The organism is Paraburkholderia nemoris (assembly GCF_905221015.1).
Lineage (GTDB): Bacteria > Pseudomonadota > Gammaproteobacteria > Burkholderiales > Burkholderiaceae > Paraburkholderia > Paraburkholderia nemoris.
The window spans coordinates 115,343-171,645 of sequence record NZ_CAJNBO010000014.1 but is presented as its reverse complement, the minus strand read 5'-3'; the positions used below and the strand labels follow the sequence as shown (position 1 = coordinate 171,645).

Sequence of the window (56,303 nt, the reverse complement as noted above, 5' to 3'; positions counted from 1 at the left end):
CGTCGCGTTGTCGTTCGATGTCATGGTGCTGTCATTCCCTTGGGTTCAAATATTCGCTATGCCATGCATTGTAGTGCGCAAGCCGTGATGGAAATGTGAAACGGCGCCCATGCGCGACAACGCTCCGCAAGCATACCCTTAAACGTCTAGACGTTTAGATGAATAGATGCTTAAATGTCCACTCGCTGGATCAACAGGAATTTCGATGAGTGCCACTTCCGCCTCGCCTTCCTCCGCCACGCGGCGCGCATGGATGGCCGTGCTGGCCCGCACCCCGCGCGCCGATCTCGAAGCCGCGCTTGAACGCGCGCTGCAAGGCGCTCCACCCCCTGCTTACGACTGGCTGCGGCCACCCGAAATCGGCCTCGCGATGGTGCGTGGCCGCGTCGGCGGCAGCGGCGACCCGTTCAATCTCGGCGAAGCCACCGTTACGCGCGCCACGTTGCGTTTGCGCAGCACGGGTGATACAGCCGCAGCCGTCGGCGTGGCGTGCCATCTGGGCCGCGACCGCCGCCGCGCCGAACTGGCAGCGCTTGCCGACGCGTTGCTGCAAATGCCCGAACATCACACCGCCTTGCACCAGCAACTGATCGCGCCGTTTGCCGAACAGCAAGCCGCACAACGCGCCGAACGCAGACAGGACGCCGCAGCCACACGCGTCGAATTCTTCACGATGGTCAGAGGCGACTGATGGAAAACTCGCAGATAGCATTGTCTACCTTGACGCCCGGCTTCGCAGACCCGGTCCACGACACTCAGGCGGTATTCCGCACGCTGCTCGACGCACTGTCGCGTCCGGGCACGGTGGGCGTCGTCGAAAAAGGCTTGCCGGAGGTGCGGGCCACTCGCGCCGCGCTCGCCGCCTTCGCCGCGCTGCTGACCCTGTGCGACTACGCCACGCCCGTCTGGCTCGCCCAACCCGATACGGCGCTGGGTTCGGCATTGCGCTTTCATACCGGCGCGCCGCTCGTCGACGAACCGGGACTTGCCGCCTTCGCCTATATCCACGACGCAAGCGCAATGCCGGCGCTGGAAAGCTTTGCGCTCGGCGAAGCGGAATCGCCTGAGCACTCGGTGACTTTGCTGATCCGCGTCGACGCGTTGACAGGTGGCGCACCGATCGTGCTCAGCGGTCCCGGCATTCAGCACACCACGACGATCGCGCCGATCGGTCTGCCCGAGCACTTCTGGCGCGAACGCGCCGCCCTCGCGCCGCTGTTTCCGTGCGGCATCGATTGTTATCTCGTCTGCGACAGCACGTTGATCGGCCTGCCGCGCACAACTCAAGCGAAGGTGAACTGATGTACGTTGCCGTTAAGGGTGGAGAACGCGCGATCGAGGCGTCGTGGCGTCTGCTCGACAAGTCGCGCCGCGGCGATACGCGGCTGGCCGAGCTCAGCGTCGCGCAGATTCGCGAGCAATTGCGCCTCGCCGTCGCGCGAGTGATGACCGAAGGTTCGGTCTATGACGAAGAACTCGCCGCACTCGCGATCAAGCAGGCCGCGGGCGATCTGGTCGAAGCGATCTTTCTGCTGCGTGCGTATCGCACCACGTTGCCGCGTTTCGGTTATACGCAGGCGATCGACACGGAAGCCATGGAGGTTGAGCGCCGTATTTCGGCAACGTTCAAAGACGTGCCCGGCGGGCAATTGCTCGGCGCGACTTACGATTACACGCAACGTCTGCTGGATTTCGCGCTGCTTGCCGAAGGCGATGCCGGAACCGATGCAACGGCAACTCCGGCTTCCATTCAAGCCGCTCAGTGCGAAGTTGAAGCCATGCCGCGCGTGGTCACGCTGCTCGACAAGGAAGGCCTGATCGAACAGGAACGCCCCACGCCGGACGCGCCGAAACCCGGTGACCTCTCGCGCGAGCCGCTCGCATTTCCCGCGAGCCGCGCCACGCGTTTGCAGAATCTCGCCCGCGGCGACGAAGGCTTCCTGCTCGCCATGGGCTACGCCACGCAACGGGGCTATGCGCACACGCATCCGTTTGCCGGCGAGATCCGCTTCGGCACGATCGCCGTCGAAATGGAACTCGACGAACTGGGCGAAGCCGTTGAAATCGGCGATATCGATGTCACCGAATGCCAGATGATCAACCAGTTCGCCGGCAGCAGTGAGGTGCCGCCTACTTTCACGCAAGGCTATGGTCTCGCGTTCGGACACTCGGAACGCAAAGCGATGGCCATGGCGCTCGTGGATCGTGCGTTGCGCGCCGAGGAACTCGGCGAAACGCTCGCCTCGCCGACGCAGGACATCGAATTCATGCTCTCGCATAGCGATAACGTCGAAGCGTCCGGCTTCGTTCAGCATCTGAAGTTGCCTCACTACGTCGACTTCCAGTCCGAACTCGAACTCGTGCGGCGACTGCGCGCGCAACACGGCGCAGAGGGCCAGGCCCAGGGCAAGAGTCAGGATCACGATCAGCAGGAGCAAGCCGCATGAACGCGCCGGCCACATCTCACACCACCGCCTCGTACGACAGCGCCGCGGACGGCTACAACTTCGCCTACCTCGACGAACAGACCAAGCGCATGCTGCGCCGCGCGTTGCTCAAGGCGGTCGCCGTGCCGGGCTATCAGGTGCCGTTCGGCTCGCGGGAAATGCCCCTGCCGTACGGCTGGGGCACGGGCGGCATTCAGGTGACCGCGGCGATCATCGGCAGGAACGATACGCTGAAGGTCATCGATCAGGGTTCCGACGAAACCACCAACGCGGTCAACATCCGCCGCTTCTTCGCGCGCACCACCGGCGTGGCGACCACGCGCCGCACGACGGAAGCGACGATCATCCAGACACGTCACCGGATTCCGGAAGCGCCGCTCACCGACAAGCAGATTCTGGTCTATCAGGTGCCGATGCCTGAACCGCTATACAGGCTGGAACCGCGCGCCACGGAATGCAAGAAGCTGCACGCACTGGCTGATTACGGGTTGATCAGCGTGAAGCTGTACGAGGACATCGTGCATCACGGCAGCATCGCCACCACATACGACTACCCGGTGATCGTCAACAACCGCTATCTGAGTTCGCCTTCGCCGATTCCGAAGTTCGACAACCCGAAGATGCATATGAACCCCGCGCTGCAATTGTTCGGCGCCGGCCGCGAACGGCGCATTCACGCGATTCCGCCGTACACGCCCGTGCGCAGTCTCGACTTCGACGATCATCCGTTCGAGGTGCAGAAGTGGCAGCACGCGTGTGCGCTGTGCGGATCGACGGAAAGCTTCCTCGACGAAATGATCGTCGACGACGCCGGCAAGCGCATGTTCGTTTGCTCGGATAGCGACTACTGTCACGAACGCCGCGGCGATCAGGACCTCGAGCTGCCGGCCTACGAAGCGCGCAAAGGAGAAACCGCATGACGCCGCTGTTGAGCGCCCGTTCGCTCACCAAACAATTTGGCGGCCGCAACGGCTGCAGGAACGTCAGTTTCGATCTGTATCCGGGTGAAGTGCTTTGCATCGTCGGTGAATCCGGCTCGGGCAAAACCACGTTGCTCAATGCGCTCGCGCTGAAAACCGAAACCGATAGCGGCTCGCTCCACTACACGGCCACGCATGGCGAAAAGCTCGATCTGCTCGCCCTGTCCGAACCGCGCCGGCGTCTGTTGATGCGCACCGAGTGGGGCTTCGTGCAGCAGAATCCGCGCGACGGCCTCCGTAGTGGCGTCTCCGCCGGCGCGAATATCGGCGAGCCTTTGATGGCCGTCGGCGCCCGCCATTACGGCGACATCCGCCACACTGCAACGCAGTGGATGGAGCGCGTCGAACTCGACGCCACCCGCATCGACGAATTCCCGGCGGCATTTTCCGGCGGCATGCAACAGCGTTTGCAGATCGCGCGTAATCTCGTCACCGGTCCGCGCCTTGTTTTCATGGACGAGCCGACCGCCGGTCTCGATGTCTCGGTGCAGGCGCGTCTGCTCGATTTGCTGCGCACGTTGACGTCCACGCTGCATCTGTCGGTGCTGATCGTGACGCACGATATCGGCGTGGCGCGCCTGCTCGCGCATCGTTTGATGGTCATGCAAGGCGGCGAAGTGGTCGAGTCCGGCCTGACGGACCAGGTGCTCGACGATCCGCAGCATCCGTACACGCAAACGCTGGTTTCCTCGGTTCTGCCGGTTTGAGGCTCACAATGCGATCCATTGAAACAAGCAAGGAATTCCACGCCACCGAACGCGCGTTCATCGAGAACAACGCACTGATGCTGCGCGCGGTCGGCATCGGCAAGACCTTCACGCTACACGGCCAGGGCGGCGTGCAGATCGAGGCGCTCGCGGACGTGTCGCTCGATGTCGAGCGCGGCGAGTGCGTCGTGCTGATCGGACCTTCAGGCGCAGGCAAGAGCACGCTGCTGCGCTGTCTGTACGGCAACTACCTGGCGAGCGCGGGCTCGATTGCCATTCGCGATGCGGCGGCGGAAGACAACCTGCCGGTGTCGATCACCGGCGCCGAGCCGCACGACGTATTGCGCCTGCGCCGCGGCGTGGTCGGCTACGTCAGCCAGTTTCTGCGCGTGATTCCGCGCGTGCCGACGCTGACGCTCGTCGCCGAACCGCTGCTGTCGCGCGGCGTGGCCGAAGACGAAGCCCGGGCGCGTGCGGCAGCCCTGCTGGCGAGATTGAACGTGCCCGAGCGGCTGTGGTCGCTTGCGCCCGCCACCTTCTCCGGCGGCGAACAGCAGCGCGTGAACATCGCCCGCGGTTTGATCGCCGGGCATCCGCTGCTTCTGCTCGACGAACCCACGGCCTCGCTCGACGCGGAGAACCGCGACGTGGTTGCCGATCTGATCGTCGAAGCACGCGAGCGCGGCGCGGCGATCGTCGGCATCTTTCACGACGAAGATACCCGCAACAAGGTGGCCGCGCGCCGTCTTGAACTCCAGCCGCCTTTGCGTCCGCAGTTGCGTCACTAACTGACACGAAACGGCACTAAACTGAACCACTGAGCTGAAACGCTGGGTCGAGCACTGAACCGAAACACAGCGGTGCAACACTCAGGACAGACTACGGAGCAAGTCGATGTTGATCAGGAACGCTCGCATCGTGACGCGAGACGAAGTATTTACCGGTGTGATACGCATCGAAGACGGCGTGATTCGTGACGTCGAGCGTGGCACGACCTCGGCGCGCGAAGCGGAAGATTGGGACGGCGACTATCTGTTGCCGGGTCTGATCGAACTGCACACGGACAACCTCGAGAAGCACCTGGCGCCGCGTCCGGGCGTGCAATGGAATACCGACGCCGCCTTCGTGATCCACGACGCGCAAGTGGCGGCGGCCGGCATCACCACGGTGTTCGATGCCCTCGCGATCGGTTCGCGCTCGAACGTAGGGCTGCGCGGCCGCGATCTGCAAACCCAATGCGCCGAATCCCTCGCGCGCTTCTCCGAGCGCAAGCTGCTGCGCGCCGAACACTTTCTGCACCTGCGCTGCGAAATCGCCACGGCCGACGTAGTCGAGGTATTCGATTCGTTGTGCGGGCATCCGCTGCTGCGGCTTGCCTCGGTAATGGATCACACGCCCGGCCAGCGTCAATGGCACGACCGCGAGCAATGGCGTCGTTTCCAGGAGCGCAACGGCAAGCTAAGCGATGAACACGTGGCGACCGCGCTGGCCGAACTGTCCGTGGAACAGGAACGTTACGCCGACGCGCACCGCCACGAGATCGTCGCGCGCTGCAGCCGGCTCGGCATTCCGGTGGCGAGCCATGACGACACGCTGATCGAGCACATCGAACAGGCCAAGGCTGAAGGCATTGTGCTGGCCGAATTCCCGACTACCCGCATCGCCGCCGAGGCGGCACGCGAACACGGCATTTCGACCATCATGGGGGCGCCGAATATCGTGCGCGGCGGCTCGCATTCGGGCAACGTCTCGGCCCTCGAACTGGCGAAGGCGGACTTACTCGATATCCTGTCCTCGGATTACGTGCCGTCCAGTTTGATGACGGCCGTGTTCGATCTGGTGAGCAAGGCCGGCTGGACTCTGCCGCGCGCCATGGCGACGGTTTCCGCCGAGCCGGCCCGCACGGCGGGCCTGCATGACCGCGGGGTGATTGAAGCGGGTTTGCGCGCGGACTTCGTGCGCGTCACGATGCTCGACACGCTGCCGGTGCCGCGCGCAACGTATCGCGCGGGGGCACGGATCGTCTGATGCTGTTGTTACGCCTCGCTAGTGACGGGCAGCAGCGGTTCCACCGCGGCCCAGCGTGTCCAGCGGGGTGTCTGGTCAGGCGCTTCGACGCGCAAGGTGCGCGAGCCGTCGCCGAAAACCAGGGATTCGATAATGAATGCGCTCCCCTCTTCAATGCCGGCGTCGCGCACGTGACCGGATTGGTAAGTGAAACTGAGATTGCCTTCGCGCAACAACTCAAGGTAGGTGTCGAAGTCAGTCGTTGACGAACGTGTGGCCCAACGATTCAGGAGGGTGGCGGCGATTTCGGCGTCGTACATTCTGTACCTCTCTGGACATATGCCGTGCCCTGACTATAGCTGAAAAACAAGCTTTGTGCTGCAGCGCACCATTGTTGATCCATTGTTGATCTTTACTGCCCTTTACATGACCGCTCGCGCCCCGCTCAGACCTCCTCCACGAATCTCCTGCGTCATTTGCGCGTACAACGAGGCGCCCCGCATCGGCACGGTGCTGGCGGTGGCATGCGCGCATCCTTTGCTCGGCGAAGTCATCGTCGTGGACGATGGTTCGACCGATGGCACCGCCGACGTGGTCGAGCGTTTCGCGTCGGCGCGGCTGATCCGATGCGCCGAGAACCGTGGCAAAAGCGCCGCCATGGCAGCCGGCATCGCCGCTGCGCGTGGCGAACTGCTGATGCTCCTCGATGCCGACCTGAAGGGTCTGACCGCCGGGAGCATCAGCGCGCTCGCCCTGCCCGTCCTGCAGGGCAGCGCGCAAGTGAGCATGAGCCTGCGTCAGAACAGCCTGCTGGCATTCCGCGCCATCGGCCTCGATTTCGTCTCCGGCGAGCGCGTGGTCAAAAAAGCGTTGCTCAGCGAAGTCCTGCAGGAGGTTCACGGCATGCCGCGCTTCGGGGTCGAAGTGTTCATGAACCGCCGCATCATCGCGCGCCGTCTGCGGATTGCGGTGACGCACTGGCCGCACGTCACGCAGGCTCGCAAAACCGAGAAGCTCGGCTACTGGAAGGGCATGCGCGCGGAATGGCGCATGATCGCGGACCTGCTGAAGGCGGTCTATCCGCTCGCGCTGATTTCGCAGACCTTTCAGATGCTTCGCTTACGCAGTGAGCAGGACTCACGCGCGAGTTTTGCGGCACGCATGCGCAAAGTGCCCGATACCGATAGTCCGCGCTGAAGCGCTTACCGAACGAACCTGACGAAGCCCGTTAGCCGTGAGCAGTGAGCCGCACCGTGCCGTTCACGTCCGGCCCTCCCAGGTTTCAGTCGGCCGCCGACAGTGGATTGCGCCCCCTCGTTGCAAGCGCAACGAAACCTGCCGCGCCCAGCGCCAGCGGGCTGTAAAGCGTCGCGAAACGCCACAGCACCAGCGCCGTCGCGATACCCGCACGCGGCACCCAGCTCGCGAATGCGGCAGCGAGCGCGATATCGCCGGTGCCACCACCCGCGGGCACGCCGGTCCACAACGCGGCATGCAGCACGACCGCCTGCACGGCCAGAACGAAACCCAAGGGCAGCCGGTAACCGAGTTCGCGCAAGATAAACCAGAGGGCGCCATAGCGCAGCAACCACTGCAGCGTGGTGAGCAGACACAACGCGGCAAGCCGCCACTTGGGCACGGCGAGCAGTTCCAGCCATTGCCGGCGAACGCTATGGAAAAACCGGCTCAATCTCGCGCGGCGCTCGTTGAGCCAATGAACGCGCCGGCCGGCCGCGTCCAGTGCCGCCGCCACACGCCGACGATTCATCCAGCAGACGCCGATAACGCATGCGGCGCCGGCCAACCCGCCGAACACGAGCGGCGCGCTCTCGCGCGGAATCACTTGCGTCAACGGCCCGAAGGCAAACAACAGGGAAATCGGTACGGCGCTCGTGAAGAACGCGAGATCGAGCGCCTGATCCGCGCCGACGACCGTCGTCGCCAGCGACCAGGATGCGCCGGCGCGCTGCAGCAGGCCGATATTGACGCCGTAACCCGCCGCGCCCAACGGAGAAGCGAGGAACGCGAAATCGGTAGCCAGCGTGATGGCAAACGTGCGCAGGAAACTGATCCGGAAACCGAGCGCGGTCTGCATCAGATGCAGCTTGCCCGCTTTTGCCATCGCGCTGATCGCAGCACTCGCGGCAAGCGCGGCGAATACGTAGAGAGAGACGTTACGCAGTCCGGCGAACGCCGCGTGCGAATTGAGAACGAAAGGCGCGCCGACGGCGAGGCCGATACCGGCAAGCGCCACCAACACCGCCGCTTTACGCGTATGGGATCTGATCAACGAAGGCCTCAGCAAGTACAGCTTGGCCCTGCTTTCTTCGCACGATGCAGCACGCATGAGGCTGCGCCGTACGTGAAATCGAGGCCGTCCGGGGGCCTCATGATAACCACGCGACGCTGCGTTTTCGTGACTAGCGATCGGCGAGCAGCGCCTGGCGGGCGGGCGGCAACTGCCCCCATCCGACCAGCACCTGCTGGATGCTGCGGGCGTAGGCGTCACGCTGCTTCGGGGTTTCCGAGTGGTACGCGCCGATCGCGCGCCAGGTATTGCCGTACTTGACCATCTTCTGCTTCAGCAGCCATGCGGCCACATACACGTTCACACACGGATCGGTCAACGCGCGATGCGGCACGCCCTCGCGCTTGAGGTCGCCGAAATGAATCGAATTGATCTGCAACTGGCCGACGTCGATCGAACCGTTCGCGTTCTGGTGAATCGCGTCCGGGTCGCCCTTCGATTCGTACCATGCAACCGCGCGCAATACCCAGGGATTGACGCCCTGATAGGCCGCGGCCTCATTGAAGCAATCGTCGGCCGCATGGGCCGCGCCGCACATCGACAGCCACGCTAGCGCGGCACAGAAGAGTTTCAAGGACACGATTCATCCTTCCGCTTGATAGCGGCAAAAGTGGTGAGCTCCACGCCGCGGGCAAATTACTTAGCCAACGCCAGATCGATTTGCCGTTGCACGGAGTCGAGGTACGTATGCGAAGCATCGGAGACGACGAGCCGGACGGCCGGCAGCGGCGCTCCCTTGCGCTCCTGCGTCTGGTTCGGCGCATGCGACTTCTTTCGATGCGTCGTCGGCTTCACCGGCAAATCATCATCAGCGCCACTCGACGGCGGCAGCATCGCAAGCGTTGGCAACGGCGGATAAACCTTGTCCGCCGCCGGGGGAAACGTGGCAGGAAACGCGCCCGCCGACTGCAGATCCGTTCCCGGCTGGCCCGCAAAAGCAGGCGCGGCGAGCAGCGTGACCGCCGTCAGTAAGGTGATTCGAAGCATCGCGATAGCCTCCTTCATTGCACCGTCCTGATCGACACGCTATACGGCTGACCCAGACCGGCGGTTCGATTCTCGAAGCTCACCTTCGACATGCGTTGCGCAGGCACCCCCTTCCATACTGCCTGGTTCAGATACGCGAAATCCTGACCCAGCGCGGTGACCAGCACGACCGTGGACTGCTGTTGCGCGGCAGCCAGTGCGCCTGCCTTGGTCAGCACGGCAGTGAGTTGCGGGTCATGCGCGCCGAGCGCATCCGGCGGAATCTCGAAGCTGATGACCTCGTTAGGCGCCTTGTCCGGATGCGCGGCATTCTGCGCAGGCATCTGTGCGCACCCGGCCAGCGCGAGAACGGCTACCAAAAACCACACCTGTCGCTTCACACCCGTCTCCAGTCAATCCCGTTGCTATAGAGATGTTTTCGGCAGGCTCGCGGGAAAAGTTGATAGGTCGAAAACGCGTCCGCGAAAATCAAAAAGAGTTACCTCAAGATCGGCGCAAACGATTGCTTCGACGCTCGATGAAGCGTCGAACGAGGCGAAGTTGCCTCGCGTTTGGAGGGGATTATTCGTATGAGGATTGTGGGCTGGAGAGGCCGCGGGACGGGGCTTCGCGGGTCATGCGTAGGTGAAATTGGCGAGCGCAGCGGGAGGACTACGCCTATGGCCGTAATTTGGCCGAAATGTGGCTGTAAGCGAACAAGCCGGCGGCCTACCCGCACATTGGGCTAAGTCGACAGCGGCACGCGCTCCGGTTCGTCCGCGTCGAACCACGCCGGATTGCGCTCCGCAATCGGACCAAGCGACACCAGAATCTCGCGCAGGTGACTGCGCATCGCTTCTTCAGCCGCGCCCGGATCGTGCGCGCGCAGGCCAGCCAGAATCTTCGCGTGCTGCTTGATCAGCAGATCGAGCGGCGATACCTCCGGCAAGCTCAAGTAGCGCACCCGGTCCATCTGCGCCTTGATGTCCTGAATCGTTTCCCATGCCGCCGTGCAATCGATCGCCTGGGCGATCGCATAATGAAACGCCTCGTCGAGCGCGAGGAAGGCGGCGGTGTCGTTCGATTTCGCCGCAAGCTTCTGGTCGCGAAGGTTGTCGGCCAGCGCCTGCAACTGCTCGTCCGTGATCGACACGGCTGCCTTCTTCACCACTGCCGTCTCGATCGCTTCGCGAATGAAGCGCCCTTCCCGCACCTGGCGCGGCGAAATGCGCTTCACGAAAGTGCCGCGCTGCGGCAATACCTGAAGCACACCCGCTTCGACCAACTTGATGAACGCCTCCCGCACCGGTTGCCGCGACACCTGAAACATGTCGGACACTTCCTTCTCTGAGAGCGGCGTGCCCGGCACCAGTTGACCGGCAAAAATTGCCTGACGCAGCGCACGAAAAATCTGCTTGCCGATTGGCTCATGCGAGTCGAACGAGACGCTAGCGGTCAGATCCGGCAGTTCGACGCGTGCGCCGGCCTGCACGCTTACGCGACGCCTCGTGCGGGACGCAAGCGTGGCATCGGAGGAGAAAGAAGACGTGTTGGCGTGGAGGTTCTTGGTCGGCATCGGGTAAAGCAGCGAATGGCAACGGATAGCAACGAATGAATTGCGACAGGGGCGGCACACACGATGAATACCCACCAGCATATCCACTAAAGTGTGCCGCACCATACTACCATGCACGTTTCATGTTTAAGGCACTCGCGCGCGGCTCGCGAATCCACACTAGCGAACACAGCGCGCCGAGCACGGCAATCGCCCCCGCCAGCACGAACGCACTCGCGTAGTTACCGTGCGTCGCTTCGACGATGAAGCCCGTCACCGCGGGTCCGATCACGCCGGCCAGATTTGCCAGCAAGTGCACAAAACCGCCCGCACCGCCGACGTGTTCGCGCGGCACGGTGTCCTGAATCACGGCCCAATACACCGCGCCCGTCACATACAGGAAGAAGATCGACACCGACATCAGCGCGACGGCGCTCTCAGTACTGGCAACACGCCCGGCCAACGCGACGCACACCGCCGCTGCGCCCAGACAACTACTCAGCACGATCTTGCGTGACAGCAGCGGCTTGCCGGTCAGGCGCAAGATGAAGTCAGAGATGAAGCCGCCCGACGCAAGCCCGATGCTGCCAAGCAACCAGGGAATCACCGTGGCAAAACTCATGTCGCGCAGACTCAGATGATGCGCTTCGGTCAGATAGGTCGGGAACCACGACAGGAAGAAAAACAGCACGTAGTTGTATGAGAAGAACGCGAAGGCGGTCGCGAGAATGATCGGCTTCTTCAGGAAGTGCCGCAGGCCGAGCCGCTCGCCGCCGGCCGAATGCGCGATCGCATGTTCGTCCGCCTGACCGGCGCGGATAAGTTCGATCTCGTCAGGCGTGACGCGCGAATTTTCGTGCGGGTGTTCGGTGGTCGTTGCCGCCCACAAGACGAGCCACAAGAGTCCCAGCAACATGATCGCGACAAAGGCCCAGCGCCAGCCGAACTGCACCGCCATGAAGCCGACCACCGGCCCCGCCAGCGCGCCGCCGAGCGGCGTGCCCGAACTGATCACGCCAATTGCGCTCGCGACTTCCTTGCGTGGGAACCAGTTATTGACCATCTTGCTGTTCGACGAACTGAACGGACCTTCGCCCATGCCGAACAGCACACGCAGCACGATCAGCGAACCAATGCCGGTGGCCAACGCAGTCGCGCCGCAGAACACCGACCACACGCCCATCGCGGTGCCGAACACGCGTTTCGCGCCGACCTTGTCCGACAGCACGCCACCGACAAAATTGAACAGCGCATAGCCGATGAAAAAACTGCTGAACACAATGCCCATCTGCGCATGCGAGAAGTGCAGGTCTTTCTGGATCAACGGTGCGGCAATCGACAGCGCCGCGCGGTCGAGATAGTTGATGACGCCGGCCAGAAACAGTAGCGCGACAACAAACCAGCGTTGACTCTTGATCATCAGGTGTCTCCTTCGGGTCGCCTCTTGGTGGGCGTTATGAATAGCTTAAGTAGCTTGATTGGCCAGGCAAGGCGCTGCGGTCAGGTGCAACGCCTCATGTCACGGGCGATGTTCAATCAAAGTTCAGATGCACCTTCATCGACTGCGAGCGGTCCAGCGCCACTTCAAACGCGTGGTTCGCTTCACTCATCGCGAATGCATGCGTCATGAGCGGTCGCAAGTCGACTTTGCCAGAAGCGATTTCATCGGCGGCGATCGCGTATTCGCCAGTGAAGCGGAACGAGCCTTGATAGCGGAGTTCCTTCGACATCACCAGGTTCGCCGCCACCGGCGACTGGCCGGCCGGCAGATTGCCCACCTGAATTACCGTACCGCCAGCGCGCGCCGCACGCAGTGCCGTATCGAGTCCGGCGGGACTACCCGATGCCTCGATGACCACGTCGAACGTGCCGCGTTGTGCGGACCATTGATCGATCGTGGCGCTGTCCGTCGCGTTCACGATCTGATCCGCACCGAGTTGCTGCGCAACCTGCAACGCCCGATCCGACAGATCCAGCGCGACCAGGCGATGAGCGCCGGCGCGGCGCGCCACGCTCAGCAGAATGCAACCGATCGGCCCGCAGCCCACCAGCAAGACACTCGCGCCGACGAGCGAACCTGCCTGCTTGACCGCATGCAATGCAACGGCAAGTGGTTCGGCCATCGACGCCTGCGCAAAATCGACGCCGTCAGCCACAGGTACGCATTGCCGCGCCGCGACGACGATGTACTGACGGAACATGCCCTGCGTATGCGGGAACGTCGATGCACTGCCCATGAAGCGCATGTTCAGACAATGATTCGGCATCCCGCCGACGCAAAAGCGGCACGTCCCGCAGGCCAGCCCCGGATTGACGGCAACACGCTGACCGGGTGTCAGACGACTCTCCGCGCTCACGCCCTCGCCGAGCGAATCGATCTCGCCGGCCACTTCATGTCCGAGCACGAACGGCTCGCGCACCGCGAAATCGCCGCTCTTGCCTTTGAAGTAGTACGACAGATCGGAGCCGCAAATGCCGCCGGCGCGCACGCGTACTCGTACCTGGCCGGGGCCGGGTACAGGCGGCTCGACTTCGTCGATACGGATCAGTTTGGGTTCGTGAAGCACGGCTGCGAGCATGAAGGACTCCGGTATGACAAAGGTCTCGCGCTCAGTGCCGCGCGAAAGAAGATGAAGATGAGGACGCGACGGATTGCGCTGCCGTATGGGCTTCTACCGGCTCGCCGCCGCCCCAATCGTGGAGGTCTCCGCCACGGCGTAGAGGCGCGGTTTCCGGCAATGCAAAAAGCGATACAGCCGACACAATGCCGAGCACGGCCACGTAGACGATCAACGCAAGCGAATTGCCGTGCGTGACCTGAATGAGTTTGACGGCCAGCAGTCCGAGCACGCCGCTGCCTAGCAACGAGCCGATCTGCCAGATCAGCGCGATGCCGCTGCAGCGCACGCGCGCGGGGAACAGTTCGGGGAACAGCGCCGCTTGCGGTGCATAGCAAAGGCTGTGGCCCACGCTAATGGCGAGAATCATCACGAGCTGGATCGCCGCGCGATTGCCGCTATCGATCGCCATGAAGAACGGCACCACCAGCGCCACATGCAATAACGCACCGGCAATAAAGGTCGGCCGGCGTCCGATGCGATCGGACAGCGCACCGGCGAGCGGAATCGTGACGAGCTCGAGCGCGACCGCGACGATCACCGTTTCGAGCAGCATGCTTTGCGCAATGCCGTGTGCCTTGCCGTAAGCGAGCACGATCATCGTGTACATCGCAAAGGCGCAAGCCTCGATCAATTTGGCGCCGACACCTTTGACGATCGTCGGACCGAACTGCCGCACCACTTCCACCACCGGGCGCGAAGCCACTGCCTTGGTGCGCTGGATCGTTGCGAAGATCGGCGACTCTTCGGTGCGCAAGCGGATATACAGCCCCACAGCGACCAGCAGCGCACTGGCGAGAAACGGAATGCGCCAGCCCCAGTCGAGCAGTTGCGCTTGAGTCAACGTCGCGCTGAGCAGCGCGAACAGGCCCGACGGAATCAGAAAACCGGCCGGCGCACCCAATTGCACGAGACTCGCAAAGAAGCCGCGTCGCGCAGGCGGTGCGTATTCCGCCGTCAGCAACACCGCGCCCGCCTGCTCGCCACCCACGCCGAAGCCTTGCAACACACGAATCACGATCAGCGCAATCGGCGCCCAGATGCCGATCGATTGATAGTCCGGCAGCAGCCCGATCACAAACGTCCCCAAGCCCACGATCAGGATCGTCACGATCAAGGCTTTCTTGCGGCCGACGCGATCGCCGAAATGACCGAACACGATGCCGCCCAGCGGCCGCGCCAGAAAGCCGACTGCGTAAGTGGCGAAGGCGGCGAGCGTGCCGATCAGCGGGTCGGCGGAGGGAAAGAATTTCTGGCCGAACACCAGCACGGCGGCCGTGCCGTAGACGAAGAAGTCGTAGTACTCGGCTGCGGTGCCGATGGTCGAGGCGAAGGCCACGCGACGCAGCATGGCGGTGCTGGCCGGCGCGGCGGCTTGCGGACGTGCTGGGTTCACGCGTGTCTCCATGATTTTGTAGTTAGGGTCAGTCGAGCGAAATCAGCTCACCAGTTCCACAGCGTTCCGTCTTCGAGACGTGCGACCGGCAGATACGCGGGGTCGTAGGGATACCGCGCGGCCGCTGCTTCGTCGATATCGACACCGTGGCCCGGCGCCTCGCCGGGATGCATCATGCCGCGCTCGAAGCGCCATGCATGCGGGAATACGTCGAGCGCTTCCGGCGGAAAACCCATGTATTCCTGTACACCGAAATTCGGCACCCACAGATCGAAGTGCAGCGCCGCGCCCATGCACACCGGCGACAGATCCGACGGCCCGTGACAACCGGTTCGCACCTGGTAGAGCGAAGCAAAATCCGCAATGCGCCGCAGATGCGTAATGCCGCCTGCGTGCGTCAAGGTCGCGCGGATATAGTCGATCAATTGCTCCTCGATCAACTGTTTGCAATCCCAGATGCTGTTGAAAACTTCGCCGACGGCGATCGGCGTGACCGTATGCTCGCGAATCAGCCGGAAGCCGGCCTGGTTTTCCGCGGGCGTGGGGTCTTCCATCCAGAACAGGCGATACGGCTCGACCGATTTGCCGAGACGCGCGGCTTCGATCGGCGTCAGGCGGTGGTGGACGTCATGCAGCAAATGCGTATCGAAGCCGAACTTGTCGCGCACGGCTTCAAAGAGTTTCGGCACGAAGTCGAGATACTTTTCCGAAGACCAGCTCTGCTCCTCGACCGCACCCTTGGTAGCCGGCTCGTACATGCCGCTGCCTTTCGACACGCCGTACACCGAGCGCATATTCGGCACGCCGCATTGAATGCGAATGGCCTGATAGCCGGCTTCGATGTGTTCCGCGTAACGGTCGAGCGCTTCGGGAATGTCGCGGCCGGTGGCGTGGCCGTACACCATCACGCCTTCGCGCGAGGCGCCGCCGAGCAGCTTGTACAGCGGCATGCCCGTTACCTTGCCGAGAATGTCCCACAGCGCCATATCCACTGCGGCGATCGCCGTCATCGTGACAGGACCGCGGCGCCAGTACGCGCCTTTGTAGAGGTACTGCCAGGTGTCTTCGATGCGACCAGGATCGCGGCCGATCAGCAACGGGCACACGTGGTCTTTCAGATACGAAGCGACCGCGAGTTCGCGGCCGTTCAGCGTTGCATCGCCGATGCCGTATACGCCTTCGTCCGTGACGATTTTCAATGTGACGAAATTGCGGCCCGGGCAGGTGACGATCACGTCGGCGCGAACGATCTTCATGACTTCTTCCTTGCAGAGGCAAGTCGCGGACCGCGCACAACGGCGGCATACGACTGGCTGTTTTTCATGTCGATTTTGAGTGCTGGTTGAAGTGGAAAATCGAAGTGGAAAATCGCACTCTTCAACCTGTCTCAAATCGTTTGAACGATGCTACCATACAAGTATAGCGACACGTCAAATCAGGGTTTTCCCGTTGAACGGCGTCGGTCTGAAGCCTTTCCGCAACCTGGAATTCGTCACATGATTTCTGTAGCCACCTTGCCCCGCCTCGTCCGCCAAGCACTGCCCACGCTGCAATCACACCTGCTCTCACCGCAATGGCGGGAGCCGCGCATCGGCATCGTTCATCTGGGGATTGGCAACTTCCATCGCGCACATCAGGCCCTCTATACGGAGGAGGCCATGCTTGCCGCGGGCGGTGACTGGGGCATTTGCGGTGTCACGCTGCAAGGCGACGTCGGCAAGCGCGACGCGCTAATGGCGCAGCAAGGTTTGTATAGCGTGGTTGAACGCGGGCCGCATGGCGCCAAGGTGACGGTCGTGCGTGCGCTGCGCGAAGTGCTGGCCATGCCGCACGATCGCGCCGCCCTGTTCGCACGCCTTGCGGATCCGCTGGTACAGATCGTCTCGCTGACGGTCACGGAAAAAGGCTACTGCCGCGACCCGAAAACCGGCGAGGTCGCGCTGGACGATCCTGCCGTTGCACACGATCTGGCCAACCCGCTCGAACCGCGCACGGTGCCGGGCATTCTCGTCGCGGCATTGCGCGAACGGCGCGACAGCGCGAACGGCAAACCGTTCACGGTGCTCTCGTGCGACAACCTTTCCCATAACGGCGCCGCGCTGCGCCAGGTGGTCTGTTCGTTCGCGCGGCAACGCGATCCCGAGCTGGCCGACTGGATTGCCGCCCACGTTGCGTTTCCATCGACAATGGTCGACCGTATCGTGCCGGCCACCACGGATGCCGAACGCGTCACCGTGGCCCACGCGATCGTTTATGAAGATGCCGCACCGGTGCCCTGCGAGCCGTTCCGGCAGTGGGTCATTGAAGATCGTTTTGCCGGGGGACGTCCCGCATGGGAGGCGGTCGGCGCGCAACTCGTTGAGGACGTGACGCCGTTCGAACTGGCGAAGCTGCGCATGCTGAACGGCACGCACTCGACACTGGCCTATCTGTCGATGCTCGGCGGCTTCGAGACGATCGACGCAGCGATCTCTCACCCGCCCATGCGCAAACTCATCCACGCGATGATGACGGAAGAAATCGCGCCGACGCTAAGCATGCCCGCATCATTCGACCTGGCCGCCTACCGGGATGCCCTGCTCGAGCGCTACGCGAATCCGGCGCTGAAACATCGCTGCGCGCAGATCGCGATGGATGGCAGTCAGAAAATTCCGCCGCGTCTCATCGCCACGATTGCGGCACGGATCGGCGCGGGTCAACCGTTCACGCGTCTCGCGCTGGCGATAGCGGCCTGGATGATGTTTTTGCGCGGCCACGCGGACAACGGCACGCGTTACGAAATCAGCGATCCGCTGGCCGGCAGATTAAAGACGCTCGCGGCATCCGCTGAGGGTGAGCCGCAGGCGTTGATGGACGCGTTACTGTCTGTGCGTGAAGTGTTTCCGGAAGAATTGGCCGCCCTTCCCGAGTTCAGAAAAACGCTTCGACACGCATTGCAGCTGCTTCACGAAAGCGGCGCACGGGGAGCCATTGCAGCATTGCAATGAAATTCGGCGCATCAGGCGGTCGGCTCCGCCTCACGGCCTTCCGTTGCGCCTTCGTTCGCCTGCTCCTGCTCCCGCTCGCGCTTGCGCGCCGCCAGCACATCCTGGTAGCGCAGATAGCCACACCGTCCACCGGCTTTAGCTGCATACATCGCCGCATCGGCATGGAGCAGCAACTCCTCCACCGTGGCGCTATCCTCCGGAAACTGGCTGATGCCGATGCTCGCGCCCACCGTCATGCTTTGTCCGTCGATCACCAGTTCTTCGTTCAACGCCCCCATGATGCGCGAGGCAATCCCCGGTGCGGCCTCCGCGGAGCGCGGCCCCTCGATCAACACGATGAACTCATCGCCGCCGAGGCGCGCAGCAACATCCGCCGTGCAAAGCACCTTCTTCAGCCGCTTCGCCACGGCGGCGAGCACCTTGTCGCCAATCGAATGGCCGAACTGGTCGTTGATCTGCTTGAAGCGGTCGAGGTCGACGAACAGCACGGCCAGCCCTTCCTGACGCCGTGTCGCTTCCTCGATCGCCGCCTCGAGCTTCTGCATGAACAACATGCGATTCGGCAGGCCGGTCAGCCCGTCGTGCGTGGCGAGATGCACGAGCTCACGCTGCTTGTTATGCAGCACATCCATTTGCGACTTGATTTCCCGGCGCAGACGATCGAAGCAACGCGCGAGTATGCCGATCTCGTCGGTACGTTTGAGCGGCAGCGTTTCCATCGTGTGTTCGGCGAACAGATGCGTCGCCGCATACGCGAGGATGTGCAAAGGCTTGGTCAGGGCGCGCGCAAACAGAACCGCGAGGAACAGCGCCAGCACGCTGAAGATCAGCACCATGCGAATGATTCTGTTACCCAACTGGGTGGCGCCGGACAAGACATCCTCGAGCGGCTTGGCGAGGCCGATCACGATGAAACGGTTGCCTTCGGATGCGCCGAACGGTCTGCGCACGAAAGCCAGCACCTGACCGGCCGCCTGCCTCGGCCGCACGAGACCGTTCAGCAGAACCTCGCTTTTTGACTGATCGAAGAGCGGCCTGGTGGCGGAAAAACTGTCCTGCATCAGAACGCGGCGGCCCTTGTCGAAGCCGAACGTTTTCGAGGCATCCGGATGAACCAGGAAATCGCCCCATTCGTTGGCGAGATAGACCTGATAGTCGCTCGGCAAATCACTCTGCAAACGGTTGAGCAGTCCGGCCAGGTCGATATCGATAATCACGACGCCCACCACGGCGCCACTCGCGTTCGCCACGGGCGTGCCGAGCCGCAGTGTCGGTTTGCCCTCAGCCGCATGCGCGCCGTACTCGTGATTCACCGCGATCGGCGAGATGTAAATGCGTCCGGGCGAGAACGCCAGCGTGTCGAACACATACGCAAACTGGCCCTTTTCCTGCAGGTTGTTGCCCTCGACCCGCACCAGGCCGTCCGCATCGCGATCGAAACGGATCAGCTCGAGTCCGTAGTGCTTGCGGGCAATGAAACGAATCTGCAGGTACTCGGAATGATGAATCATGAAGCTGGCATACACCTGCGCCAACTGTTCGCGCTGCGCATTCGCGCCAACGCCGGTATCGGTCTGCGCGACGTCCGCCAAAGACGGCAAGCTCGCGAGTACCAGCGCATCTGCGGCGACATCGTCGATCGCCACGGAAAAGCGCTGTCCCAACAACTCCGTTGAAGTCAGCAGGCTGCGTTCAGCCTCGTTCACGAGCATCGTGCGGTTGGCACGATACGTGTAATAACCGGTCGCACCGGACGCGAGCACGCCAATGCACGCAAGCAGAATCGATAACTTGAAGGTCAGGCCGGGACGCATCATCAGAAACGCTCCGACCGGTCGCCCGACACGATTCGGCTCCACAGGTCCTCGCGCCGTTGAATATCTTCCACCGGGCCGATCCAGAGGATATGCGCCTTGTCGCTGTTCTCCGCCGGCGCCGTCAACGTGTTGGCGAGCCCCTGGCGTTGAGTCAGCAATGCACTGACGTCCGGTTCGAGCATGTAGTTGATCCACGCAAGCGCAAGCGGGCGGTCCTTGGCGGAACGCGTCATCGACCAGCAGTCCAGCCAGGCGAGCACCCCTTCGTCGGGAATCACGTAGCCCACATCGGCGCCGGCGCGGCGCAACGATTCAACCTGCTGGGTGCCGTAGTTGCCGAACATCAAGGCAACTTTGTGCTGGATGAAGAACGCGGTCGCTTCTTCAGGCAGCGTGTAATAGGTCAGCAGATTGCGGCGCAGATCGACGAGCTTGTGAGCGATCACGCGCATCTGCGTGTCGTCGAGCTGAAACGGATGCGGATAGCCCAGCGCCAGCGCGGTGAACGAGAAATTATGCTGGGCGCTATTGAAGTCGAGCACCTTGCCGCGATAGCGCGGGTTCCACAATTCGCGCATCGAGCGCGGCGCAACGGCGATCTGCTTGCGGTCATAGATCAGCCCCATCGACGAGTACGTGAATGGAATGGCGTATACATTGCCTGCCGAGGTCAGCCCTTCGATCGCCGACAGCGCCTGAAACCGCGGCAACTGTTTTTTCGTATTCGGCAAACTGGCCAGATCGAGCGGCGCCAGCAGATTCGCGCGGGTATAGCGCTCGATTTCAGCAGTATTCGCAGCGAGCACATCGAACTGCGGCGTGCCCTGAGCATGCATCTGCGCCCACAGCGCCTCGTCGGAATCGACCAGCGTGACTTCGACCTTCGCGTTGTAGCGTGACTCGAAAGTCTTGACGACGTCAGCGTCCGCATAACCGGGCCATGCCAGCACACGCAGAACGTTGTCGGCCGCCACGGCGGATGCTGATGACAAAAGGCTACAGCAGAAAGCAGCGTTTATCAGTAATGTCAAAAAAGCGGAAAACGCGCGGCCGCGCAGTGACTTCGCGCGGGCCGCTGCGACTGCAGTCCGGCTCCGGCGCAATGGTTTGAAACAGCGCATTTCGTCTGCCATCGAAATCGTGTGCATATACAACCGCTTAGCAGAAGGTCATTAAGACGAACGCAAACAGGCGCGCGGGATTTAATCGCGGGCGTAGTGCTCGATGACTTTGTTCAGACGGATACCGATATGATCGTACGCTGCAAAGGCAGCCGTGCGGAGCGTTGATCATAGCGCCAAGCAATGCATTTTTGGTTCCGGCCCCCACCTCGATCGAGAAAAAAGCAATCGGTCAAGTGTGATTTAACAAATGCGCTCATCTGTATTTAACGGTCGATCAAGCGAAATCTTTAACTCGGCGACAGCCAATTGCATCAAACGCGGTCGCGGTAATAGTCTGCAATAACTGCGGGTAATAGCGCCATTCTGAATACCGGTTTCGACGGCACAGCGCATGATGCGAAGTACGCCGGCAAAGCGGCGTGGTTAGCCAACTTCATTACGGCTTCTTTACGCGACAACAGGTAGCATCCCAAGGCCATGCAAAACGCATGATCGCGCCGTCGAATCTTCACCACATTCAGGCTTTAGAAGCTATTCCATTGCGCTATCCGGTGTTTCACTAGCTACCCAATCTTTTTGAACTGATAAGCTTGGCGCGCGCTGCTGGCCGCCCCGGCCGGCAGCTTCAACCCAAGCCCGGTCGTGAGTCGCGCCGGGCGTCCCGCAGCGGCACAACCGCATACGGGAGTATTCGAACTACACCGAGGAGTTAAACAGTGAAAAAACTGCTAGCGGCTTTGACGGTTGCTCTGCTTGCAACCGTCTCGATTGGCGCACACGCTAAAGATTGGTCGACAATCCGTTTCGGCGTTGACGCCAGCTACCCCCCGTTTGAGTCCAAGGGCTCCGACGGCAAGCTCGCGGGCTTCGACATCGACCTCGGCAATGAAATCTGCGCGCGCCTGAAGGCCAAGTGCGTGTGGGTCGAAAACGACTTCGACGGCATGATCCCGGCCCTGAAGGCGAAGAAGTTCGACGGCGTGCTGTCGTCGATGTCCATGACGCCGCAACGCGCCGAGCAGATCGCCTTCTCGTCGAAGCTGTTCAACACGCCGACGCGCCTCGTCGCGAAGAAGGGTTCGGGCATCCTGCCGACCGCCGATTCGCTCAAGGGCAAGACGGTTGGTGTCGAGCAAGGCACGATCCAGGAAACCTACGCAAAGACGTACTGGGAAGCGAAGGGCACGAAGGTTGTGCCGTATCAGAACCAGGACCAGGTCTATGCCGACTTGCTGTCGGGCCGTCTGGACGCGGCGCTGCAAGACGCGGTGCAAGCTGACATCGGCTTCCTGAAGACGCCGCGCGGCGCGGGCTTCGACTTCGTCGGCAAGGACCTCGACGATCCGAAGATCCTCGGCAACGGCGCAGGCATCGGCATGCGCAAGGAAGACACCGATCTGAAGGCGAAGGTCGACAAGGCGATTGCCGACATCATCAAGGACGGTACGTACAAGAAGCTCGAGAAGAAGTACTTCGACTTCGACGTGTACGGCGGCTAAGCCAGTCACGCGCGCCTGACGGCGCGCTTGCCGGCTTGCAAAAAACGGGCTCCGCATTACGCGGAGCCCGTTTCGTTTGCGGGGCCGCTTTGCCGCGCCGCCCGGACTGCGATCGAACCGGACAGGCCTGCCCGCGTGCCGCGCGCTCCGGGCCGCGCCGCACAAGACCACGCGCCGCGTCATATCGGCTAAGATCGTGCGCTAGAGGCGCTGCGAACCCGCCCGCCAATGACCGACCTTTGAACACCCTTTCCCCTTGTAATCAACGACATAGCGCGGCACGCCCCAAATGCCCGCGGATTTGAAAACCATGCAAACCCAAACCCATCCGCTGATTGCCCCGACGCTCGGCACCGCCCGTAATCTGACGAGTTTTCACTACGGTCCTGGCGGCGGGCAGAAGATTTACATCCAGTCGTCGCTGCATGCCGACGAGTTGCCCGGCATGCTGGTTTCGTGGGCGTTGCGCCGCAAGCTCGCCGCACTGGAAGCCGCCGGCAAGGTGCGCGGCGAAGTCGTGATCGTGCCGGTGGCCAATCCGATCGGCCTGAATCAGCACTTTCTCGGCCATCTGACCGGCCGCTTCGAGACCAACAGCGCGCAGAACTTCAACCGCAATTTCTACGAGCTGTCGGCGCTGATTCAGCCCGGCATCGAAGCGCGCCTGACCGACAACATCGACGCCAATCGCACGGCGATCCGCGCGGCGATGCGCGAAGCGCTCGACGCGCAGGAGCCGGCAACCGAACTCGAATCGCAACGTCTGGCGCTGCAAAAACTCTCGTTTGACGCCGACGTCGTGCTCGATCTGCACTGCGACTGGGAAGCCGCGATGCACCTCTACACGAACCCGGACCTGTGGCCGGAAGTCGAGCCGCTCGCCTGCTATCTGGACGCGAAGGCGTCGCTGCTGGCGCTGAATTCCGTGGGTAATCCGTTCGACGAAATCCACAGCTTCTGCTGGTCGGATTTGCGCGGCCGTTACGGCGACCGTTTCCCGATTCCAAACGGCTCGGTTTCTGTCACGATCGAACTGCGCGGTCAACGCGAAGTGTCGTACGAGTACGCGGAGCGCGACGCCCAGGCGATCATCGAGTACCTGACCTCGCGCGGTGTGATCGACGGTACGGCCGCCCCGCTGCCGGCGCTCGAATTCGCCGCCACGCCTCTGGCCGGCGCCGAGCCGATCGTCGCGCCGATCAGCGGTGTGCTCGTGTATCGCTGCGAAGTCGGTACATGGGTCGATGTCGGCCATGAGATCGCCGATATCGTCGATCCGTTGACCGATCGCGTCGTCACGCTTAAGAGCACGGTAGCCGGCGTGCTGTATGCGCGGCATTTGACGCGCTTTGCGACGGCCGGGCTGGAATTCGCGCGCATTGCCGGTGCGAAGGCGTTCAGAAGCGGGTCGTTGTTGAGCAACTAAGGAACACTTGAAGCCGCGCTTTCCTGGAGTCATCCGCGAAAGCTGTGCCGGCAAAGCAGAACGCCCGCTATTTCAGCGGGCGTTCTGCTTTTAAGGGCCTGTTGCGAAAGAACGGATGGTTCAAAGGCGGCCGGCAAGCCGCCTGTCAATCCGCTCAGAAAGCCGGAATGATCGCGCCTTTGAACTGCGTGTCGATGTACTTGCGCACTTCATCCGACTCATACGCCGCGACCAGCTTCTTGACCCACGGCTTGTCGCGATCCTGCGCGCGCACGGCGATCAGATTCGCGTACGGACCTTTGAGGTCCTCGATCGCGATCGCGTCTTTCGTCGGCTGCAAGCCGGCCTTCACCGCGTAGTCCGTGTTGATCGACGCCGCGTCGAGGTCGTCGAGCGAGCGCGGCAATTGCGCGGCGTCGAGTTCCACCAGCTTGATCTTCTTCGGATTCTCGGCGACGTCGAGCGGCGTGGCGTTGACGCCGTTCGTGCCGACGCCCGGCTTCAGCTTGATCACGCCGTACTTCTGCAACAGCAGCAGCGCACGGTTGCCATTCGACGGATCGTTCTGGATGCCGACCTTCGCGCCTTCCGGCAAGTCCTTGAGCGACTTGAGCTTTCTCGAATAGAAGCCCATCGGCGAAACGTAGGTCAGGCCGACGTTGACGATCTTGTAGCCACGCTGCTTGATCTGGCTATCGAGAAACGGCTGGTGCTGGAACCCGTTCGCGTCGAGGTCGCCCGAGTCGAGTGCCGCGTTCGGCTGCACGTAGTCGTTGAATTCGATGACCTTCACATTCAGCCCTTCGCGCGCCGCCACCTTGGTCACGACCGACCAGATTTGTGCGTCCGGGCCGCTCATCGTGCCGATCTTCAGTTGTTTGTCGTCGGCGTGCGCAAACGTTGCCGTCAGCGAAACGGCGGCGATAGCGAGCAGATTCTGGATGATTTTCCGGCGTTGCATGCATTTCCCCACAAGCGATTTTGATTAGCAGGTGCGGATCCTCGCATGCAGCAAATGCCCCCGAAAACCAATCGTTTTTCACACGCTTATATGCACGATCTGGAAAAAGCTTATACACGACGTGCCTTGCTCGATTTCAACTGGCAATGCTATGTGAGTGTCGCGCCAGCGCGACAGATTACAAAAATAAGCAAAGCTGTCACAGACCTTACTCTGCGTTCCCTTAAATTGCGGTCCATCTCACGACCTTACCAAAGAGTGCGGCGTGGTGATCGCTTAATTTTTAATCGGAGAAAGTCTTGAACAAGAAAGTATTTGCCGCCGCTACGCTCGCCGTCTTCGCCACCGCCGCCCACGCACAAAGCAGCGTCACGCTGTATGGCTTGATCGATGCCGGTATCAGCTACGTAAACAACTCGAAGACCGCTACCGGTCACGACAACCTCTTCAAGTACGACGACGGCGTTGCTCAAGGCAGCCGTTGGGGCCTGCGCGGCACCGAAGATCTCGGTGGCGGCCTGAAGGCACTGTTCGTATTGGAAAGCGGCTTTAACAGCGGCAACGGCACGCTCGGCCAAGGCGGCGCGCTGTTCGGCCGTCAAGCGTATGTCGGTCTGTCGCAGAACAACGTCGGCTCGCTGACGTTCGGTCGCCAGTATTCGTTTTCGACGGATTACCTGGGCGGCAACTACTCGACGGGTGGCCAAACCGTCGCGGGTAACTACGCTTACCACATCAACGACGTCGACCAGCTGACGTCGAGCCGCATCAACAACGCAGTCAAGTTCAGCAGCGCGAATTTCGCGGGCCTGACCTTCGGCGCGATGTATGGCTTCTCGAACCAGGCTGGCGCATTCGCCGGCTCGCCGGCAACCGGCACGACCGCAGCACCAGTCGCAGGTTCGTCGCGTGCATACAGCTTTGGCGTGAACTACGCGAACGGCCCGTTCGGCGTCGGCGCAGCGTACACGGACATCCGTTACCCGAGCCAGTCCACCCCGGCATTCTCGACGGCTATCGCCAACGTGACGACGGGCAACGTGCGTGATCTGCGCACGTTCGGCGTCGGCGGCCGTTACTCGATCGGCGCGGCTACGCTGTGGGCGTTGTACACGAACACGCGCTTCCAACCGATCTCGGGCAGCTCGACCACGTTCGCTGCATACGAAGCGGGCGCGAAGTACGCGTTCACGCCGGCACTGACGGCAGGCGCTGGCTACACGTACATGCACCTGAGCGATGCGAATCGCGGCCACTGGAACCAGGCCGACCTGAGCGTCGACTACGCATTGAGCAAGCGCACGGACGTCTACGCCCTGGGCATCTATCAGATCGCTGCTGGCCGCAATGGCACGCAAGATCTGCAAGCGCAGATCGGTTCGAGCACGAGCTACTTCAACACGTCGGGCACGGGCGCGGACAACCAACTGGCATTCCGCGTCGGTATCCGTCACAAGTTCTAAGCGAGCTTTGCCTTGTCGGCGAGGAGCGCGAGTTCCTTGCTGTCCCGAGGTTCTGGAAAACGCCCTGCGGGGCGTTTTTTCTTTTGGGGGAGCGGTGTTTCGGGCTTCTGCGTTGATGTAAAGATATCTTCCTCACCCCGCCACTTCCAGCGCTGCCGCCGCATCTGGTACGCTGCGCCCTTTGCTACCGCTTGCATTGGACTCGATGGAAACCCCTTTCAACGATCGCGGCGTGTCGGTCACGCGTAACGCACTCTCGTCGGCCGGCCAGGTCTTTCCGCTGCGCGACATCGTCGACGTGCAAGTCGTCACCGTGCAGAAAAACAAAGCCCTGCCCCGTGCGATCTCGCTCGTCGGACTCGTGGGCGTTATTGTCGGCGGGATATTGCGCTCGCCGGTCGGCATGGTGTGCGGCACGATGCTGGTGGTGGTCGGCTGGCTCACGTGGGCGACCCAGGACATCACGCATCGTCTGATGGTGCAGACCGCGAATGGCCTGCGTGAGGCGCTCATGAGCACCGATCGCGAGTTCGTCGAGCGCGTCGCCGCGGCCGTGCACGAGGCGAAGGCCGTCGCTGCGGCACCCAAGGTCTGAGCCGCCGCCATCCGCCATCCGCGAGGCGTGGCGCGTTAACACAAAATTGATTCGTGACGCGGTAGCTTTTGCGCGTCGTTGAGACGCACGTCGTTAGAGTGGTTGGGTGTCAACAACGCGCGCCGCCTCGCCGAATCGGCGCAATCATGATGCTCACGTCAGTTGCAACGTCTGAAGTTTCCATCCCGCGCGCAGCGCGCGAATCACGCCTTCCCCGCCGCACACATGTCGTCGTTCCGCTCGTCATCATCGACGTCACCGTGCCCGGCACCTCGTCGGCACAAGGGCGGCGTGCATTGCATACCGCTCTCGGCGACGATCTGCGCCTCTATGTCGTGACCGTCGACCAGCAACACGAGCGCGTGACCTTTCGTGTCGAAGTCACCTCGCGCACCCTCGACGACGTGATCGGCCTGCTGACAAGCGCCCTCGACCGTGCCACGCTCGGCCGCGCGCAAACCACCGTGATCCGCCGTCCACGCGACTATTGACATAGATCAACACTTGCACGGGCGACTTGCCAGCCGCCCTCCAAACCTTTACACATCTTTGCAATTGCCCGCGGGTGGCCGTGTAGAGTCGCCGCTCCTGTTATCGCGTGTTCCCTCCCGCAGGCCCCGCAAGCGTCCCGGTTTCCCCGCCCACGCCGCGGCAATTCAGTGAGATTGCCGCCAGTGCTGTTCGAGTAGTCCACCCCACAGCTCACGATGCATCGCCTTCGCCAGGGACTCGCCTTTTTGCAAAGCGTGATCCTATGTTCCTGTCGTCTCTCGATGCCGCGCGCCGGCATGCCGGTCCTCGTTTTCGCTCTCATTTTCGTCGTTCAGCCGCGGCGGCACTGGTTGCAGCCGGCGCGCTCGCCGCACTGACCGGCTGCTCCGTCACCTTCCCCACCCCCGCGCCGCCAGCCCCCAATGCCGCGCTGATCAACGGCGGCAACGACGGCCTGCTGATTCCGCTGCACGTGGAGCGTGCCGACGAAGACCACGCACGCCTCGGTCTGCCGGTCCAACTCGACGGCAAACCGGTATACATGGCGCTCGACACGGGGACGCAAGGCACGCGGGTGCTGAAGTCGGTGCTGCCGGGTTCGAACTACGCAAGCGCCGGCGGCATGACGTCGTTGTCGTTCGCGAACGGCGTGGAGATTCTCGGCTCGGCCGTGAAAGTGCCGTTCAGCCTCGCCGGCACCACCCCAACGCCGATCGCCGCGCAAGCGGTGGACGTCGTGCGTTGCCTGCCGAACGCGCGCAAGTGCGCCGGGATGGACGGCTACACCGGTGAATTCGGCTGGGCGTTTTCCGGCATCGTCGGCGTCGGCGCCGCGCAGCCCGACGACAACAGCTACACGCAACCTCTGCGCGCATTGCCCGGCAACATCGGCCAACGCTATCTGGTGCACTCGAACTTCGCGAAGCCGTACATGGTGTTGAGCCCCTCGAGGACCATTACCAAGGACTACACGATGGTGCCAATGACAATGTCGCAAGACGGTACGGCGCAATGGCCGCGAGGCTGCGTGAATGTGGGCAACAAGATGACCTTCTGCGCGCCGCTGGTGTTCGCAACCGGCAGCACCGGCATGATCCGCCTCGAAATGGACAAAGCGCCCAACTGGACCGGTGACGGCGATGTCGGCAATGTGCTCGATCAGGGCAACTACGAGACGGCCATCGGCACAGGATCGTGGGTGCACCGCTACGAGAAGGCGCAAGTCACGATCGTCAAGGCGAAACCGGACGCTAACCGCATCGTGGTCGGTTTGATGGCGATGCAGAACATCGACGTGCTATTCGATTTCCCGCGCGGGCAGTTCGGTTTGTATGCCGCGAACGAGAGCGAACGATTCGCCCCGTGATAGTCATCCGTCAATAAAGAAAGGCCGTGCAAAAAATTTCGCACGGCCTTTTTCGTTTGAGCAGGCGCCACACGCAAACGTGCCCGCGTCACTCCATATTGAGCGGATTCACGTGCCAGATGTTGCGCGCATATTCGCCGATGGTGCGGTCCGACGAAAACTGTCCCATGCCCGCGACGTTCTCGATCGCGCTCTCGGTCCACGCGCGCTTGTCGATGAAACGCGCATCCACTTCGTCCTGCGCTTTCGCAAACGCGGCGAAATCGGCGAGCACCATGTAGTGATCGCCCCAATCCACCAACGTGTGGAAAATATCCGAGAAGCGCAGTGGATCATCCGGCGAGAAGTAGCCCGTGCGAATCTGGTCGAGCGCCATGCGCAATTCCGGATTCTCCTCGTAGACTTGCCGCGGCCGGTAGCCGGTGGCGCGCAGGTTGTCCACTTCATCAGCGGTATGGCCGAAGATGAAAATGTTCTCGCGCCCCACTGCGTCGCAGATCTCGATGTTGGCGCCGTCCATCGTGCCGATCGTCAACGCGCCGTTCAACGCGAGCTTCATGTTGCCGGTGCCTGACGCTTCGGTGCCGGCCATCGAAATCTGCTCGGAGAGATCAGCCGCTGGAATGATCAACTCGGCCACGCTCACGCCGTAGTTCGGCACGAACACCACCTTGAGGCGATCCCCGATCAACGGATCGTGATTGACCTTCTCGCTGACGTCACCGATCAGTTTGATGATCGTCTTCGCCATGCGATAAGCGGACGCCGCCTTGCCGGCGAACATCACCACGCGCGGCACCCAATCGCGCTCCGGATTCGCACGAATCTGGTTGTAGCGCACGATCACGTGCAACACGTTCAGCAACTGCCGCTTGTATTCGTGAATGCGCTTGACCTGAAGGTCGAACAACGCATCGGGATCGAAGTGCAGTTTGGTGTGATGCGCAAGCCGCTGCACGAGCCGCAGTTTGTTCTGCCGTTTTGCTTCATGAAAGGCGTCGATGAACGCGCTGTCGTTGCGCAGACTGCGCAGTTGCTCCAGCTCGAACAGATTGCTGCGCCAATGCTTGCCGATCTGCTGATCGATCAGCGACGACAGCGACGGACTCGCCTGCGCCAGCCAGCGCCGCGGGGTGATGCCGTTGGTGACGTTAGTGAAACGGTCCGGATAGATGCGCGCGAAGTCGGCGAAGATATCGCGCGTCATCAGCTGCGAATGCAGCTTCGATACGCCATTCACCTTGTGACTCGCAACGATCGCCAGATACGCCATCCGCACACGCCGCTGGCCGTATTCATCGACTAGAGAAATGCGGCGGATCATCTCGCCGTCGTGTCCCGATTGCTCACTGACATGCTTGAGAAAGCCCGCGTTGATCTCGAAGATGATTTCCAGATGCCGCGGCAAAAGGCGCGCAAGCATCTCGACGTCCCATGTTTCGAGCGCCTCGGGCATCAAGGTGTGGTTCGTGTACGAGAAAATCTTCGTGACGTGATGCCACGCCTTGTCCCATGGTTGATGATGAACATCCACCAGCAAACGCATCAGTTCCGGAATCGCCAGAACCGGGTGCGTGTCGTTCAGATGCACCGCCACCTTTTCGGAGAAGCGCCCAAACGTGCTGTGCGTGCGCTGATAGCGGCGAATCAGATCCTGCATGGTCGCCGAAACGAAGAAGTATTCCTGCCGCAGCCGCAGTTCGCGGCCGGCCGGCGTCGAGTCGTCCGGATACAGCAGGCGCGAAACGTTCTCCGACATGTTCTTCGTATCGACTGCATTGCGGTAGTCGCCACGATTGAACGCGCCGAGATCGAGTTCTTCGGTAGCGCGCGCCGACCAAAGGCGCAGCGTATTGGTCGCGTCTGTCGCGTAACCCGGAATGACGGTGTCATACGCGGTGGCATTCACATGCTCGGTGTCGATCCACTCCACATGCTCGCCGCGTTGCACAGTACGCCCACCGAAGTGCACCATGTACTTGATCTCGGGCCGCGGAAACTCCCACGGATTGCCCGCGCGCAGCCAGTAGTCCGGCGCTTCGACCTGCTCGCCGTCGACGATCTCCTGACGGAACATGCCATATTCGTAACGGATACCGTAGCCGAAGCCCGGAATGCCGAGCGTCGCCATCGAATCGAGAAAACAGGCGGCGAGCCGCCCGAGGCCGCCGTTGCCGAGGGCCGCGTCCGGTTCGATATTGACCAGCATGTCCATATCGACGCCGAGATCCGCGAGCGCTTCCTTCACCTGATCGTGGATGCCGAGCGCCAGCAACGCGTTCGTAAACGTGCGGCCGATCAGGAATTCCATCGACAGGTAGTAGACGCGTTTGACGTCCTGTTCGTACTGCAGGCGCGTGGTCTTCATCCAGCGCGCGACCAGCCGGTCGCGCACGGCGAGCGCCGCGGCGTGCAGCCAGTCATGGGGATGAGCGGTGACGGCGTCCTTGCCGACGCCGTACATCATGCGATTGGAAATTGAGCGCCGTAGCGCGTCGACGGTACTGTTGAGCTGGTCGAATTCCAGATCGACGGCTGTCATCGAGGCCTCCGGGGAAAAAACGACGCGACATACGCGAACCGCATAGATGACGGACGGGAGGCGCGTGTCGGTCAGGCGGGTTAACAAACAGAGTACGACATTTTACGGCGCAGGAACACCGGCGAGCGCGAGCGGGTGTTCATGCACATGCCATGCCCGCCGACATACGGGGCTTCACGCGTTCCGCACGCATTCCGCACGCGTTCCAAGCACGCACGCGGTGCAGATGCGGCCTGTGCGCGGCACTGGGTGCGTGCATCGGCCCGCAAAACAGGCAAAGGATAACGAGCAATGAAAGCCGACTGAATGGGAGAGGCAGCACGATTATCTTTTTCGACCTGTGACGTGGCGATGAATGCGTTGACTGGTTCGATACGTGGTCAAATCGGCGCGCCTCGTCTGCTGAACTGTTATGCCGAAGCGATATGCGATAACGCGGCGCCACGCCGATTCGAAGACGCCGCGTGGGCTTGACCGTTAGTTGCGTTAGAGGCGTCCGATCGAGCGCCCCGCCCTGCCGGCCTCCCAGCACGATTTCCACGTCTCTGTAACAATCACTTCATTCGCCGCGCGCGCCGCCCTGAGCGCTGAACTCGGGCCCCGCGCTTCACGCCACGCAACCACCCTGCCGCCTGCACGCCGCCGCGCTGTCCCTCCGACGCGCCAAGCGCTGCGGCATGCATAACCCGACGAGCCACGCCTTGTCCGACAAACCCAGCGCCACGCTCGACCAGACCTTTCCGGCGGACGGCCCGATGAGCGCCGCCAATCGGCGCGCGATGGCCGCGATCATGCTCGCAGTCGCACTCGCCACGCTCGACACGGCGATCGCCAACACCGCCCTGCCCGCCATCGCCGCGGATCTGCATGCTGCACCCGCCGCTTCGGTATGGATCATCAACGCCTACCAGCTCGCGATGGTCGCGACACTGCTGCCGCTCGCCGCACTCGGCGACATCGTTGGGCATCGCAGGATTTATATCGGCGGCATTGCGCTATTCACGCTGGCGTCGCTGGCCTGCTCGCTCGCTTCGACACTGCCGATGCTGGCCGCCGCGCGCGTGCTGCAAGGTCTCGGCGCGAGCGCGATCATGAGCGTCAACACGGCGCTGATCCGCTATCTGTATCCGCCGCACCGGCTCGGACGCGGCCTCGGCACTAACGCGTTGATTGTTGGCGTGTCGTTCGCAGTCGGGCCGACGGTGGCCTCGCTGATTCTGTCCGTTGCCGCATGGCCGTGGCTGTTCGCAGTCAACGTGCCGCTGGGTCTGCTGGCGCTTGCCTTCGCATGGCCCGCGCTGCCGCACACCGAGCGCGGCAAGCACAACTTCGACCCGATTGCGGCGCTCCTCAACGTGATCACCTTCGCCGCGCTGATCTTCGCGCTCGGCGAAGCGGCCCAGCGCGCCTCGACGCAACTCGTGCTGAGCGCGGCCGCGATCGCCGTGGTGTTCGGCGTACTGCTGATTCGCCGCGAAGCCGGTCACCCGGCGCCGATGCTGCCGGTCGATCTGTTCAAGCGGCCGGTGTTCGCGTTGTCCGCGGTGACTGCGGTGTGCTCGTTCGCCGCGCAAGGGCTGGCGTTCGTGTCGCTGCCTTTCTACTTTGAGGACGTGCTGCATCGCAGCCAGGTCGAGACCGGCTTTCTGATGACGCCGTGGCCCGTGGTGGTCGCACTGGCCGCGCCGCTGGCGGGCAGTCTGTCCGACCGCTATCCGCCGGGCCTGCTTGGCGCGATCGGTCTGGCGGTGATGTCGGCGGGGATGGCGTCGCTCGCGTTGTTGCCGGTGCATCCGCATGTGCTCGACATCGGCATCCGCATGGCGATTTGCGGCGCGGGCTTCGGCTTTTTCCAGTCGCCCAACCTGAAGGCACTGATGGCGAGCGCACCGCCCGAGCGCAGCGGCGGCGCCAGCGGCATCGTCGCGACTGCCCGGCTGCTTGGGCAGACCACCGGCGCTGCGCTGGTCGCGCTGAGCTTTGGTATCGCCGGCCGGCATGGACCCACGCTCGCGCTCAGCGCCGGCGCCTTCTTTGCCGGCGCGGCGAGCCTTGCGAGCGGACTGCGGCTGTTCGCGCCGTCGCATCGCGCGGGCGTGCACGCGAAAGCGTCGGCGAAATAAACAAAACGGGCGCACTGCTGTGGCAGTGCGCCCGTTTTTTCTTCCCGGCATTTCAATCAATGCGCGGCGAAATACCCCTTCACCGCGGCGATAAACGTATCGATATCCGCACGCGACACATCCTTATGCGTAACGAAGCGCGACGCGTAGAGCATCTGCGTGAGGATGCCGCGCTCCTTCAGCCACGCTTCCAGCGGTACGCAATGCTGCTGCGGAAAATGCGCGAACACCATGTTGGTCGCGATCGACTGCACCTTGACATGGTCGATCGATTCCAGACCGGCCGCCAGATGTGCGGCGTTCGCGTGATCGTCGGCGAGACGCTCGACGTTGTGATCCAGCGCGTACAGGCAAGCCGCGGCCAGCACACCGGCCTGACGCATGCCGCCGCCCAGCACCTTGCGCCAGCGATGCGCCACATCGATCAGCGCCTGGCTGCCGACCAGAACCGAGCCAACCGGTGCCCCCAAGCCCTTCGAAAAACAGATCGAGATTGAGTCGAACGGTTCGCATAGTGCTGCGACCGGCTTGCCCGATGCAACCGCCGCGTTGTAGACCCGCGCGCCGTCAAGGTGAGCCGCCAAGCCATGCTTACGCGCCAACTGCACCGCCTCGTCGACATAACCCGCCGGCAGCACCTTGCCGCCGATGGTGTTTTCCAGCGCCAGCAGGCGCGTGCGCGCGAAGTGGTTGTCGATCGGCTTGATCGCGGCGGCGATCTTCTCGAGCGGGATCGAACCGTCGGCGGCATTCTCGAGCGGCTGCGGCTGGATACTGCCGAGCACCGCCGCGCCGCCGCCTTCGTACTTATAGGTATGCGCCAACTGGCCGACGATGTATTCGTCGCCGCGCGCGCAATGCGCCATCAACGCCGCCAGATTGCTTTGCGTGCCGCTCGGAAAGAACAGGCCGGCTTCCTTGCCGGCACGCTCCGCGACCGTTGCCTGCAGACGCAGCACGGTTGGGTCGTCGCCCCAGACGTCGTCGCCCACTTCGGCGGCCGACATCGCCGCGAGCATGGCAGGAGTTGGACGGGTTACGGTGTCGCTGCGCAAATCGATCATGGTGAAAACCTCGTGTGTCCCTGTTTGTGTCAATGCATGACAGCCTGTGACCGCCGGCCCGTGCACCGCTTCATCTACTTCGATGAACGGCCACGACTCCGGTTGTTGAGCCACACAGTGTATTCAATTAATTAACGCGGCGCTGAAAACCGCGCTAATAGACGCGGTTCACCCACCCGACTTCGGCAGCCACGCAAGCGGATCGACCGGCTGGCCATTCTGGCGAACTTCGAACTGAATCGACGCCACGCCCCGGCTATCCACACCGACTTCGCCGATGGTTTGCCCTTGCGCGACAGCGTCGCCTTCCTTGACCAGCAGCGTGCTGTTCTGCCCGTAGGCGGTAATCAGCGAGTCGTCGTGCTTGATGATGATAAGGGGCCCGTACGCCTCGATCCCCGTGCCGGCGTAAACCACCCGGCCGGTCGCGGCGGCCTTGACCGGATCACCCGCGTGGCCGCCGATCACGATACCGTTCGACTTGCCCGGCGCAAAGGCTTTCAGCACGGGACCCCGCAACGGCCACAGCAGCACGCCTTGCTGCGCGACACCAGCCGCACCGGGCGTGCCAGGCGTGGCGGCCGCGCCATTCTGACCAGCAACACCGACCGGCGGCGTCACCACGCTACCCGACGCCATGGGCGGCGCCACCCGCAGCACCTGCCCCGGATTGACCGCCGCATTCGCTGCGAGGCCGTTCCATGCCGCAATCTCCTGCGGCTTGCGACCGTACGCCGACGCGATGCCCGCCAGCGTGTCTCCCGGATTGGCGCGGTAGTAACCGGCCGGCACAGGGACCGTGCCAAGGGTGGTCGGGTGGGACGGCGCGCTGCTATAGAACGGCGTGCTTTCCCACGGCATCGACGTACAACCGCTGATCATCACGCCGAGTGTCGCCGAGATCAGCAACCGGGTCGCCGTGAATTGCCATTGTCTTGTCATGTGATTTTCCTCGACACTTAGATTCAATCGGATTCAATCAGCCCCAAGCATTCGCCGTGCCGCTCGCGACGGGCGCCACGGCACCTATCCATTATGCCGCCGTGTGCATTGGCAAAGGCTTCGACACGACTTGGGCCAAGGAACCGTCAGACACTGCCCTCGGCCTCGACCACCAGAATGCGCGCCACGCCGATCGGATGCGCAACATGTTCGGTGCCCACCGACGCGTAGAACACATCGCCCGTTTCCAGAATCGCCGACTGTTCGACGCCCCCTTCGCGATAGCGCATCTCCACACGCCCGTCGAGCACGGCGAACACTTCCTCGCCGTCGTTGACATGCCACTTGTACGGCTGATCGGTCCAATGCAGGCGCGTCGTGATGCCGCCCATGTTGGCGATATCGAGCGCGTCCCACGGACGCGTCGCGGTGAAGCTCTTGCTGCGAATGATCTTCATGGTGAATAGTGGGTTGAGAAGCAGTCGCTGTCGACGCGTTATCCGTGCCGCATACCGAGCCGCCCGGCCCGGCAGGATCACGCGTTTCGACCGACGCCATTATAGGTGTTGCAGCAGGCCCGACCGCCGCCACACGGCTGCGCGAGCCCATTCGTGTGATTATTGAATCCTTTCAACCCTCGCCTATACTCAGTCATGCTGCCGCAACGCACCGTACACAAACGCCTGGATCCTGCGAGGAGTTGAGGATGAACAAAGCCACGTTTCTGGCCGTGCAACTCAACGTCGACGATGTTGCGGCGTCGCCCGGTTTGGTCGAGTTGCTGAACACCCATCTGGTCTTCGCGGCAGACGTCGCCGAGGCCGCCGACGCGCTGGTCCAGTTGGCCAGCATCGCAGGATTGTCGAGCGGCGTCGAAGCCAGCGTCGAGATTCCTGCGCTGGCGATCGAACGGCTGCGCGAGGCGCTCGACAATCTCAGCGGTTACGACGAATCCTGGTTGCTTGCCCTCGAACCCAGCCGCGCGCTGTTCGATGAAATAGGCCGACGGCATCGCACCCTGCATTAAAGCTGCGCTCGCGGAAAACGCATCCGCACTGCCGCGCACCCCGGTGCTCAGCGCTAGCGCCGCCGGTCCGCCACTTTTCGCTCACCGCACGAACCGCCAGATTGTCCGGCATGCTTGACTGTCGACGCCATCTGAAGGTTTCGGGCGAGTCAACCGGAGGAACCGCCGTGAAAAGTCTCCTGAACCGCCGCAGCGTGCTGGCAGGCCCATCGCATCTCGTGCAGGTCGCGCGAGAGAACGCCGCCGATTCCGTATCGCCCGACGACAGCGAGGAAGCAGCGCTGGCCGCGGCGGCCGGCGTCACGCCCGCTGTCGCTCCCGCCGATGCACCCTCCGCCCCCGTCGCCGAGCCGGCACGGCCGGTGACGACGTTACGGCCGGTGCCGGTGGTGCCCTCTCAGGTTAGCGCGCGCGGCGTGCAGATGGCTGACACCGCGGAAATCGAATGGCTCGCCGAAGAAGAAGCGCTAACACCGTTCCGCGTATTCCGCAGCTTCGCCTATTCGGTCAGTCTGCTGTTCCACGCGAAGGAGCTGGCGTACTACGTCGCGCTGTATCAGGACGGCTCGCTGTGGCGCGCGCTCAAAGCCGCCGAGCTCGAAGCCGCGGAAGCGGCCTTCCATCACTTCGAGGAACAGGCGACGCGGCTCTCGGAAGGCGAAACGCGCCGCGCGCAACTCGAGGCGCAAAACGAACAACTCGCGCGCATGATCGCGCGCTCCGAGGCGCAGGCCGAACGGCTGCGCACGGACCTGCAACGGCGGGGCGCACAGGAACAGACCGTGTCGAACCGGCAGCATCAGGTGCGCAAGGAGGTGTCGCAACTGGAAGCGCAACGCGTCGCCGCGCAGGCGCATCTGAACAAGGCGCATCGGCAGATTCATCAGCTCAACCTGACCAGCAACGAAGGAATTCCGCATTTACCGACCCGTTGAAGCGCGCCTTGAAAACGATCTGGCGGCCAAGCAGAGCCGTAAACGACAAAACGCCGCCCGGCAATCCGGTCGGCGTTTTTTCATTCCCCGCCGCCTGTCAGCCAGGCGGCGTTCACATCAGCTTCGGCGAATTAGTTGCCGAAGTAGACCGAGTTACGGTCGTTGCCGGTCAGCGGACGGCCGGCTTGCGAAGTGCCGGCGATCGGTGCGCCGTACCCGCTGTTCACAGCTTGAACGGTGCCGTTCTGTGCATCAACGCGGGCTTGCGCAGCTTGCAGGTTAGCCGGGTAGTCGACATGATCGCCGATCGGGTTGTAACCGGCCTTTTCCAGTTGCACCAGTTGAGCACGCACTTCAGCGCGGGTAAGCGGCTGGTTCGATTGAGCAAACGAAGCAACAGGAGCAACCAGAGCGGCGGCGACGACAACTGCAGAGATAAGGGTCTTCATGATGTAAACCTCCAGAACTTGTATTTAATGTGCTTTGGGCTCGTTGTCCCGTAGCGCTTAAGTAGAAGTCTAGGAGCGTAGGCATCTAGGGGAAACCCCTAAAACGATGAAACTCTATTCCGAAATTCGCAATAGTCGAGGGTCTGGCGTGCTTCCACACTATCTGCACGATAGCTATCAGCAATAATCGCCCATCGCGATTTCAATCGCTCGCACGGCCCGGCGCGCCTTGCTGCAAGCGCGCGCCGGGCCACGATTCAAACGCTCAGCTCCAGTTCGCGTGGAAGCTGCCCGGCTTGTCGGTACGTTCGAATGTATGCGCGCCGAAGAAATCGCGCTGAGCCTGCACCAGGTTCGCCGGCAGGCGTTCCGACCGATACGCGTCGAAATACGCCACTGCCGACGCGAATGCCGGCACCGGCACGCCCGCATTGATGGCGGCAATCACCACTTCGCGCAACGCCGACTGATAGTTCTTCGCGATGTCGCGGAAGTACGGATCGAGCAGCAGATTGGCGATTGCCTTGTCTTTCGTATAGGCGTCGGTGATCTTCTGCAGGAAGCGGGCGCGGATGATACAGCCGGCGCGGAAAATCTTCGCAATCGTGCCGTAGTCCAGATCCCATTTGTACTCTTCCGATGCAGCCCGCAGTTGCGCGAAACCTTGCGCGTACGAAATCACCTTGCTGAAGTACAGCGCACGGCGCACCGATTCGATGAACGCGTCACGCTCGGCGCCGAGCGGCTTGGCTGCCGGCCCTTCCAGCACCTTGCTCGCGGCCACGCGCTGAGTCTTCAGTGACGACAGCACGCGCGCGAACACGGCTTCCGTAATCAGCGGCAGCGGTGCGCCAAGGTCGAGCGCGTTCTGGCTGGTCCACTTGCCGGTGCCCTTCTGCGCGGCGCGATCGAGGATTACATCGACCAGATCCTTGCCGGTTTCTTCATCTTTCTTTTTGAAGATCTTCGAGGTGATTTCGATCAGGTAGCTGTCGAGCTCGCCCTCGTTCCATTCGGTGTAGACCTTGGCCAGCTCTTCGTTCGACAGACCGACGACCTGCTTGAGCACCGCATAGCTCTCGGCGATCAGCTGCATATCGCCATATTCGATGCCGTTGTGCACCATTTTCACGAAGTGGCCCGCGCCGTCCGGACCCATGTACGCGACGCACGGCTCGCCGTCCGGCGCCTTGGCGGCGATTTCGGTGAGGATCGGCGCAACCAGGTCATAGGCGTCGCGCTGGCCGCCCGGCATGATCGAGGGGCCTTTCAGCGCGCCCTCCTCGCCGCCCGACACGCCCGTGCCGATGAAATGCAGGCCGGCTTTCGCCAGTTCCTGATTGCGGCGGATGGTGTCGGTGAAATGCGTATTGCCGCCGTCGATCAGGATGTCGCCCTTGTCCAGCAGCGGCTTGAGCGAAGCGATGGTGGCGTCGGTCGGCTCGCCGGCCTTGACCATCAGCAGAATGCGGCGCGGTTTTTCCAGCGACTCCACGAAGTCTTCCAGCGTGAAGGCCGGCACCAGCTTCTTGTCCGGATATTCGGCGATGAGTTCGTCGGTTTTCTCGCGGCTACGGTTGTACACCGAGACCGCGTGGCCGCGGCTTTCGATGTTGAGCGCCAAATTGCGGCCCATGACCGCTAGCCCCACCACGCCGATTGCCTGTTTGCCCATGTGAATTCTCCAGAGTCCGATAAATGTCGAGACGCCGCGCCGGAAAGAACGTCGGCGGAACGTCGAGGGTGAAAGGATAAAAGAAATGCCGGCTTGCCGCTCGCTGACGCGCATTGATACTCAACGAGTGGGTTTTCCACTGCGTGCGGGCCTCAACTTTCTGCTGCGCCCGGCGATGCGCTTTATGACGCACTGCTTACACACCGCACACACATCGCACACACACCGCATTAAGCAACGTCAGTCAGACCCGCGCCGCGTCCAGGCGTTTCCTGAAAACCAGACTGAAATTGTTCGCCGGCATCGCGATCGGCTCGTCGCATACGAGTCCGACCGATGCGCCCAACCCGACCACCGCTTCCATGTCGCGCACGCCCCACGCGGGATCGCGGCTGCGCAATTGCTGATCGAACGCATCGTTGCTCGGCGAGGTTTGCGCGCCACCGCGTTTGTAAGGGCCGTACAGATACAGTACACCGCCGTCGACCAGTCGGCGACTCGCGCCGGCGAATAGCGCTTGCGTCGCGCTCCACGGCGAGATGTGAATCATGTTGATACAGACCACGGCGTCGAATGTATCGAGCGGGTTCAGTGTTTGCGCGCCCCAATCCGCCTGATGCACATCGAGGGCGAGCGGTGCGCGCACGTTCGCCAGCCTTGCGTGTGCGATCCACGCGGCAATCGACGCACGCGCATCTGCATCGAGATCGCTCGGCTGCCAGTCGAGCCCAGGCAATGCCCCGGCGAAGCAGATAGCATGCTGGCCCGTGCCGCTCGCGATTTCCAGCACGCGGCCGGTGGCCGGCAGCACTTCGCGCAATACGGCAAGGATCGGTTCGCGATTGCGTTCGGCGGACGGCGAGTGCTGCCGCAACGCCGGATGGGAATCAGTCATGTTCAGTTCGTTTCAGTACAGGGTCGTGCGCACGCGTTCGGCGAGTTCACGGTCGTAGGTTGCGGCATCGAAACTCGCGCCGTTGATGCGCCGGTGGATCTCGCCGGCACTCGGCAGGCGCGAACGTTCGACATGCCGCGCGGGATCCCACAGTTTCGAGCGCACCAGCGCCTTCGAGCAATGAAAGTACACCGCGTCGACGTCGATCAGCAGCACGGTGCGCGGCAGTTTACCGTCGACGGCGAAACTGTCCAGCCATTCCGGATCGTTGGAAATGCGGCCGCGGCCATTCACGCGCAAACTTTCGCCGACGCCCGGGATGATGAACAGCAGCGCCAGGTGCGGCTCGACGATGATATTGCGCAGACTGTCGACGCGGTTGTTGCCGATGCGGTCCGGCAACGCGAGCGTGCGTTCGTCGATCACGCGCACGAAGCCCGGTGCGTCGCCGCGCGGCGAACAGTCAAGGCCTTCCGGACCGGCGGTGGCGAGCACGACGAAGGGCGCGACTTCGATGAACGCGCGATAGTCTTCGTTGACGTAGGGAATCTCTTTCTTCACTGCGCGTTCGTGGGGCTGACCGTAGATTGCTTCGAGCTGTTCGATCGTCGTCAACATCGGCGTTCCTTTTTCGCGGGACGGTTGTTTTTCGTGAGAGCGGCGTTACGTGGGATTGAGATTATCGACGATTTATGCGAGCCGCGCGCTGATCGGGAGGCTCGGGCGGCTTGCTCAGTCGAGCGCCAGACGGCCCGCCAGCGCGGTCAGCGTATCGGCACAGGGCGCGGCGATTTTCAGCGACAGCAGCGGATCGGCGCGCGTGCGCCCCAGATTGATCGCGACGATCGGCTTGCCCTGCTTCTGCGCCCACACGCAGAAGCGGTAGCCCGAATAGACCATCAGCGACGAGCCGACCACCAGCACTGCGTCGGCCGCATCGAGCGCATGCGACGCCGCTTCGACACGCTCGCGCGGCACGCTTTCGCCGAAGAACACCACGGCGGGCTTCAACAAACCGCCGCAGTTCGTGCACGCCGGAATGCGGAAAGCGTCGAGATCGTGCCACTCCAGATGCGCGTCGCCGTCGGCGGCGGTTTCGGCGGTGACGTCCAGCAACGCGGGATTGTCGGCTTCGAGCGTCTGCTGGATCGACGCGCGCGAATGCTGCATCCCACAGTCCAGACACGTCACGCCGTCGATGCCGCCATGCAGTTCGATCACCTCGCGGCTGCCCGCCCGCTGATGCAAACCGTCGACGTTCTGCGTGACGAGCGTCGGCACATGGCCCGCTGCCTCGAGCCGGGCGAGAGCGGTATGCGCGGCATTCGGCTGCGCGTCGGCCACCACCGGCCAGCCGACCATGCTGCGTGCCCAATAGCGCCGGCGCATCGCGGCCGTGCCGAGAAATTCCTGCAGCGTGATCGGCGGCGAACGTTTCCATTCGCCGTTGTCGTCGCGATAGCCTGGAATGCCTGAATCCGTGCTGATGCCCGCGCCGGTCAACACGAACAGACGCGGATAACGCTGTACGAAGGTATGCAGGTCGTCGAGCGTGTGCGTTTCGTTGAAGGGTTCGATGGGCGCGGAATGAAGGTCGGTCATGACGGGGACGGGGTATGGCTGCGGCCTTGGCGTAAAACCTGAAATACCGTTTAGCGGCGCGTACGCGGTTTGCTCGGCCGTGTTTGCACCGTTCGCACCGTTTCCGCAGTCAGCGCCGCCTGCCGCGCTTGCCATTCGGCGAGCGCTGACTGATAGCGCTCGAGCGCTTCATCGTAGAGATCGAAGACACACGGATTGCAGCCGCTATGACAACAATCGTCGAGGTCGGGCTGCACGGGCGGCACCGGCGGCGGGTCGTCCTTGGGTGTGGCGCGGGGCACGGCGAATCGTTTTTCACAGAAGGCAGGAAGCGCCCAGTATAAGTTGATCTTCCGCGACGCGTGCGGCGACGCCCCGCTCAGCCCCGGCCGACGAACGGCATCTTGCTCGCCATGATGGTCATGAACTGCACATTCGCCGACAGCGGCAATTCGGCCATATGCAGCACCGCGTCCGCGACGTGCTGCACGTCCATCAGCGGCTCGACCGCGATTTCGCCGTTCGCCTGCGGCACGCCACGCGCCATGCGCTCGGCCATTTCCGTCGCTGCGTTGCCGATGTCGATCTGCCCGCACACGATGTCGTATTTGCGGCCGTCGAGCGAAACCGCTTTCGTGATGCCGGTAATCGCGTGCTTGGTCGCCGTGTAGGCGATGCTGTTCGGCCGCGGCGCATGCGCGGAAATCGACCCATTGTTGATGATGCGGCCGCCCCGCGGCGTCTGCGTTTTCATCAGACCGAAGGCCGCACGTGTGCAGAGAAACACGCCCGTGAGATTGGTGTCGACCACCGAGCGCCATTCGTCGATATCGAGCTCGTCGATATCCACCGGCGAGCCGTTGCGGCCCGCGTTGTTGAACAGCACGTCGAGACGGCCGCGCCGCTCGCGGATCGTGTCGAACAGCGCGGCGACACTGTCGGCATCCGTCACATCGCAGGCCACAGCAAGCGCGTCGCCGCCCAGTTGCTGCGCTTCTTCGACCACCGCGTCGAGCGGCGCCTGGCGACGGCCGGCGAGTACGACGCTATAGCCGTGTTCCAGCATCTTGAGCGCACAGGCCCGGCCGATGCCGCTACCCGCGCCCGTCACCAGCGCGACCTTCTTGATTCCCGTTCCTGTCACAGCGCTTCTCCCGCTCGGTTTCTTTGGCCTTAGCACCATACAACAGCGGATCGCCCATCACAAATGCAACGGCGCGGCCGTCGCAAAGCATGGTGTCTTTCAGCATTCTTTCATTACTTATCGTTACCTTCCGCAACAGCGTCCCATTACGCATCAATGGTATCGTTTGCTGTTGCGCCTCACGCGCGCGATTCAGGGCCTTCCCAGGACGGAGGAAGGAAGACAGGAAGCACGCTTTATGAACGAATTTTTCACGCCGCCGCAAGGCAATGAGGCCGCGCCGCGGCACCGCTGGCCGCGCACCGGCTATCCCGCGATGCTCACCGCCACCGCCGCATGGCACGTATTCGTACTGGCCGGCTGGCTGCTGGCACCCGCCGCATGGCCATGGTGGCTCGCCGCGATCTTCGTGAATCACGCTATTTTCACGGTAGCCGGCCTGTTGCCGCGCACCTCCCTGCTGGGCCCGAACTGGACACGCCTGCCCGCCGGCGCACGCAACGCAGACGCGATCGCCCTGACCATCGACGACGGTCCCGACCCGGTCGTCACCCCGCAAGTGCTGGATCTGCTCGACGCTTTCAAGGTGCGCGCCACCTTCTTCTGTATCGGCGCGAAAGCGCAGCGCTATCCGGAGCTCGCACGCGAGATCGTCGCACGCGGCCATGCGCTGGAAAACCATTCGCAGGTTCACGTGCACACGTTTTCGATCACGTTTCCGGGCGCGCTCACCCGCGAGATCGACGCGGCGCAGCGCACCTTCGAGGCATTGAGCGGCGAGCGGCCGATGTTCTTCCGCGCCCCGGCGGGCTTGCGCAACATCTTTCTCGAGCCCGTGCTGCGCAAACTCGATTTGCGGCTCGCGGCATGGACGCGGCGCGGCTACGACACGCGCGAGCGCGATCCCCACGTGGTCACGCAGCGGCTGCTTCAGGGCCTGGCCCCGCGCGACATCCTGCTCCTGCACGACGGCAATGCCGCACTCACCATCGAGGGCAAACCGCTGATACTCGCCGTGCTGCCACGCGTGATCGACGCGGCGCGCCACCAGCACCTGCGCTTCGTTACGCTGCGTGAAGCACGCGTCGACGACTGAGCTGTGAGCAATCTTTCCGCGTAGCCCGGTCACCGACGCGCGGCGAGCCACGCAAACATTGCTCACGCGGCGTCAGCACAACTCAAACGCGATTGACCGTTACACGCGGAAATCCGCCGCCATGTCTTCGTCCGTGCGCGCCTCGAGCTCGCCGCTGCGGCAGGCCTTCAGGAACACGTCGTAATCACGTTCCACCTGGTCCGCGTAGCTGGCGGCATAAGCCGCGAGCGATTCCGCGAACTGATCGCTACGGCCGATATACGCGCTGACTTCGATTGCCTGGCCACTTGCCTTGGCATGCGCGCGCGCCATGATCCAGCCGCAAAGTTTCGCGTAGCCTTCCAGCAGGTCGGTGTCGAACAGTTCGATGTTCGCCGACAGTTTCATGTCGCGCAGTTGCCGGAAGTAGAAATGGCGCCCTAACGGTCCGTTCGCCCAGCCGAGAAAGATGTCGCTCGCGGCCTGCAGCATGCGCTGCCCTTGCACGACACGTTCACCCTCGTGCTTGACGGGGGCCGACTTGTAGTACTGGGCGACCACCGACGGCCGCGCCTCCTTGAGCTGCAGAAACAACGGCTTGCCCATGTGGTCCACGTTCAGCACCACCATGCAGCGCGTGCCGACGCTGCCGACGCCCACCACTTTGAATACGATGTCCTGCACGGTGAAATGGCTGAGCAACTCGCGCCGGTCATGCGACATCGTCTTCAGGTACTCGCCCCACATGCGTTCGAGCATCTTGCGCCAGTTGTGGCCCCTGAATGCTTCGGTTTCTTCAGGCGTAAACAGCGTGTTCGCGCCTAGCACGTGGAATAGCGCCGGCGGCGCATCGCGGATCGTCCAGTGGTCGCCGTCGTGCTCGGCCATTTTCTCCAGCAGATTTTCGTGAGTCCGGCTCGCGGCCTTTTCCATGCCGCGGCGCACGATACGGCGGCGCTCGGGGGTCAGCGCGGTTTCCGCCATGCGGTCGAAGGTGATGCGGTCGTACCAGAGTTCGAGCGCGCCGCATTGCGCGTATTGCGTCATGCGGTCACGGTATTCGGTGACGGCGGTCATGACCAGATGCTCGGCCGTGCCGCGGCTCAAACGCATATGACGCGCGGCGACCACGAGGCTCGCGGTCAGGCGTTTCAGGTCCCATTCGAAGGGACCCGTCGCAACTTCGTCGAAGTCGTTCAGATCGAATACGAGTTGACGTTCCGGCGTCGCGAAGCCGCCGAAATTCATCAGATGGCCGTCGCCGCAAATCGGCATGGTGAGGCCGGTGTCGGGGACACGGCTCAGGTCGTGCGCCTGGATGATCGCGGTGCCGCGAAAGAAGGTGAACGGCGACACCGACATGCGCCCGTAGCGCAGCGGCACGAGCCTTTCGACACGCCCCTCGCTGCTTTGCTTGAGCAATTCGATCGGGTCGCGATGCAACTCGCCTACCGTGCGATGGCTCGAACGCTTCGAGTGCTCACGGGCGGCACGGCCACGGGCCTCCCGTTCGGCGATGGTGCTGGCTTTCATGCTCTTCTCCGGTTTTTTTCTGTGAATCTTTACTATCGGTTCTAGAAGACTGCTTCTGCTGGCACAGTGAGCCATCACCAACGGTAGCCCACACCGCCGAAAATTACATCCGAGTCGCGATCATAGCGTGTCACGACACGATTCCATTCGATCCGCGCATTCCAGTGATCGGTCAAGCGATACGAGCCGGCGATCGTGACGAGGCCGGAAAACTTCCCGGCGCCCGGCCCCGGCGTCGGGCTGTTCTCGTTTTCGTTGATCGCATAGTAGGCGCCGACGCCGAGCCCGAGCGATACCTTATCGTTGAGGAAGGCACGCGTCGCCCACAGCTGGCTGGTCAAGCCGTCGCGGCGCGCCACCTTGCTGCTGCCCTCATGAAGATAGCCAACTGTCACATCGAGATATTTCGCAAGGCCGCGCCGGTACTCGATCGCGCCGCCAAGCGCTGTCGGCGAGCTGGTCGAATTGATGATCGTCTCGCCGAGATACACCGCGACTTCGTTGTTAGTGACCTTGTGTGTACTGCCGCTCGCCCAGTCGCGCGGACCGGGTGTGCCCGGGGCATCGAGCTGATAGCCGACGCCGAGCATCACGCTGGTCGCATCCGGCCCGCGTTGCACATGCACGCGATTCAACTGCAGTTGCGTGATCCACCGGCTCGACGCGTAGTACGCCGCGCGCACGCTATACACGACACCCCAGCCGTGAGTGTCCGAATAGCTGCCGCCTTGCACGGCCGTGGTGGTATCGAAGTAACGGTAGGGACCGACGCCCGCCTGCAGGACGAACTGCGGGCTCCCCACGGGAATACGGCCCCATAGCTGGACCATCTGGCCGTCGCGATGATGATCGGGAATGTGTCCTTCATTGAGCCACGTGAAGCTCGCGGCGAAATATTGCCCGAGCCCTTCCTGATAGTTGAACGCCCACGTGTAGGTGTTCGTGCTGCCCGCACGCGAGCCGCCGCCGAATAGGGAAAACTCCTGGGCGTCAGCCGCACTGGACACAAATAGAAGCCCGAGACCGGCAATGCAGAAGGCCGCCTTGGTTGTCCGCTTGACGTTCTCGGCAGAATTCAGATTCCACATGCTTTTCGCATCTCCGGATGGGCCGCTGTCGCTGCCGGCATTCGTGAGCCGACGAGAAGCCGCCTGCGGCTTTGAGCGCCGGGGCCGGCTGTCGTTACAAATTGTTTGCCATGCTAGCAGACGGCCCGGTAAAAATGCCACACCATGCGGTTTGAATAATCCGGCCATGCAGCCACGTCTTCAATCATCCAATCCGCAAATACCCGCAATTGGTTGCGACCGCAACGACTGATCAAAAATCCGCGGACAAAATTGCCGGAAATCAAACAGGCGATTAACCAGTTGGTGAATATTTTCGTTTTCATTGACGTGCACACTTCAGACATCGCGAATCCAGCCGTTTACCGGTACATGGAGAATATGAGTGGCGCACTCAAAAAATCCCTTGAAATAGGGCCTGTTCCACCGAACGTGCGTCGCGCAAGATAACGGAGAGAGCATGTTTGTCGCAATCGGCTGGGTAGTGGTAATGGCTTCTGTGATCGGTAGTTTTGTCGGCGTAGGCGGCCATCTTCCCGCGCTCGTTCAACCGTTCGAATTGCTATGTATTTTTGGCGCGGCGATCGGTGCGTTTGTGGTAAGCAATCCGACCTCCACGCTGAAGAAAACGATCAAGGCGATTCCTTCGTGTTTTAAAAGTGGCGGATATACGAAGGAAAAATATCTTGAACTGATCGCGCTGCTTTACGAGTTGCTTCAGAAGGCACGCAAGGAAGGCATGATGTCGCTCGAAGCCGACGTCATGGCGCCGGAAGAAAGCGTGCTGTTCCAGAAGTATTCGCACGTCTTGAAGGACCATCATCTGCTCGACTTTATCGTCGACTATTTGCGCATGATGTCCGGCGGCAACGTGAACGTGCTTGAAGTGCAGGACCTGATGGACGAAGAACTGGCCACGCATCATGCGGAAGCGTCGGTCGCGGCCAATGCGATTCAGAAAATGGCCGACGGCTTGCCTGCATTCGGCATTGTCGCCGCCGTGATGGGTGTGGTTCATACGATGGGCTCGGTCGGCGCGCCGCCCGCCGTGCTCGGCGAAATGATCGCCGGTGCATTGGTGGGCACCTTCCTCGGCATTCTTCTCGCCTATGGCTTTATCGGTCCGGTCGCCGATCTGCTCAATGCCAAGGGCCGCGCCGAAGCGAAACCTTACCAGTGCGTGAAGGCCGTGCTGCTCGCCTCGCTCTCCGGCTATGCACCGCCGATCGCCGTCGAATTCGGCCGCAAGGTCCTGTTCACCGCCGACCGTCCGAGCTTCCAGGAGCTCGACGACGCCGTGCGCGCCACCAAGATGCCGAAATCGGCCTGACGCGGAGCGGCATCATGAGTGAAAGAAGATCGCGCGCGTCCCGGCAGGACGAGACACCCGCTCCCGTGATCGTGCGCCGCTCGAAGAAGGGTGGCGATCATGCCGCCCATCACGGCGGCGCATGGAAAATCGCCTACGCCGACTTCGTCACCGCGATGATGGCGTTCTTCCTGCTGATGTGGCTGCTCGGTTCGACGTCGAAGTACGACAAGCAGGGCATCGAAGACTATTTCAACACCCCGCTATCGAGCCTGTTCGGCGGCAACGAGGGCACGGCAGCCGCACGTCCGAGCGTCATCCAGGGCGGCGGCCGTGACATTTCCGACACCCGGCCCGCCGACGGCAAGAAAACCCAGACCGAACCCACACCACCGGCAAAGGTCCCACCGATCGTAGCGCCCGCGGACGCGGCACGGCTTCAGCAATTGAAAGAGAAGCTCACCGCCTTGATTGAACAGAGCCCGGCGCTGAAGGCATTCAAGGATCAGATCCGCATTTCGATCACGAACGAAGGTCTGCGCATCGAGATCGTCGATTCACAGAATCGTCCGATGTTTCCCTCCGGCAGTTCGAAGTTGCAGCCTTATGCCGTAACGATCCTGACGCAGATCGGCGCCGCGCTCAACGACGTGGAGAACCGCATTTCGATAGCAGGCCACACCGACGCAGTACCGTACACGGCCGGCCCCGAGGGCTACTCAAACTGGGAGCTATCGTCCGAGCGAGCCAACGCCGCACGCCGCGCATTAGTAGCGGGCGGCATGCACGGCGAGAAACTCCTGCAAGTACGCGGGCTCGCCGATGTATTGCCGTTAAACAGCAACGTCGCGGACGAACCCACCAACCGGCGGATCAGCATCCTAGTACTGAACAAGGCCGCGGAACTCGCGTTCTTCCACGACGGCGGCCGCACTGCAATTGACGAAACGTCCCCCGCGAGTTCGACTATTCCCGAGGTAGTGAACCGTTTGCAGCCGGTCAGCGTTTCACGTAGCACGCCGTAGAATTTCTATTGGGCAGAAGTTGAGTTCGGATCGCCTTCGGCTTCGGCTTCGGCTTCGACTCGTGCGATTTTTCGCAACTGCTGCAAAGCGAATGTGGTGTGTATAGAATCGTTCGCATGCGCCCTGCCCCACATCATCACCATGAGCCCGAGCTTCCGCTCCATACACCCAGCGTCTCGTCCGTGACGCTGGCGGCGATCATTGCCGTGATCGCGTGGATTTCGATCGTTGCGCAAGCCGATTTGACGATCGACCGCACGCTAGCCCGCGGACTCGGCGTACTCGATGGGGTTGCGCGGATGAGCAGTTACCTCACCAATCTAACGGTATTGGCTTGCGCGGTGTGTTTTACCTGCGTAGCGCTACGCGGGCGCGGCTCTTCGATCATACGTTTTTTTCGACAGCCAACCGTCGTGACCGCGGTCGTTGTCTACATGACTTTTGTGGGCATCGCCTACAACCTGCTTCTACGCGGAATGTGGTCACCCAGGGCGTACAGACTGCTGCTCAACGAATCGATGCACAGCGTTTTACCAATGCTGGCGGTGCTTTACTGGGTATTGTTCGTACCGCGATTTCATTTGCGGTTACGGCATTGCCTGTTGTGGCTGATCTATCCTGTCGCGTACCTCGCCATTACCTTCTGGCGCGGGAGTTTGTCAGACTTTTATCCCTACCCTTTCATCAACGTCGACGTGCTTGGCGTCAGACACGTTGCCGTCAATTCCGCCCTACTGTTTGGCGGATTTTTGATGTTGATGGCTGTGTTCGTGGGGATTAACTTTCGGCGTAGACGCTGATCGCACTCACCGTCTGGCTCTTCTAGTTCTCCCCTGATTATATTTTCTCCTGGCTGTTAAAGGTCGCGATTCGAAGCTTCCTTACGACGTGTCCACTCTGAACGGCGGCTTACGCTACCGCCGCGTCGCCCACTCCTTGCCCACGGCTTCGCACGTGAAACGGCGTTAGCGTCGTTCGACATGACGTCGATGGCTGTTGCCCCTGCCTCAATCTGTCAACCGTTGGTCGTGTCATGGTCAACGATGATCGCACGGCATGCTCGCCTTCGTTATGCATGGTCACTTTTAACAGTGCTCTCCTGGGTGAGGTCCGAATCGGGCGGCAATGACGTGGGATTGCGCGCCAATGCAATGCCGAACAATCCGATCTACCAAAGAGACATCCGATTTTGGGAACTGTCCTATTTTATTGACAGCCTCTACCTGGTGCAGTGTCGAGCGCATTACGAATTGCCAACGATGCATTGCAAAAGGGAGATCTATGAGGCAAAAGAAAACGCCCAACGGACTGCGGGCCAATATCGTGCGCCTATTGGCTGCGCTAGCGCTGTCATCGACCGCCATCAGCGCTCATGCTGAAAGTTGCTGGGATCTTTATCCAAAGTCGGGGGCGACGCCGGGCACTTCCTCGTGCCGACTTGACGTAGCAAGCAATACGCCGAGTGGTATAGGTAGTTCTGGATGCCGCAACGACATGGCATTGATTGACGCGTGGTGTTCCACGCCTAGCGATCCCGACGACTCATGCCCGGTCGCCGATCCCGTGTATCCGGCCAACGGCAAAGTAACCTTGATGGAAAGTGACTTCCGCAGTGGCGACGCAGTGCCCCTGACCTTTACGCGAAGCTATCTTTCTTCCCCCTTCGTTAAATCTGCGACGGCGATGGGGCCGATGTGGCTAAACAACTGGCAACGCCAACTCAACCTTACCGGAGCGAGCGGCAGTTCGCCGAAAGTCATTGCCTACCGTGCAAGCGGCCAGCCGCTGACCTTTCTGTTGACCAGCGGACAGTGGAAGACCTCTGCATTCAGCGGGTTGGCGCTCGCGCAATCCACAAGCGGTTGGACCTTGACAGACCTGACTACGGATACGGTCGAAACATATTCCGCGCAAGGCGTATTGCAGGCCGAGGCGACACATACGGGCTTCACACGCACGCTGACTTACGATGGCGCTGGGCGGCTCACGGCGATCAACCAGCGTGCGGCGGGAGCAATGCCCAAGTACGACCTTCTCACGATCAAGCTCGACTACGACGCGCAAGGGCGCATCTACCGCATGACGGACCCGAGCGGCGGACTCACGCAATATGGGTATGACGTTAATAGCAACCTCGCATCTGTAACGTGGCTGATGGCTATGTTCGCCGGTATGTCTATGACGATTCCCGCTTCAAAGGTGCGCTTACCGGTGTAGTTGACGAAAGCGGTTCACGCATCGCAACGTGGACATATGACGAGCGAGGTCGCGCAACCGCCGTGAGTCACCCGGACACGACACGAAACGTCCAATTTGCCTATGGCAACAACTCGACCACGATGTCCTGGAGTAACGAATCCGGCACCGTGAACTATGCGTCTATCGCTGGAATGTTGCGCTTGACGGGCGGGAGTACTGCCGACGGCAACGAGAGCAGAACGTTGGACGCGAACGGCAACCTGCTACAGAAAACAGCACCCGACGGAACCGCTACCTATTCGTATGACTCGGCGGGTCGGCCAGTGCGAGCGGCTGTGACCAGTGCGAGCGGAACCCTTATAACGACCGTGCGATATGCGGACGCGACAAGCCTGCGTCCATCGCTTGTCGCATCACCGGGAAAAATGCGGGCGTTCGTGTACGACGCAAACGGCAATGTTACCGGATACAGCGAATTCGACACAACCGATACGACAGGAGCAAGCGGTTTCGATGCCACCAGTGCAGGGACCAAGTTGACGGTCGGCGCAGTCTACGACGCGAACAATCGCATGTCAGAAGCGACAGTTTACGTCAACGGCGTAAAGACAGAATACTGGTGGTACTTTCCAGACGAAACGGGCAACCTCATGAGTGCCCAGGAGCATATTTCTCACTTCCTCATAAGCGAAGTGGAGCGCGATGCTTCGAACCGTCTAACCGTCGTTGGTGGCAACTACAGGGAAGGACGTTTCACCTATGATAAACGCGGACGCGTTGTCCGGTTCGTGTACAAGGAGGACGCAATCCCTCTGACGGCCGGGGTAAAACGTATCCTGACAGTGGACTACACCTACACGCCTGACGGACGTGTATCGAACCGTACCGGGACGGTTGCGAAAAACAACGAAGCCGCACAAACTATTTCCAACGATGAGATAGATCAGTGGATTAGCAACTACGAGGGTGGCGTTGAACCGGTTGGGCCGCCTGCAAAACTATCAGGTGCGCGCAGTGCGCTGAAGGCAAGCGGCACGACGACAATCAGCCCGATATGCCCTGAATGTTACGTTTTCACGCGGGCGAAGTTCGCTTGGAAACTTTTTTATCGCGACTTCACTGTCACACCGACGGGTCAACCGGTTCGAGGCGATGTACCGGAACTGCAAATAGCGGCGCAAGAACAGGTTCCGTTCCCTATCCTGATACCGGAGCAGAACGGGCAATCGAAACGTGCGGTGCTATATGCTCAGCTGTTCTCAGACGGCGGTGACCCTGATTCGGGCTTCGTCAAATGCAGTTATGGTCGGCCTGCGTCAAAGCGCTGTCGAGACGTGCGTGAAAAGTGTATTGACAAATGCACGATGCAATATCTTCCGACCCCCGCAATGAATGACGGCAGGAACTATCATCTTTGCGTCACTCGATGCCTGGCCGATAACGGCTGTTAGGAAAATACTATGGATAAAGAAACTGCGAAGGATATCGACAAGACCTTGCGTGATGCATTTCGGTCTGTTGAAGACGCAATCAGGCTCGTTCAAGCTCGTTGCTCGGTGGAGGAGTTCGAATTTTTCCGCACAGAAGCTGGAAGGGTGGCGGGTGGCATAACGCTACTTTTGTTACCGCTATGGGAGGACTACCCCGACATTGCCCCTGAAGGTGTGGTTGTCAGTCCATCAAAGAGGGGGAAAAGTAAGCGGTAAAAACGAAAAAAGGCGCGAGCAATCGTGCCTTTTTTATTGTTGCGCCGTTACCGGCCCCAATGTTGCGCGGGCAGTCGTTGCGTGGCTGCGCCGATTTGATCAGTGAAGGCCAGCGCCGCAGGTAGCCCACAGCGCCAGCCGGACAACCACCTCAAACCGCCGCCACAACCCTGCGCGGCGACAAAACCGACACAACAAAACTAACCACAACATTAGCAGCGAGCGCAATCAACCCGATATAAACCGGATAAACAGCATCCCCGACATGCAAAGCAAACACCGGCTTGAGCCCTTGAGAAACAGCAAGCCCAGTCCCAAGCACAATCCCAACCAGCCACCCAAGAAACAACCCTGTAGTATTCAACCGCCGCGTATACAAAGAAAACACAATAGCCGGGAATATCTGCAAAATCCAAACCCCACCCAGCAACTGCAAATCAATCGCATACTGCGTAGGCAAGAACACAATAAACAACAGAGCCCCAAACTTCACAACAAGCGAAACAATCTTCGCAGTAGAAGCCTCCGCCTCAGGCGTGATACCCGGCGAAACAAGAGGACGCCACAAATTCCGCGTGAACAGATTAGCGGCACCAATCGACATGATCGCGGCGGGCACCAAAGCGCTAATCGCGATAGCAGCAGCCGCAAAACCAACGAACCACGACGGGAACAGCGTGTTAAACAGCGCCGGCACCATGTCCGACGCCGACTTCACATGCACACCGGCAGCAATCGCCATATACCCAAGCAACGCGATCAACCCCAGCAACAGCGTATACGCCGGCAGAAAAATCGCATTCTTGCGCACCGTATTAGCCGACGAGGACGACAAGACTGCGGTCATCGTATGCGGATACATGAACGCCGCCAGTGCCGAACCCAAAGCCAGCGAGGCATAAGCAGTGAACTGCGTCGGCTTCAGAATGATCCCGGTCGCGCCGCCCTTGGCCTTGAAATACGTATCGGCCGCATCGAACACATGCGCATAGCCGCCCAGCTTCGCGGGAATCAGCCAGACCGCCGCAATCACGACGATATAGATCATGATGTCCTTGACGAACGCGATCATCGCCGGCGCCCGCAAGCCGCTTGCATACGTGTACAGCGCAAGAATCACGAAGGCGACGATCAGCGGCATCTCGCCGGTCACGCCGAGCCCCTTGATCACCACCTGCATGCCCACCAATTGCAACGCGATATACGGCATTGTCGCGACAATACCCGTGATCGCGACCGCCGCCGGGAACCACTTGCCACCGTATTCACCCTGCACATAGTCCGCCGCCGTGATGTGATCCTTCGCCTTCGCGATCTTCCACAGCTTCGGCATTACCGCGAACACAAATGGATAAACGATGATCGTATACGGCAGCGCAAAGAAGCCATACGCACCCACCGAATACACCAGCGCGGGCACCGCGATCACGGTATAGGCGGTATAGAAGTCGCCGCCGACGAGGAACCACGAAATCAACGTGCCGAACTGGCGGCCACCCAGGCCCCACTCATGCAATTGCGTCAGATCGCCTCGCTTCCAGCGCGCGGCAAAAAAACCAATGACGGTAACGAGAACAAAGAATGCGATAAAGACGGTCATCGCGACCGGGTTCACAGGAGTGACATCGCTCATTTGACACCTCGGTACACGACGTAAATCAGTAACGAGGTCAACGGAACCCACAAGAACTGATACCAGTAGAAAAAAGGAAAGCCGGCGAACGAGGGCCGCGTGTCGTTATAGAACGGCAACCACAGCAACGCGATGTACGGGATCAGCAGGATTAGCCATAGCCATGAACGGCCGGCAGATTGGGAGGTCTCCACAAACGTCTCCTAGGTCTATTATTGAAACCGCGCGCCATGACTTGTGGCCGGGCACGCGGAAAACCGGTTACCTCATATCAGACGGTAAAACCGGGTCTGCTTTTGCACTGTGCGCCGCACCATCGCGCGCCGGAAGGCGCGGTGCGTCGTGGGGATGTAGTATTCGCCTTCGTGAGCGCTCTCACAAGCGCGCAACTACGTAAGCCGGCTACGTAATACTACGTAGCCCGTTGGCCGTCCTGTCTACGATGAAACTCAAAGCAAAGATTGTCCTGCTGGCGATCGTGCCCTTTCTGGCGGCCATCGCCAGCATTGAAATTGGCGTGCGCGAGGAAGCCACGGCGCTCGCCGAAACGCAGCACGCGACCACCCAGGCCGCGTACATGGCCAGCAAGGAAATCGAACTCAAACACTACGTCGAGCTCGCGACGACGGCGATCGCCCCGCTCTACAACGCCGGCCAGGACAACGCGCGCGACGACGCAACGCTGCGCACCCGCGCGCTCGATATCCTCCAGAAAATGGATTTTGGCAAGGACGGCTACTTCTTCGTCTACGACATGCACGGCCGTTCGCTGATGCATCCGCGCGAACCCGACCTCGTCGGACGCGACCTCTGGGAACTGCGCGATCCACAAGGCACGCTGACGATCCAGCAATTGCTCGCCGCGGCCACGCGCGGCGGCGGCTATGTGCGCTACGTGTGGCATCGTCCGTCGACGGGCAAGCTCGCGTCGAAACTAGGCTACGTGGTGCCGCTTGAACGCTGGGGCTGGATGATCGGCACCGGCATCTATCTCGACGACGTCGACGTCACACTCGCGGACATCGATCAACGCGCGGCGGCCAATATCGATCGGACGATGCAGTGGATCGACGCCATCGCACTCGCGGGGCTCGCCGTGATCGCATTGTGTGCGCTGGTGCTCAACGTCACCGAATACCGCAGTGCCGATGCAAAACTGAAGCGGCTCGCGCAGCAGGTGGTTGACTCGCAGGAAAACGAACGGGCACGCCTGTCGCGCGAATTGCACGACGGCATCAGTCAGATGATGGTTTCCGTGAAGCTGCTGCTCGAATCGGCGTTGGCGCGCTTCGAACGCAGCGATGTACGCGTGCCTGCGGCGGAAGCCGCGCTATCGACCAGCGTGGCGCGCATCGGCGATACCTTGCGTGAAGTGCGCCGCATTTCCCACGCGCTGCGTCCGTCGATGCTCGATGACCTGGGCGTTGCAGCGGCGCTGGAGCAACTCACGCGCGAGTTGAGCGACGAATCCGGCATCGAAATCGGCTTCACGCAGATCGCCCACACCCATGCAGCGGCCTTGCCGGAAGCGGTGAACACGGTCCTGTTCCGTATCGCCCAGGAAGCGCTGACGAACATCGTGCGGCACGCACAGGCGTCCAGCGCGGCGCTCTCGCTGGAGGTATCGAGCGATGCCGTCACGCTGACGATTTCCGACAACGGGCG

At 61.8% G+C, this 56,303-nt stretch carries 56 protein-coding genes (2 of these 56 running past the window's edge); 26 read left to right on the top strand and 30 right to left on the bottom strand.

Annotation, left to right across the window (positions count from 1 at the left end):
• A protein-coding gene (gene phnF, locus KHO33_RS22620; RefSeq protein ID WP_200566435.1) for a phosphonate metabolism transcriptional regulator PhnF crosses the window boundary here: on the bottom strand, positions 1-24 show its start. Its footprint begins 735 nt before the window's first position; 24 of the gene's 759 nt are visible here — the first part of the coding sequence; its start codon is at positions 22-24; its stop codon lies off the left edge, out of view.
• Between the two features lie 181 nt (positions 25-205).
• On the opposite strand from phnF, the gene phnG reads away from it, so the two are divergent.
• The 7 genes from phnG to KHO33_RS22585 all read left to right on the top strand — a co-directional run bounded on the left by phnG (position 206) and on the right by KHO33_RS22585 (position 6,162).
• Positions 206-691: a phosphonate C-P lyase system protein PhnG gene (phnG, locus tag KHO33_RS22615; protein WP_200566433.1), complete on the top strand. Its 486-nt coding sequence runs from the start codon at positions 206-208 to the stop codon at positions 689-691.
• Positions 691-1,302, top strand: a complete 612-nt coding sequence (gene phnH / locus KHO33_RS22610) for a phosphonate C-P lyase system protein PhnH (RefSeq protein ID WP_200566431.1) — start codon at positions 691-693, stop codon at positions 1,300-1,302. Before phnG ends, phnH begins: the two co-directional genes overlap by 1 nt.
• Positions 1,302-2,447 carry a carbon-phosphorus lyase complex subunit PhnI gene (locus tag KHO33_RS22605; RefSeq protein ID WP_200566429.1) on the top strand — a complete coding sequence of 382 codons (1,146 nt, stop codon included), beginning with the start codon at positions 1,302-1,304 and terminating at the stop codon, positions 2,445-2,447. The genes phnH and KHO33_RS22605 overlap by 1 nt, the downstream gene beginning before the upstream one ends.
• Positions 2,444-3,367: an alpha-D-ribose 1-methylphosphonate 5-phosphate C-P-lyase PhnJ gene (locus KHO33_RS22600; RefSeq protein WP_054041994.1), complete on the top strand. Its 924-nt coding sequence runs from the start codon at positions 2,444-2,446 to the stop codon at positions 3,365-3,367. Before KHO33_RS22605 ends, KHO33_RS22600 begins: the two co-directional genes overlap by 4 nt.
• Complete coding sequence (gene phnK, locus KHO33_RS22595) at positions 3,364-4,134, top strand: phosphonate C-P lyase system protein PhnK (protein WP_054041997.1); 771 nt, start codon at positions 3,364-3,366, stop codon at positions 4,132-4,134. The genes KHO33_RS22600 and phnK overlap by 4 nt, the downstream gene beginning before the upstream one ends.
• An 8-nt stretch (positions 4,135-4,142) precedes the next feature.
• Positions 4,143-4,922: a phosphonate C-P lyase system protein PhnL gene (gene phnL / locus KHO33_RS22590; protein WP_200566427.1), complete on the top strand. Its 780-nt coding sequence runs from the start codon at positions 4,143-4,145 to the stop codon at positions 4,920-4,922.
• A 106-nt stretch (positions 4,923-5,028) separates the two neighbouring features.
• Entirely contained in the window at positions 5,029-6,162 is a 1,134-nt protein-coding gene (locus KHO33_RS22585) for an alpha-D-ribose 1-methylphosphonate 5-triphosphate diphosphatase (protein WP_200566425.1), read from the top strand.
• An 8-nt stretch (positions 6,163-6,170) separates the two neighbouring features.
• On the opposite strand, the gene KHO33_RS22580 is transcribed toward KHO33_RS22585, so the two are convergent.
• Positions 6,171-6,461 carry a hypothetical protein gene (locus KHO33_RS22580; protein WP_054042000.1) on the bottom strand — a complete coding sequence of 97 codons (291 nt, stop codon included), beginning with the start codon at positions 6,459-6,461 and terminating at the stop codon, positions 6,171-6,173.
• Positions 6,462-6,567: 106 nt separating this feature from the next.
• On the opposite strand from KHO33_RS22580, the gene KHO33_RS22575 reads away from it, so the two are divergent.
• Positions 6,568-7,338, top strand: coding sequence for a glycosyltransferase family 2 protein (locus KHO33_RS22575; protein WP_200566424.1), 771 nt, complete (start codon positions 6,568-6,570; stop codon positions 7,336-7,338).
• An 85-nt stretch (positions 7,339-7,423) separates the two neighbouring features.
• On the opposite strand, the gene KHO33_RS22570 is transcribed toward KHO33_RS22575, so the two are convergent.
• The 9 genes from KHO33_RS22570 to manD all read right to left on the bottom strand — a co-directional run bounded on the left by KHO33_RS22570 (position 7,424) and on the right by manD (position 16,240).
• Entirely contained in the window at positions 7,424-8,431 is a 1,008-nt protein-coding gene (locus KHO33_RS22570) for a lysylphosphatidylglycerol synthase transmembrane domain-containing protein (protein ID WP_200566423.1), read from the bottom strand.
• Positions 8,432-8,561: 130 nt separating this feature from the next.
• A complete protein-coding gene (locus KHO33_RS22565) occupies positions 8,562-8,987 on the bottom strand; it encodes a lytic transglycosylase domain-containing protein (protein ID WP_200566485.1) in 426 nt (141 codons plus the stop codon).
• 98 nt (positions 8,988-9,085) lie between these two features.
• Positions 9,086-9,436 (bottom strand): hypothetical protein, encoded by a 351-nt coding sequence (locus tag KHO33_RS22560; protein ID WP_200566422.1) that lies wholly within the window; start codon positions 9,434-9,436, stop codon positions 9,086-9,088.
• Positions 9,437-9,450: 14 nt separating this feature from the next.
• Positions 9,451-9,759 carry a hypothetical protein gene (locus tag KHO33_RS22555; RefSeq protein WP_234475312.1) on the bottom strand — a complete coding sequence of 103 codons (309 nt, stop codon included), beginning with the start codon at positions 9,757-9,759 and terminating at the stop codon, positions 9,451-9,453.
• A 401-nt stretch (positions 9,760-10,160) separates the two neighbouring features.
• Positions 10,161-10,991, bottom strand: a complete 831-nt coding sequence (locus KHO33_RS22550) for a GntR family transcriptional regulator (protein ID WP_200566421.1) — start codon at positions 10,989-10,991, stop codon at positions 10,161-10,163.
• Positions 10,992-11,097: 106 nt separating this feature from the next.
• On the bottom strand, positions 11,098-12,390 hold the full coding sequence (locus tag KHO33_RS22545) for an MFS transporter (RefSeq protein WP_200566420.1): 1,293 nt from the start codon (positions 12,388-12,390) through the stop codon (positions 11,098-11,100).
• 112 nt (positions 12,391-12,502) lie between these two features.
• Positions 12,503-13,549, bottom strand: a complete 1,047-nt coding sequence (locus KHO33_RS22540; RefSeq protein ID WP_054042015.1) for an L-idonate 5-dehydrogenase — start codon at positions 13,547-13,549, stop codon at positions 12,503-12,505.
• A gap of 31 nt (positions 13,550-13,580) precedes the next feature.
• A complete protein-coding gene (locus tag KHO33_RS22535) occupies positions 13,581-14,984 on the bottom strand; it encodes an MFS transporter (RefSeq protein ID WP_236074693.1) in 1,404 nt (467 codons plus the stop codon).
• Between the two features lie 47 nt (positions 14,985-15,031).
• The gene (gene manD / locus KHO33_RS22530) at positions 15,032-16,240 is read right to left on the bottom strand and encodes a D-mannonate dehydratase ManD (RefSeq protein WP_054042019.1); all 1,209 of its coding nucleotides are present in this window, start codon (positions 16,238-16,240) and stop codon (positions 15,032-15,034) included.
• Positions 16,241-16,480: 240 nt separating this feature from the next.
• Between manD and KHO33_RS22525 the strand changes: the two genes are divergently transcribed.
• Positions 16,481-17,971, top strand: coding sequence for a mannitol dehydrogenase family protein (locus tag KHO33_RS22525; RefSeq protein ID WP_200566419.1), 1,491 nt, complete (start codon positions 16,481-16,483; stop codon positions 17,969-17,971).
• Between the two features lie 11 nt (positions 17,972-17,982).
• Here the strand turns inward: KHO33_RS22525 and KHO33_RS22520 are convergent, their stop codons facing one another.
• Together KHO33_RS22520 and KHO33_RS22515 are read right to left on the bottom strand one after the other, a co-directional pair.
• Positions 17,983-19,788 carry a GGDEF domain-containing protein gene (locus tag KHO33_RS22520; RefSeq protein ID WP_200566417.1) on the bottom strand — a complete coding sequence of 602 codons (1,806 nt, stop codon included), beginning with the start codon at positions 19,786-19,788 and terminating at the stop codon, positions 17,983-17,985.
• Entirely contained in the window at positions 19,788-20,921 is a 1,134-nt protein-coding gene (locus KHO33_RS22515) for an ABC transporter substrate-binding protein (protein ID WP_407946190.1), read from the bottom strand. The genes KHO33_RS22520 and KHO33_RS22515 overlap by 1 nt, the downstream gene beginning before the upstream one ends.
• 707 nt (positions 20,922-21,628) lie before the next feature.
• Between KHO33_RS22515 and KHO33_RS22510 the strand changes: the two genes are divergently transcribed.
• Positions 21,629-22,411, top strand: coding sequence for an ABC transporter substrate-binding protein (locus KHO33_RS22510; protein WP_054042026.1), 783 nt, complete (start codon positions 21,629-21,631; stop codon positions 22,409-22,411).
• A 310-nt stretch (positions 22,412-22,721) separates the two neighbouring features.
• On the top strand, positions 22,722-23,837 hold the full coding sequence (locus tag KHO33_RS22505) for a succinylglutamate desuccinylase/aspartoacylase family protein (RefSeq protein ID WP_054042042.1): 1,116 nt from the start codon (positions 22,722-22,724) through the stop codon (positions 23,835-23,837).
• Positions 23,838-23,991: 154 nt separating this feature from the next.
• Here the strand turns inward: KHO33_RS22505 and KHO33_RS22500 are convergent, their stop codons facing one another.
• Positions 23,992-24,798: a MetQ/NlpA family ABC transporter substrate-binding protein gene (locus KHO33_RS22500; protein ID WP_054042028.1), complete on the bottom strand. Its 807-nt coding sequence runs from the start codon at positions 24,796-24,798 to the stop codon at positions 23,992-23,994.
• A gap of 299 nt (positions 24,799-25,097) precedes the next feature.
• Here KHO33_RS22500 and KHO33_RS22495 point away from each other — a divergent pair, with 299 nt between their 5' ends.
• The 4 genes from KHO33_RS22495 to KHO33_RS22480 all read left to right on the top strand — a co-directional run bounded on the left by KHO33_RS22495 (position 25,098) and on the right by KHO33_RS22480 (position 28,714).
• Complete coding sequence (locus KHO33_RS22495; RefSeq protein WP_200566414.1) at positions 25,098-26,261, top strand: porin; 1,164 nt, start codon at positions 25,098-25,100, stop codon at positions 26,259-26,261.
• A 205-nt stretch (positions 26,262-26,466) separates the two neighbouring features.
• Positions 26,467-26,856 carry a DUF6232 family protein gene (locus KHO33_RS22490; protein WP_200566412.1) on the top strand — a complete coding sequence of 130 codons (390 nt, stop codon included), beginning with the start codon at positions 26,467-26,469 and terminating at the stop codon, positions 26,854-26,856.
• 146 nt (positions 26,857-27,002) lie between these two features.
• On the top strand, positions 27,003-27,347 hold the full coding sequence (locus KHO33_RS22485) for a hypothetical protein (protein ID WP_200566410.1): 345 nt from the start codon (positions 27,003-27,005) through the stop codon (positions 27,345-27,347).
• A gap of 263 nt (positions 27,348-27,610) precedes the next feature.
• Positions 27,611-28,714: a hypothetical protein gene (locus KHO33_RS22480; protein WP_200566409.1), complete on the top strand. Its 1,104-nt coding sequence runs from the start codon at positions 27,611-27,613 to the stop codon at positions 28,712-28,714.
• An 88-nt stretch (positions 28,715-28,802) separates the two neighbouring features.
• Here KHO33_RS22480 and KHO33_RS22475 read toward each other — a convergent pair whose 3' ends face one another.
• Entirely contained in the window at positions 28,803-31,256 is a 2,454-nt protein-coding gene (locus KHO33_RS22475; RefSeq protein ID WP_200566407.1) for a glycogen/starch/alpha-glucan phosphorylase, read from the bottom strand.
• Positions 31,257-32,011: 755 nt separating this feature from the next.
• Here KHO33_RS22475 and KHO33_RS22470 point away from each other — a divergent pair.
• Complete coding sequence (locus tag KHO33_RS22470) at positions 32,012-33,379, top strand: MFS transporter (RefSeq protein WP_200566483.1); 1,368 nt, start codon at positions 32,012-32,014, stop codon at positions 33,377-33,379.
• 56 nt (positions 33,380-33,435) lie between these two features.
• Here the strand turns inward: KHO33_RS22470 and ltaE are convergent, their stop codons facing one another.
• The 3 genes from ltaE to KHO33_RS22455 form a co-directional block, all read right to left on the bottom strand.
• On the bottom strand, positions 33,436-34,443 hold the full coding sequence (ltaE, locus tag KHO33_RS22465) for a low-specificity L-threonine aldolase (protein ID WP_054041950.1): 1,008 nt from the start codon (positions 34,441-34,443) through the stop codon (positions 33,436-33,438).
• A gap of 168 nt (positions 34,444-34,611) precedes the next feature.
• Positions 34,612-35,385, bottom strand: a complete 774-nt coding sequence (locus tag KHO33_RS22460; protein ID WP_200566405.1) for a peptidoglycan DD-metalloendopeptidase family protein — start codon at positions 35,383-35,385, stop codon at positions 34,612-34,614.
• A gap of 146 nt (positions 35,386-35,531) precedes the next feature.
• Positions 35,532-35,843 carry a cupin domain-containing protein gene (locus KHO33_RS22455; RefSeq protein WP_200566404.1) on the bottom strand — a complete coding sequence of 104 codons (312 nt, stop codon included), beginning with the start codon at positions 35,841-35,843 and terminating at the stop codon, positions 35,532-35,534.
• 248 nt (positions 35,844-36,091) lie between these two features.
• On the opposite strand from KHO33_RS22455, the gene KHO33_RS22450 reads away from it, so the two are divergent.
• Entirely contained in the window at positions 36,092-36,412 is a 321-nt protein-coding gene (locus tag KHO33_RS22450; protein ID WP_054041885.1) for a hypothetical protein, read from the top strand.
• 167 nt (positions 36,413-36,579) lie between these two features.
• Positions 36,580-37,347, top strand: coding sequence for a DUF2968 domain-containing protein (locus KHO33_RS22445; RefSeq protein WP_054041953.1), 768 nt, complete (start codon positions 36,580-36,582; stop codon positions 37,345-37,347).
• Positions 37,348-37,478: 131 nt separating this feature from the next.
• Here the strand turns inward: KHO33_RS22445 and KHO33_RS22440 are convergent, their stop codons facing one another.
• From KHO33_RS22440 to KHO33_RS22410, 7 genes are all read right to left on the bottom strand, one after another.
• Positions 37,479-37,796 (bottom strand): DUF4148 domain-containing protein, encoded by a 318-nt coding sequence (locus tag KHO33_RS22440; protein ID WP_054041888.1) that lies wholly within the window; start codon positions 37,794-37,796, stop codon positions 37,479-37,481.
• Between the two features lie 265 nt (positions 37,797-38,061).
• Positions 38,062-39,471 (bottom strand): NADP-dependent phosphogluconate dehydrogenase, encoded by a 1,410-nt coding sequence (gndA, locus tag KHO33_RS22435; protein ID WP_200566402.1) that lies wholly within the window; start codon positions 39,469-39,471, stop codon positions 38,062-38,064.
• 244 nt (positions 39,472-39,715) lie between these two features.
• On the bottom strand, positions 39,716-40,366 hold the full coding sequence (locus tag KHO33_RS22430; RefSeq protein ID WP_200566400.1) for a DUF938 domain-containing protein: 651 nt from the start codon (positions 40,364-40,366) through the stop codon (positions 39,716-39,718).
• A gap of 12 nt (positions 40,367-40,378) precedes the next feature.
• Positions 40,379-40,984, bottom strand: a complete 606-nt coding sequence (locus tag KHO33_RS22425) for a pyridoxamine 5'-phosphate oxidase family protein (RefSeq protein WP_200566398.1) — start codon at positions 40,982-40,984, stop codon at positions 40,379-40,381.
• A 114-nt stretch (positions 40,985-41,098) separates the two neighbouring features.
• Entirely contained in the window at positions 41,099-41,968 is an 870-nt protein-coding gene (locus KHO33_RS22420) for an NAD-dependent protein deacetylase (protein ID WP_054041894.1), read from the bottom strand.
• Between the two features lie 50 nt (positions 41,969-42,018).
• Positions 42,019-42,249 (bottom strand): oxidoreductase-like domain-containing protein, encoded by a 231-nt coding sequence (locus KHO33_RS22415; RefSeq protein ID WP_054041896.1) that lies wholly within the window; start codon positions 42,247-42,249, stop codon positions 42,019-42,021.
• A 77-nt stretch (positions 42,250-42,326) separates the two neighbouring features.
• Complete coding sequence (locus KHO33_RS22410; RefSeq protein WP_128576782.1) at positions 42,327-43,091, bottom strand: SDR family oxidoreductase; 765 nt, start codon at positions 43,089-43,091, stop codon at positions 42,327-42,329.
• 238 nt (positions 43,092-43,329) lie between these two features.
• Here KHO33_RS22410 and KHO33_RS22405 point away from each other — a divergent pair, with 238 nt between their 5' ends.
• Positions 43,330-44,187, top strand: coding sequence for a polysaccharide deacetylase family protein (locus tag KHO33_RS22405; RefSeq protein WP_200566396.1), 858 nt, complete (start codon positions 43,330-43,332; stop codon positions 44,185-44,187).
• A 99-nt stretch (positions 44,188-44,286) separates the two neighbouring features.
• Here KHO33_RS22405 and KHO33_RS22400 read toward each other — a convergent pair whose 3' ends face one another.
• The 3 genes from KHO33_RS22400 to KHO33_RS22390 all read right to left on the bottom strand — a co-directional run bounded on the left by KHO33_RS22400 (position 44,287) and on the right by KHO33_RS22390 (position 47,092).
• Positions 44,287-45,699, bottom strand: coding sequence for a DUF2252 domain-containing protein (locus tag KHO33_RS22400; protein WP_200566394.1), 1,413 nt, complete (start codon positions 45,697-45,699; stop codon positions 44,287-44,289).
• Positions 45,700-45,773: 74 nt separating this feature from the next.
• Entirely contained in the window at positions 45,774-46,787 is a 1,014-nt protein-coding gene (locus KHO33_RS22395) for a hypothetical protein (RefSeq protein ID WP_200566392.1), read from the bottom strand.
• A 113-nt stretch (positions 46,788-46,900) separates the two neighbouring features.
• A complete protein-coding gene (locus tag KHO33_RS22390; RefSeq protein WP_054041903.1) occupies positions 46,901-47,092 on the bottom strand; it encodes a hypothetical protein in 192 nt (63 codons plus the stop codon).
• A 134-nt stretch (positions 47,093-47,226) separates the two neighbouring features.
• Between KHO33_RS22390 and motA the strand changes: the two genes are divergently transcribed.
• From motA to KHO33_RS22360, 6 genes are all read left to right on the top strand, one after another.
• Positions 47,227-48,096: a flagellar motor stator protein MotA gene (gene motA / locus KHO33_RS22385; protein WP_093634921.1), complete on the top strand. Its 870-nt coding sequence runs from the start codon at positions 47,227-47,229 to the stop codon at positions 48,094-48,096.
• Between the two features lie 14 nt (positions 48,097-48,110).
• On the top strand, positions 48,111-49,100 hold the full coding sequence (gene motB, locus KHO33_RS22380) for a flagellar motor protein MotB (protein WP_054041905.1): 990 nt from the start codon (positions 48,111-48,113) through the stop codon (positions 49,098-49,100).
• Between the two features lie 116 nt (positions 49,101-49,216).
• Positions 49,217-49,900: a Pr6Pr family membrane protein gene (locus KHO33_RS22375; protein WP_200566390.1), complete on the top strand. Its 684-nt coding sequence runs from the start codon at positions 49,217-49,219 to the stop codon at positions 49,898-49,900.
• Positions 49,901-50,594: 694 nt separating this feature from the next.
• Positions 50,595-51,317, top strand: coding sequence for an RHS repeat domain-containing protein (locus tag KHO33_RS22370; protein WP_201127244.1), 723 nt, complete (start codon positions 50,595-50,597; stop codon positions 51,315-51,317).
• Positions 51,248-52,750 carry an RHS repeat domain-containing protein gene (locus KHO33_RS22365; protein ID WP_128576785.1) on the top strand — a complete coding sequence of 501 codons (1,503 nt, stop codon included), beginning with the start codon at positions 51,248-51,250 and terminating at the stop codon, positions 52,748-52,750. The genes KHO33_RS22370 and KHO33_RS22365 overlap by 70 nt, the downstream gene beginning before the upstream one ends.
• A 9-nt stretch (positions 52,751-52,759) precedes the next feature.
• Entirely contained in the window at positions 52,760-53,005 is a 246-nt protein-coding gene (locus KHO33_RS22360; protein WP_054041912.1) for a hypothetical protein, read from the top strand.
• A gap of 151 nt (positions 53,006-53,156) precedes the next feature.
• On the opposite strand, the gene mctP is transcribed toward KHO33_RS22360, so the two are convergent.
• Both mctP and KHO33_RS22350 read right to left on the bottom strand, forming a co-directional pair.
• Positions 53,157-54,638: a monocarboxylate uptake permease MctP gene (mctP, locus tag KHO33_RS22355; RefSeq protein ID WP_054041914.1), complete on the bottom strand. Its 1,482-nt coding sequence runs from the start codon at positions 54,636-54,638 to the stop codon at positions 53,157-53,159.
• Entirely contained in the window at positions 54,635-54,832 is a 198-nt protein-coding gene (locus KHO33_RS22350) for a DUF3311 domain-containing protein (protein ID WP_093634922.1), read from the bottom strand. Before KHO33_RS22350 ends, mctP begins: the two co-directional genes overlap by 4 nt.
• A gap of 248 nt (positions 54,833-55,080) precedes the next feature.
• Between KHO33_RS22350 and KHO33_RS22345 the strand changes: the two genes are divergently transcribed.
• Positions 55,081-56,303, top strand: the 5' portion of a protein-coding gene (locus KHO33_RS22345) for a cache domain-containing protein (protein WP_200566386.1). The gene runs 193 nt beyond the window's last position; only the first 1,223 of its 1,416 coding nucleotides appear in the window; its start codon is at positions 55,081-55,083; its stop codon lies beyond the right edge, outside the window.

What these genes read in the sequence shown, in the direction of transcription:
- phnG (WP_200566433.1), top strand. Translation starts at nt 206, where the DNA reads ATGAGTGCCACTTCCGCCTCGCCTTCCTCCGCCACGCGGCGCGCATGG.
- phnH (WP_200566431.1), top strand. Translation starts at nt 691, where the DNA reads ATGGAAAACTCGCAGATAGCATTGTCTACCTTGACGCCCGGCTTCGCA.
- KHO33_RS22605 (WP_200566429.1), top strand. Translation starts at nt 1,302, where the DNA reads ATGTACGTTGCCGTTAAGGGTGGAGAACGCGCGATCGAGGCGTCGTGG.
- KHO33_RS22600 (WP_054041994.1), top strand. Translation starts at nt 2,444, where the DNA reads ATGAACGCGCCGGCCACATCTCACACCACCGCCTCGTACGACAGCGCC.
- phnK (WP_054041997.1), top strand. Translation starts at nt 3,364, where the DNA reads ATGACGCCGCTGTTGAGCGCCCGTTCGCTCACCAAACAATTTGGCGGC.
- phnL (WP_200566427.1), top strand. Translation starts at nt 4,143, where the DNA reads ATGCGATCCATTGAAACAAGCAAGGAATTCCACGCCACCGAACGCGCG.
- KHO33_RS22585 (WP_200566425.1), top strand. Translation starts at nt 5,029, where the DNA reads ATGTTGATCAGGAACGCTCGCATCGTGACGCGAGACGAAGTATTTACC.
- KHO33_RS22580 (WP_054042000.1), bottom strand. Translation starts at nt 6,461, where the DNA reads ATGTACGACGCCGAAATCGCCGCCACCCTCCTGAATCGTTGGGCCACA.
- KHO33_RS22575 (WP_200566424.1), top strand. Translation starts at nt 6,568, where the DNA reads ATGACCGCTCGCGCCCCGCTCAGACCTCCTCCACGAATCTCCTGCGTC.
- KHO33_RS22565 (WP_200566485.1), bottom strand. Translation starts at nt 8,987, where the DNA reads ATGTGCGGCGCGGCCCATGCGGCCGACGATTGCTTCAATGAGGCCGCG.
- KHO33_RS22560 (WP_200566422.1), bottom strand. Translation starts at nt 9,436, where the DNA reads ATGCTTCGAATCACCTTACTGACGGCGGTCACGCTGCTCGCCGCGCCT.
- KHO33_RS22555 (WP_234475312.1), bottom strand. Translation starts at nt 9,759, where the DNA reads ATGCCTGCGCAGAATGCCGCGCATCCGGACAAGGCGCCTAACGAGGTC.
- KHO33_RS22550 (WP_200566421.1), bottom strand. Translation starts at nt 10,991, where the DNA reads ATGCCGACCAAGAACCTCCACGCCAACACGTCTTCTTTCTCCTCCGAT.
- KHO33_RS22545 (WP_200566420.1), bottom strand. Translation starts at nt 12,390, where the DNA reads ATGATCAAGAGTCAACGCTGGTTTGTTGTCGCGCTACTGTTTCTGGCC.
- KHO33_RS22540 (WP_054042015.1), bottom strand. Translation starts at nt 13,549, where the DNA reads ATGCTCGCAGCCGTGCTTCACGAACCCAAACTGATCCGTATCGACGAA.
- manD (WP_054042019.1), bottom strand. Translation starts at nt 16,240, where the DNA reads ATGAAGATCGTTCGCGCCGACGTGATCGTCACCTGCCCGGGCCGCAAT.
- KHO33_RS22525 (WP_200566419.1), top strand. Translation starts at nt 16,481, where the DNA reads ATGATTTCTGTAGCCACCTTGCCCCGCCTCGTCCGCCAAGCACTGCCC.
- KHO33_RS22520 (WP_200566417.1), bottom strand. Translation starts at nt 19,788, where the DNA reads ATGATGCGTCCCGGCCTGACCTTCAAGTTATCGATTCTGCTTGCGTGC.
- KHO33_RS22515 (WP_407946190.1), bottom strand. Translation starts at nt 20,921, where the DNA reads ATGGCAGACGAAATGCGCTGTTTCAAACCATTGCGCCGGAGCCGGACT.
- KHO33_RS22505 (WP_054042042.1), top strand. Translation starts at nt 22,722, where the DNA reads ATGCAAACCCAAACCCATCCGCTGATTGCCCCGACGCTCGGCACCGCC.
- KHO33_RS22500 (WP_054042028.1), bottom strand. Translation starts at nt 24,798, where the DNA reads ATGCAACGCCGGAAAATCATCCAGAATCTGCTCGCTATCGCCGCCGTT.
- KHO33_RS22490 (WP_200566412.1), top strand. Translation starts at nt 26,467, where the DNA reads ATGGAAACCCCTTTCAACGATCGCGGCGTGTCGGTCACGCGTAACGCA.
- KHO33_RS22485 (WP_200566410.1), top strand. Translation starts at nt 27,003, where the DNA reads ATGATGCTCACGTCAGTTGCAACGTCTGAAGTTTCCATCCCGCGCGCA.
- KHO33_RS22480 (WP_200566409.1), top strand. Translation starts at nt 27,611, where the DNA reads ATGTTCCTGTCGTCTCTCGATGCCGCGCGCCGGCATGCCGGTCCTCGT.
- KHO33_RS22475 (WP_200566407.1), bottom strand. Translation starts at nt 31,256, where the DNA reads ATGACAGCCGTCGATCTGGAATTCGACCAGCTCAACAGTACCGTCGAC.
- KHO33_RS22470 (WP_200566483.1), top strand. Translation starts at nt 32,012, where the DNA reads ATGAGCGCCGCCAATCGGCGCGCGATGGCCGCGATCATGCTCGCAGTC.
- ltaE (WP_054041950.1), bottom strand. Translation starts at nt 34,443, where the DNA reads ATGATCGATTTGCGCAGCGACACCGTAACCCGTCCAACTCCTGCCATG.
- KHO33_RS22460 (WP_200566405.1), bottom strand. Translation starts at nt 35,385, where the DNA reads ATGACAAGACAATGGCAATTCACGGCGACCCGGTTGCTGATCTCGGCG.
- KHO33_RS22455 (WP_200566404.1), bottom strand. Translation starts at nt 35,843, where the DNA reads ATGAAGATCATTCGCAGCAAGAGCTTCACCGCGACGCGTCCGTGGGAC.
- KHO33_RS22450 (WP_054041885.1), top strand. Translation starts at nt 36,092, where the DNA reads ATGAACAAAGCCACGTTTCTGGCCGTGCAACTCAACGTCGACGATGTT.
- KHO33_RS22440 (WP_054041888.1), bottom strand. Translation starts at nt 37,796, where the DNA reads ATGAAGACCCTTATCTCTGCAGTTGTCGTCGCCGCCGCTCTGGTTGCT.
- gndA (WP_200566402.1), bottom strand. Translation starts at nt 39,471, where the DNA reads ATGGGCAAACAGGCAATCGGCGTGGTGGGGCTAGCGGTCATGGGCCGC.
- KHO33_RS22430 (WP_200566400.1), bottom strand. Translation starts at nt 40,366, where the DNA reads ATGACTGATTCCCATCCGGCGTTGCGGCAGCACTCGCCGTCCGCCGAA.
- KHO33_RS22425 (WP_200566398.1), bottom strand. Translation starts at nt 40,984, where the DNA reads ATGTTGACGACGATCGAACAGCTCGAAGCAATCTACGGTCAGCCCCAC.
- KHO33_RS22420 (WP_054041894.1), bottom strand. Translation starts at nt 41,968, where the DNA reads ATGACCGACCTTCATTCCGCGCCCATCGAACCCTTCAACGAAACGCAC.
- KHO33_RS22405 (WP_200566396.1), top strand. Translation starts at nt 43,330, where the DNA reads ATGAACGAATTTTTCACGCCGCCGCAAGGCAATGAGGCCGCGCCGCGG.
- KHO33_RS22400 (WP_200566394.1), bottom strand. Translation starts at nt 45,699, where the DNA reads ATGAAAGCCAGCACCATCGCCGAACGGGAGGCCCGTGGCCGTGCCGCC.
- KHO33_RS22395 (WP_200566392.1), bottom strand. Translation starts at nt 46,787, where the DNA reads ATGTGGAATCTGAATTCTGCCGAGAACGTCAAGCGGACAACCAAGGCG.
- KHO33_RS22390 (WP_054041903.1), bottom strand. Translation starts at nt 47,092, where the DNA reads ATGAAAACGAAAATATTCACCAACTGGTTAATCGCCTGTTTGATTTCC.
- motA (WP_093634921.1), top strand. Translation starts at nt 47,227, where the DNA reads ATGTTTGTCGCAATCGGCTGGGTAGTGGTAATGGCTTCTGTGATCGGT.
- motB (WP_054041905.1), top strand. Translation starts at nt 48,111, where the DNA reads ATGAGTGAAAGAAGATCGCGCGCGTCCCGGCAGGACGAGACACCCGCT.
- KHO33_RS22375 (WP_200566390.1), top strand. Translation starts at nt 49,217, where the DNA reads ATGCGCCCTGCCCCACATCATCACCATGAGCCCGAGCTTCCGCTCCAT.
- KHO33_RS22370 (WP_201127244.1), top strand. Translation starts at nt 50,595, where the DNA reads ATGGCATTGATTGACGCGTGGTGTTCCACGCCTAGCGATCCCGACGAC.
- KHO33_RS22360 (WP_054041912.1), top strand. Translation starts at nt 52,760, where the DNA reads ATGGATAAAGAAACTGCGAAGGATATCGACAAGACCTTGCGTGATGCA.
- mctP (WP_054041914.1), bottom strand. Translation starts at nt 54,638, where the DNA reads ATGAGCGATGTCACTCCTGTGAACCCGGTCGCGATGACCGTCTTTATC.